The organism is Candidatus Aquicultor sp., from assembly GCA_036504445.1.
Classification (GTDB): Bacteria; Actinomycetota; Aquicultoria; order Aquicultorales; family Aquicultoraceae; genus DASXVE01.
Genome location: DASXVE010000012.1, coordinates 115,344 through 160,274, shown reverse-complemented (window position 1 = coordinate 160,274; position 44,931 = coordinate 115,344). Strand labels below are relative to the sequence as shown.

Here is a 44,931-nt window from a genome sequence, read left to right as displayed (position 1 = left end):
TGAAGCTAAGAACGAGAGTCACCAAAGGAGCCGGCTCCCGAGAGGCCGGGCTTACTATGGCGTTTAAGTTGCTCGAATCTGCCGAGAAGCGATGGTACCGTATTAGGGCACCGCATTTGGTCGCAAAAGTACGGGAGGGCGTTGTTTTTAAAGACGGGATTGAACTTGTGAAGCTAGAAGGAAGGGTTGTGGCTTAGGATGCTATCCACAACATTTGACAATAGCTCCGGACTATTTTCGAACTTTTGGAGCGGTTGTGCTCGTGTGCTATGCACAACCATAACTAAATAGACGGCATACCGTGTAAATCAACGGTATGCCGTCTATTCTGCTTAATACAACTATTAATACGTCCCGTAACCACTAAAGACGTCGGCATGTAACAACCAATAGTATTCACCCGTTACGTCCCAGCTCGAGGTGTAATTGGCAGCACCTCCTGCATAACAGGTAATTGTCATATAGTGGGCCGCATCAGTTCGCAAGCTAGTATTTTGAAAATCATAGTTATAGCACCTTGCGTTTCCTGACTGATCTAATCTAGACCAAGCATAATAAATATATGGATCAGCAATAAAATAGCTACTATTGTACCAATGAGTCCCTGGGGGCGTTGGATTAGCAGCCCAGGCATTCTCGCTATGGCTTCTGAACCCTAAGGTACCGCCATAATCGTACCAGTCGACTCTTAACTTGGTAGCGCACACTTCGTATCCAAAAGGGTCTCTTGTGCTAAGTTTCACCCAATTGTACCTAGTCGTTGTAGCAGCAGAGTAACCTGCATCTGGTTGTGCCTGCACCGCAAGCGGAGCTTTCTTTACTGTTTTATATGTTCCCTGCTTGCCATCAATATCATTGTGTAGGCTTGGCTAGCACACTCAGGCCTAAAATGATCTTTGACAACAACATGCGCGCTATTACCATCGTCCGTAAATTCAACTTTGTCTAGCACGATATAGCTATCGCTTGCTGGCTTTAATACTTTCTGTACTTGAGCAGTCTCACTAGCCGAAGCAGGAACCAAACATATTGAAAGCAACATGAGACACGATAGGATAACGGAAATTGCTTGTCTTCGCACTATGTCCTCCTTTACGACTACCTTCAACTTACCCTCTAACCTGACCTTATTATGTTGCTACCTATACGTTTATTCTATAAATACCTCCTTTAATATGTTATTGACGCCTTGGCTTGACATAATACCGTATTCTAGTACCATAATGTTATAATACTTATAGTAAATATTTAATACAAGCGCTTTTCATCTAAATTATTAATACATTTACGTTTGCCATATTCTTGGTTATCATTACGGCAAGGGTAGGCACTAATCTTGATGGGTGGTGTAAATGCTTCTCAGAAATATGGGCAGTTCGCTTATTGTACGGAGAGCCGCTTACCTGTTCTCGGTATTCATTATCATATTTGGCTTCTACTTTTGGTTAAAGATCAATTTCTTGAACCCATACGTGAAATCAAGTTCAGTAAATGCAATCGTTAATACTTTTATCTTGATAGTAGTTCCTGCTATTCTTTCCTTGGTATCGGTGTATACCAAACGACCAGCCCTTATGTATATTGCAGTGATTTTAGCCTTACCCGCTGGGTTTTACTTAGCTCTAACCCCTGGAATCTTCAAATGGTATGGCCTCATACTGGGCATGTATTTATGTGCCGCAGGGCTAATGTTTATTGGAAATAGAATCAAACAGTAGAATTTGAGGTTGCCCGGACAGATGTTTTGCTCCGCGGAGCGGGCAATTTTCGAACTTTTGGAGCAACTGTGCTTTAGCGCTAGCGTCTAAGTAGATTCCTTTGGACACCAATTAACCAAAGTCATTTCAACGTAGTTTACATGGGTAATATATTAAGGCTTTATTAACTTGCAAAAACGTTGCTTTAGTCCCCTATCCGGCTCAGCATCAATAATATGAGCCCGCCAGCTTGAACCAGTAGCTAAGAGTGGATGGCAACCTGTAAAATCAAGGCAGTGAAAGGAATTGCACTGCACCCTTTCATCGCTGAGCGGCAGCCAAAGCGGTTACCAAAGGGATGCTAAAAATTAGCAACGTAACAGCAATCAACCATAATAAACGAAAGTCTTTAATCCTACTAATATTCATACTTGCTGTCCTCCTCACTGGGGTTCCGCAGTTCGTAGACAAATGCAGCCCAAAACAGGCCGTTATGCAGGGGGAATGAAGATCAGCAAAAAAAGCGTGTGTGCCTACGGAACTATCTCGATGAAAAGCGGTGGCTCTTTGATCGAAAGAGCAGCAAATATGTCCCTTTGAGCTGGGGTCATCTCGGTTCGCTTGAGCACCTTGCCGGTGGGACCGGCGAACGCCCCGAGGTGCATCCGGTTCAATTCCGATTTTATGGCCCGCCAGGTTTTCTTCGCCTCCATCTCGGCTACCCGGATACACAGCAATGCGAGAAAGCATAGGGTGACGTGGGCACGGATGCGCTCCTCCTTTCTGTGGTAGATGGGCCGAAGCTCCAGGGTGTGCTTTAAGTCTCTAAATCCTCGCTCGACTTCTGCAAGCTGCTTGTAGCCAAGGGCAATGTCTTCCGCCGAGAGGGTGTCATCGGAGGTTGAAAGCAAGAATTTGCCATCAAGTTTTGCTTCTGCTTTGATCTTGGCCTTGGCGATTGCAAGGGTGCCGTCGGATTTTTGTTTGAGATAGCGCCCCAAGCTTTTATGGGCACGTAGCTCACAGGCCGCCTTTTTGTGGGGCTTGCCTTTGAGTTGCTTTAATGCTGCAAGCTCTTCCTCAAGGCGGGCGATGGTCTCCTCCCGCTGTAGCCGATCCCGCTCCGCTTCTGCCGGGTTGACGCAGAGCACATAGCGGCGTCTCCGTTCACCGTCGCCGACGGTGATCTCTTTGACCTTGAGGTTGTCTTTTACCACAGAAAAGCGCCCGGCCCTCGAGAGCGCGGCCTCGGTGAGCGGGGTGCCAGAGCGAAGTTTCTCCCCGGCGATGTAGCCGCCACCGGCTCGCGTAAGATAGCGCAGGTTCTCCTCCGAGGTAAATCCCCGATCTAGACACCAGATAACCCGATTCAGGCGCCACTGCCGAAGATCGTCTTTGACCTTCTGGATTACGCTCATATCGGCGGTGTTGCCCTGAAACGTCCAGGCCCTCACCGGGATGCCCTCGCGGGTGACCGCAAGGCCCACCACAACCTGGGGCCGGTCCTCACGCCTGTCTTTCGAGTGTCCGTACATTCTAAAATCGTCCTCTTCTTCCGTTTCAAAGTAGGTCGAGGTGGTGTCGAAGAAGAGCAAATCGACTTCAAGGTTTAAAAGGTCGGCAGCGGAAAAGAAGACCTCGCGCTGGATGGCGTCATCGGCCTCAAGAAGAAAATCCATCGCCCGGTAGGCATGATCATCGCTTAAGCTGCCCAGGCGGTCGATAACGGCATCATGCTCCACCCACGCGGTTGCCGCTCGTTTCGAGGTGGGGGCAAGTGCGCGGTTGGCAACAAGGGCGAAAATGACGCGCTCGACGTCGACTGCAAAGCGCCGGTCTTTCAGTAGCCCTTTAAGCGTCTCACCAATATCAAGGCGATGCCAGAGGCAGTCCAGAAGGTAGGCCGCCCCATACGGCTTTGAGGAGATAAAAGAGAGCCCGGCCGATGCTTCCGGGGCTTCGCCCGGCTCAAGAAAGCGAGCGATGCTTTTCACCAATCGGGCTAAAGCTTCACGGTCGAGCTGATCTTCTCGTCCGAAGGAGTAGACGACATTGGCTTGGGCTTGTCCTTTTTCGTTTCGCACATTGTGGGCTAGCTGTAGGTATCGAACAACTGAGCCGTCTTTGTTCTTCCGGGATATCGTTCGCAAGTACATGCCTACATGCTATGGAGATTTAAACCTACAGTCAAGGGCAATGGTGCATAACGTGTGCCTACGCTTGCTTGTCATTCCATGATGCGACACGGCTTCCTGCCTGCACATTTGGGTTTTAAAGCGGCTAAGAATGCCTATCAACTGCGGAACTCGGGTTTTACAGGAAGAGAAAGACCGCATAGACAAGGAAATGAATGAAGCTCAAGAGCTGCTAACCGCTATAACAGCACAGACCGATTTAATCGAACGCAGATTAATGCTGGCAATTAAAGCGGCTACGAGCTGCGGAATCGGTTACAAGAATGGCTTGGAACCGACAAAAGAGTTATTTAATAATGCGATTTTCAAAAAAGTCTATATAAATAAAGACGGCTCTGTTGCCAGAGCTGAATTCACTCCTATATACGAAATTCTATTCGTGCATAAAAAGTTCGAATTAGGACTTTTTGGCTCTCCGGATCGGATTCGAACTAAATGACGTGAGTCTTTTAATCAGGGCTTCTTTAATCCATTTGCGTTGGTGATGTTTGGTCTTTGATTCGCTTGTTCTAGCTAATCCCTCTGGATTACCTGCGCGCTGCGCATTTTTGCTTTGAGGCGAAGGATCGCTTTTGTGTGCAGCTGGGAGACGCGGGATTCGGTGACGCCCAAAATTTCGCCTATTTCGCGAAGTGTGAGGCCGTCGTAGTAGTAGAATGAGATAACCGTGCGCTCGCGTTCCGGGAGTTTGCGGATGGCGTCGGCAAGTATCTCTTTGATCTCAGCGAACTCGAAGGTTTGCGCAGGATCGGGGCTTGATGCGTCTTCGATACTGTCGATGAGGCTGACCTTATCGTCTTTATCGCCAACGTTCCAGAGTTCTTCTAAGGCTAGCACGGATGTGTAGCTGAGCTGGCTTAGAAGGTCATTATGCTCTTCTACGGTGACGCCCATCGCCTGTGCGACTTCTTGATCCGTCGGCGGGCGTCTGAGCTGATTCTCAAGATCGTAGAAAACGCGTTCTAGCTGGCGGGCACGGTAACGAACCGAGCGCGGAACCCAATCGAGGGCACGTATCTCGTCGATAATTGCGCCTTTAATCCTGTTGATCGCATATGTCTCGAATTTGATCTCGCGGCTCATATCGAACTTTTCGATGGCATCGATAAGCCCGAAAATACCATAGCTAACAAGGTCTGCCTGGTCAACGCTTTGGGGCAAGTTTGCGGAAATACGGCCGGCAATGTATTTTACAAGCGGCGCGTAATGAAGGATAAGATTATCGCGGGCATCCTGGCATTCGTTTGTTTTAAAGTCTAACCAAAGCTCGCTTATGTTTGTTTCGCGTCGTAGCTCCACTGCTGCCTCCATGCCCGTGTGCCCTTTTGCGAGCACGGCTGTCGCGACTAATTGCTGTAAAACGTGCTATAAAAAGCCTTACCTACAATATCGTTTTGTTTATTAAAAAGTTTAGCGAATATTACGCGCGCGGGTGCGAGCGCATGTAAATGTCCTTGAGTCGTGCCTTGCTTAAATGAGTATAAACCTGCGTTGAAGATAAATCAACGTGCCCAAGAAGCTCCTGAACGTAGCGAAGATCGGCCCCCGCTTCCAGCAAGTGCGTGGCAAATGAGTGGCGAACCGCGTGTGGGGTTATCCCGCAACTCAAACCCACCTGCCTCACATACTTCGACATAATCAAGCGAACGCCGTGCGTTGATAAACGCTCGCCCATGTAGTTAAGGAATAGGGCTTTTGTCGCGCCTGCCTCGGGTTTTCGTTTTGCCGTCATTGTGGTTCGGCCGTCTTTTAGATAGCTGCGAACGGCGTTCGCCGCGTCATTGTGAATAGGTACGATGCGCTCTTTCCTGCCCTTTCCAAGTACTTTTACCTCGAGCGAGCCGTAGTTGATGCTATCAAGATCGAGGCCCACCAACTCGCTTACCCTAATACCGGCGGCGTAGAGCATTTCGAGCATCGCCTTATCGCGAAGGCCGGCCGGTGTTGAAATATCGGGCGCGGACAGCAGCATGACGACCGAGTCCTCTTGCATAAACTTCGGGAGTTTACGCTCGGCTTTTGGCGCCGATACCAGTTCCGCAGGGTTTACATCGACGGCACCGGTACGGTTGCTATACGCGTAAAAGGCGCGGATGGCGGAGAGCTTACGCGAGATGCTGCGTCTTCCGATTTTTTTAACCTGTAAGTAGCCAAGATAGTTTCGAAGCGTTTTATATGTCACCTTTGTATAATCGATACCCGCCTCGTTTATGTATCCAAGGAATTGGCGGATATCGCTCCCGTATGCATCGACGGTGTTCTCGGAGAGGTTTCGCTCTGCGGCTAGAAATGTGACAAAACGGTCGAGGGCTTCATCCATGCTGCATCCATCCTGCAAATTGTGTTTAGTAGTAGAATTCTTCGCTTTACTTTAGTATTCCTGCTTATTCCGACTGGCTCGGCGGTTGTCCTGGCGTTTCCTATGACGGCGGATTTTCCGCTCCCGGTATGATAATCCCTGCGACGGCGTCTTTTGCGACTTTTATCACAACACCATCGGCGATCTCAAGCATAACTGTATCTTCCTCGATGCTTTTAACCTTGCCGTATATGCCGGCGATCGTGACCACGTTGTCGTTTACTTTAAGATTACTGATGATATTACCGCGCTCTTGCGCCCGCCTGCGCTGCGGCAGAACGAGCAGGAAGTAGTAAATTGCGATGAATATAAAGATATAGATGATGATCACGAGCGTACCGCTGGTTTGGCCTGTTAGCATATTGACTCCTTTACTGCATCATCTTTCTCCGGTATAACAACGTTTTGATTCTGCTCTTTACGAATATCTTTGTTGATATCTTCCCTTTTAGATTGTATTAAAATCATCTTCATGGCTCGCCTGGTAAGCGGCTCTGAATTCGGCGAATCTATCCTCGATGATTGCTTCTCGGGCTTGAGCCATTAAGTCGACGAGATATGCAAGGTTATGCCAGGTCAGCAGGCGCGCTGCTAAGATTTCCCCCGCTTTTACCAGGTGGCGGATATATGCCCTCGAATAATTATCGCACGTATAGCAGCTGTGGTTTGGGTCGAGTTTAGAAAAATCATCCGAATATTTTGCGTTTCTCATGTTAAGCTTACCAACCGAAGTCATCGCAAGGCCGTTTCGCGCAACCCTGGTCGGCAGCACGCAATCGAACATATCGACGCCGAGCGCGACCGATTCTATGAGGCTTGCCGGATCGCCCAAACCCATCACGTAACGCGGCTTCTCTTTCGGTAGTACCGGCACCGTATAGTCGAGAATTTCAAGCATCAGGTCCGCCGGCTCGCCGACGCTTAAGCCACCGATTGCGTAACCCGGAAAATCGAGTTCTACCGTAAGCTCTGCGCTCTTCTTACGCAGGTCTTCGTAGGTACTTCCCTGGACGATACCGAAAAGCGCCTGGTCGGTAACGTGAGACTCTTTGCATCGTTTCGCCCATCGGTACGTTCGCACAAGCGCCTCGTCGGCGTATGCTTTATCGACCGGATAGCTGGTGCATTCATCAAGCACCATGATGATATCCGCACCGATGGCTTCTTCGATCTCCATGACTTTCTCGGGCGTGAAGAAATGCGTTGTACCGTCAACGACCGAGCGGAACTCGACACCCTCTTCCGATATTTTTCGTATCGCGCTTAGGCTGAAGACCTGGAAGCCGCCGCTATCGGTTAAGATAGGCTTGTTCCAGTGCATGAAGTCGTGTAAACCGCCCGCCTTCTTGATAAGGTCGTGGCCGGGACGAAGGTAAAGATGATACGTATTCGAAAGAATAATCTGGGCGCCGAGTTTCTCCAGCTCTTCGGGCGCCATCGCTTTGACCGTCGCGCGTGTGCCGACCGGCATAAATACAGGAGTTTTGATATCACCGTGCGGTGTATGGATAATGCCCGCTCGCGCCTTCGTCTTCTTATCTTCATGAACCAGCGTATATGTAATCATCGCGTTTGCCTGTTTTCCTTTTCCATAAAGACCCGGGTAAACGTACCGGACAGTTTCTTCGTTTTTATTATTTCGTACCCGATTTTCTGGTAAAACGGGACGCTCGTCTCGCGTTTGTATCCCGCGAACAGCTCAAACCGTTGCGCTTCGCCTCAAGCATATAATTCCCTGTAGTAATTGTGCTCACCTGCTTAACTTTTATCTGTTACAAAATAAGCATAGCGTCGCCGAAGCTAAAGAACCGGTAGCGTTCTTTTACCGCTTCAGCATACGCCTTCATAATGAGGTCTTTTCCGGCAAAGGCCGCAACCATCATGAGAAGCGTCGATTTCGGCAAGTGGAAGTTCGTTATCATAGTATCGACCATTCTAAACTCATAACCGGGATAGATAAATAGACTTGTGCTGCCGGTACCGGCCTCAAGTGTTCCATTTCTGCCGGCGCTTTCGAGCACACGCACCGATGTCGTGCCGACCGCGACGATGCGGTCGCCCCGCTGCTTCGCCTCGTTGATCACGGCCGCTGCGTCGGGCGTAACGCTGTAGAGCTCGCTGTGCATTTTGTGGTCTTCAAGAATTTCTTCTCGGACCGGGCGAAACGTGTCGATGCCGACCCGCAGGGTAACGGCTACATTGGTAATCCCCTGTTCGTCGATCCGCTTCATGAGTTGCGGCGTAAAGTGCAAGCCGGCCGTCGGCGCAGCCACCGAACCGCGCTCTTGGGCGTAGATCGTCTGGTACCTGTCCATCGTATCGAGCGGTTTTGTAATGTATGGGGGCAACGGCACATTCCCGAGTTCATCTATAAGCTCGTCAAAATCGCCCTCATAGCTAAACGACACAAGGCGTTCCCCACCGGCTAAACGCTTTTCGATCTTGGCGATAAGCCTGCCGTCACCGAAAACAACTTCAGCGCCGGGTTGCAGCCGCCTACCGGGCTTTACCAGAGCTTCCCACAGATTCTTCTCTACTTCGGCCAGCAAGAAGATCTCGACTTTGCCGCCGGTGTGCGCTTTCTCGCCTTTCAAGCGAGCCGGTATCACCCGCGTGTTGTTTATAACAAGACAATCGCCCGCCCGAAGATAATCCTGTACGTCGCGAAATATTTTGTGTTCGATTAAACCGGTTTTCCGGTCGACAACCATAAGCCGCGAGGCATCTCGCGGCTCAACCGGGTCTTGAGCTATTAATTCCTTGGGTAAATCGTAATCGAATTCTTCAGTCCTCACATTGCCGCCTTAACAACGAATCAATATCTAATGCTTATTTATGTCTTACTCGGTTTTTGTCCATGCTCGTTCTTCGGCCTTGCCCAGCTTCTTGGCGTAACGTTCAAGCTCGCTGTAGATGCAACCGCAATACGGCTGCCGGTACATCCCCAGCTCTTTTGCCCGTTCCTGTGCGCCCCTAAATCCGGGTCGAAAATCAAAGTAGCGGAATTCGATGCCGTACGCTTGCGCGGCCTCGGCGCCGATCCGCTGCAAAAGTTCGTGGTCCTGATACGGGCTTACGGAAAGCGTAGTCGTTAAAGCGCTAAACCCCTGAGCGGCCGCAAAACGGGCGGCCTCCATCAGCCTAATACTATAACACATCCCGCAGCGGGCATCCTCACTACCGGATACAGCGCGAAGATAGACAAGCGGATCGTATTCGCCTACATGCAGCACAACCTCGTTCGCTTTGCAGTAATCCGAGAGTGCCTCCAAGCGCCGGATATACTCCATTGATGGGTGTATATTCGGATTGAAGTAATACGCCTCTATTTCATATGTCTCGGTAAGCACGCTATGCGGGTAGATAAAACACGGCCCGCAGCACGTGTGTAATAAGATTCGTTCCATGTTATATATTGTATTTTGCTTGAGGGTTTCAATCAATGAGAGGTATGCGGTTGCAAAAACCACTAAGTGCTTATACTAACTTGCCAACCACCCGAGAAGCGCCTGCACCGCGGCAACGTCCGGCACAACGTAGTCAGCTTCCAGCTCTATCTCGGGTGCGCTCTCGTGTGACATGACGCCGACTGAAACCGAGTGCAATGTTCCTTTGGCTTGCAGCTCTCTGAGCGCGGTAAACGCATCGACATCGGTAATATCGTCGCCTATGTATATGGCATTCCGAAGACCATAATGCCTGATCAGTGCCACGACCGCATCACCCTTATTAATCGGGACATCCGGTTTGAGCTCGATAACGTAGCGCCCTTCAAATGCGCGCACCGGATACTTTTGCAAAACCGGCGCTATTGCCGCTTTTACGAGCGCTTCGGTTGCCGGTTTATCTTCGGCAAGACGGTAGTGCACGGAAAAGCCGAGTTTTTTTATCTCAAGTACGATGCCGGGCACATTGAGCACACGCGAAAGTTCCGTAGAAAGTTGTGGGGCTAGAGCTATGTATTCGGCAGCATTATCTACATAATGCTGCGTACCGTTCTGGATCCATTCAAGCCCGTGGTTTCCAACGTATACGATATCATCGACTCCGACGATTTTCTTTGCGTCGTCGGAATTTCGTCCGCTTACAACGGATACTACCGCATATTTCTCTACCAGCGCTCTGATTATCTGCCGCACCTCTTCGCTGATTGTTGCTTGTTGAGGCGTGGGGGCGATGCCGCTTAGCGTCCCGTCGAGATCGCTAAATATCCCGCATGAGCCGGAAGACCGCTTGAACGATTCCAGCGCCTTATGTAAGGTATCTATCATGTGCGCTCTAGCATTAGTTCGTAGTTGGCTTCATAATTCGCCGCCATTTGTTCAGGGCTGAAATTTGCAATGACGTATTCTCTGCATACCTTTGGATCGATCTCGGCCGCTTTCTTAACTGCGGCGGGCATCTCTTCAACCGCATCAACGATATAGCCTACCTTTGCGCCGTTGAGCACCTCGGGTGACGAGCCGTTTCGTATAGCTACAACCGGCGTGCCGCATGCCATCGCCTCGGCCATAACCAGGCCAAAAGGTTCCGGCCACTGTATCGGGAAGATAAAGCACTTTGCTTTCATGAGAAGGTTACGCTTATCTTGCTCTCCGATCTCGCCGGTGAAGAATATCTGTTTCCCGTCGATGTGGGGCTTTACCTTTTCTTTGAAGTACTCCATGTCGCATGGGTCAACCTTACCGACCAGTATAAGCCGCTCGCCAAGCTCTTTTGCCACTTCTATCGCAAGGTGCGTGCCTTTTAGCGGACTGACCCTACTGACCAGGATAAGATAGTCTTCCTTATCCTCGGAATACGGATAGTTAGCGGCATCAATCGCATTGTAGACGGTGTTCACATAATTAAGTTCCGGGCAACAGCTGCGCTGGTACTCGCTGATGGCGTTGTAGTAGCAAGCATCCTTGAAATGCTTATAAAAGATGGAGGTGTCCTCGGTAAACGGCCCGTGAAGCGTGTGGAGCATAGGTGTCTTTAGGCGATGTGACATCGCGACCGAAACAAAGCCATTGTGGTCGTGCACGATATCGAACTCGTCGGCGATTTTAAACGCTTCGCTGGCCTGCGTGGCATCATACATCATCATGCCCATTTTAGCCGTCTGTCCTACATCGAAGGTATACTTTAAGGTGGCTTTTGTTTCAGAATCTCCGGTTGCAAACAGGGTGACATCATGCCCCCTATCGGCAAGCCCATCGGCAAGAAGTGAGACTACCCATTCGATCCCGCCGTATCCTTTAGGTGGGACCCGAATCCACGGCGGTGCGATCAATAGAATTTTCATTACGCGTTTTCTCCTTTTTTTCACGCAATCACTAATCTATTTGTTGCACAACCGAGCAATAAATAAACCACGCTTGCTATATATCAGTCTATTTCCCAGGCTAAGCCATGTACTTCTTCAATGGCTCCGCGTGACATGAGTTCGGATACGCAGGCGAATGGATTCTTGGAGTTATACAGCACATCGTGCACATTCTCGCTGATCGGCATGTGTATCTGGCAACGCTCGGCAAGCTTGACAATTGCTTTCGCCGTTCGCACGCCTTCCGCCACCATAGTCATCTCGGCGTTTGCCTGTTCGGGAGTCATGCCTTTACCTATCATTTCTCCAACGGCACGATTTCGGCTGTGCTTGCTCATGCAGGTCACAACCAGATCGCCAATGCCGGCGAGGCCCGCGAACGTTCTAACGTCGGCGCCCATCTTCCCGCCAAGCCTTGCTATTTCAGCAAGCCCCCTGGTTAAGAGTGATGCCTTCGTGTTATCACCGTAACCAAGACCATCGGAGATACCCGCGGCTATAGCTATCACGTTCTTGACCGCCGCGCTTATCTCTACGCCGACAAGATCGGGGTTCGTATATACCCTAAAAAATGGGGTCATGAAGACATCTTGCATCTCTGCCGCAACGCCGCGACTCCTGCTTGAGACTACCGTCGCCGAAGGGATGTTCTTACTAACCTCTTCTGCGTGATTGGGGCCGGACAGCACACCTATATGCACGGCTACCTTGGGCGGCATCTCTTCGCTTAATACTTCCGACATACGCTTTAACGTCTCACACTCTACACCCTTTGCAAGGCTTACCACGATAGCATCGTCTCGAACGTAGGGTTTTACCGCAACAGCACTTTCACGCATGGCGTGTGATGGTGTTGCCATGACAACAAAGCCGGCACGCGCGAGCGCTCTTTCAATATCTCCGGTAGCCCTGACGTCGTTATGAATAACAATATCTCTTAAATATTTTGGGTGGCGATGCGTCTCGTTTATCGCCGTGACCACCGACTCATCACGGGCCCAAAGATTTACGGCGTATCCTTTATTTGCCAGGAGATTTGCGATCGCTGTCCCCCAGCTTCCCGCCCCGATGACTGCAATCTCTTTCAGATTAATCTTCCTCCAAAGTGACCTTTTTATCTATTCTCAGCTCAGTTCCATTAAGCAAGCGGCCAATATTCGAACGGTGACGGTATATCACCACGATAGCCGCGATTATCGAGAAGATTATGAATTCCTTTCTCGGATATATAAACGAAACAAGGACCGGCAGCATTATCGCTGCAATAATCGATGCAAGCGATACATATCTGGTAATCGCAATGAGCGCAATCCAAACGATAACGAGAATCGGTATCGTAATCGGCCATAACCCGGTCACCATACCGCCGGCCGTGCTCATCCCTTTGCCGCCGGAAAACTTCAAGAATATCGAATAGCTGTGCCCTAGAATCGCGGCTAGGCCTGCGGCCACTCCGACCCACAGCACAAACGCTGAATTTGACGGAAACGCTAAATCCACAATGATGACGGGAATAAAGCCTTTCAGAAAATCACACGCCAGAACGGCAGCACCGGCGACCGGGCCAAACGCTCTAAACATGTTTGTCGCACCGATGTTGCCGCTTCCGAATTTGCGGATATCCGCCTTGAAAAAGAGTTTGCTAATAACCAGGCCAAACGGCACTGATCCAAAAATATACGCGAATAAGATTATTGCTGCGGCAATACCTATCAAAGGCCGATCCCCTATTTATATTTGCTTCTAAAGCGGACGCTTATCGGGCATCCGGTGAATCCGTAGAGTTTTCGTATTTGATTCTCAATATATCGCTCATATGAGGGCGTTACAAGCTGCGTGTGGTTGACGAAGAACACGAACGACGGGGGTCGTGTCCCGACTTGAGCCGCATACGAGATTTTAAGTGTGCGCCCACCCTTGGCGGGCTGGAATCCTTCTTCTTTTATCATTCCGACCATCCCGTTAATCGATGAGGTCGAGACCCGTTTATTGTACTCCGCCATAACCTCGTTAAACGTAGCGTACAGCTTCCCAATGCCACGGCCGGTTGTGGCGGACACCTTTAAGCGCGGCGAGTAATCGAGAAACCTGAGCTTGTTCTCAATGCCCGCTTCGAGTTTATCGCTTTTCTCTTTATCTTCGACGACGTCCCATTTGTTGAGCACGATGATGCTCGCGCACCCGCGTTCTTCTGCAAGGCTCGCGATTTTTTGATCCTGCGTGGTCGGGCCTTCTTCAGCGCTGACAACAATCACCGCGATATCTGCCCTATCCAGGGCTTTTAGCGCACGAATAAAGCTGTAGTACTCCAGGTCTTCTTTCAGGTGGGGTTGCCTGCGAAGGCCGGCCGTATCGATAAAGCGGTAGGTGATACCGTCTTTTTCAAATACGGTATCTATGGCGTCGCGGGTAGTGCCGGCAACCTCGCTTACGATAACGCGTTCTTCACCCAGCAGCCTGTTTACAATCGACGACTTACCGACGTTCGGCTTGCCGACAACCGCTATCTTTATCTCGTCAGGCTCTTCAACCCGTTCAACCTCCGGTAAAAGCGCCGTTATCGCGTCCAGGAGATCGCCTACACCGAGACCGTGCACACCCGATACGGGGAACGGTTCGCCCAACCCGAGATTGTAGAACGGGTAAATCGCGGCCTCGTGGATTATATCATCAATTTTATTTACGGCGAGAATAACGGGCTTGTCCGAGCTTCGCAAAATCTTTGCCACCATCTGGTCTTCGTGCATTTCACCCACAACACCGTCGACAACAAAAACGATGACATCGGCTTCCTCTATGCCGAGCATCGCCTGCTGCGTAATCTGCCGCCCCATGGTAAGGTCGGCGCCAAAATCGAGACCGCCCGTATCGATAATCGTAAACATCTTGCCGTTCCACTCGGTGTCGACGTAATTTCGATCCCGAGTCACGCCCGATGTCTCATGCACGATCGCTTCTCGGGAGGCGACAATGCGATTTACCAGCGTAGATTTGCCAACATTCGGTCGTCCTACAACCGCAACTAAAGGATATGTCATATTATTTCTTCACTATCTCCATAACTTTGTCTACAAAACCGCTACCGGAACACTCTGTAATGTGAACCGCCGCCCCGATCTCTTTTTCAACCTTCTCAGGCGTATAACCGTCGAGCAACAGGCCGTCGGCGTTAAGCACGATATCGGGCACAAGCACGATATCGGGTCGAGTATGATTCTCAAGCCAAGCTTCGACACCCGTAACGATATCCGAGCCTGTGAGAAGACCGGTCACATTAACTTTTCCTCCGAAATAAGAGTTTCTAACCGGGATTACATCGATCACGACGCCGGTTTTATGCGCCAGCGTTTGTGCAATCTCGCTTAATATCGGTGCGAATAATTCCCCTGTTACCGAAGCGATGCGGGATTCCGGCGTTGTATTATCGCTGCTATGCTCGTCCTCCGGTATGCTGTCGAGCATATCCGCAGCCTCATCGACAAAAAGCCGTGACAGGCCGATGCCGTTTTCGATCTGCGGATAATCCCCGTAGTGCTGAGACGGCGGCAGTTCAAATCCGCCGGTAATATAAAACTCGTCCGCAATATAGAGCCAGGCCGAGCCTTTCTCGCTTTCAAACTTGTCTTGCCATACTCCGGCTTGTTCAACAAGTTCTATTATCTCTTGTTTTTCGAACGAACGCAAAGGATAGAGGCCTTGCCTATAGCCGGTAAGCCCAACCGGTACCAGCCCGACCGACGTGATACCGTCATATCCGTTTGCTAGATACTCAATCGACCCGTCGAGTTCGCGCTTGTCGTTTAAGCCGGGGCACATCACCATCTGTATGTGAAGTTCGATATCCGCGTCCGACAGGCGCTTGAGGCGCTCGAGGGTCGTGTCCGTCTTCTTCCTGCCCAACATCCGGGCGCGCAGCTCCGGGTTGGTTGCATGAATCGACACATAAAGAGGGCTGAGGCGATCATCAATAATCCGATCGATATCGTCATCGCGCATATTGGTAAGCGTCACGAAGTTGCCGTATAAAAATGAAAGCCGGAAATCGTCGTCTTTAACGTAGACGGCATCCCGCATCCCCGGCGGCAGCTGGTCGATAAAGCAAAATACGCACTTATTAGCGCACGTTTTTATACCATCAAAAAGGGACGTCGCAAAACGCAAACCCAGGCTCTCAAAACCCGGGTTTTCTATACGCACGAATCGGCGTTCACTCTCGTGTACGAGCTCGAGCACAAGATGATTGTCGGCTACGCAAAACTGGTAATCGAGTATATCGCGCAGCGTCCGGCCGTTTATCGATACGATGTGATCTCCGGGCTTCAATCCGTGCGTTTCGGCCAGGCTTCCTTGTATGACTTCTAATATTTCTGCAGAACTCACTATGTCCCCCCCCTAGGATGGAAACATGATAGCATTATCGAGACACCGGGTCGAGGACATTGGTTTTTAGCGCTTGAGAGGTGTGGAGTTGCTTAGACTTTCGCTTTAGCGGTTTCTATCGAGCTCTTCGAGCTTGTCGATGACTTCCTGCAGTATCCAGTCGGGGGTTGAGGCACCGGCTGTTATGCCGACCTGGTCGATGCCGGTTAGCCACGCCTCGTCGATCTCATCCGCGGTCTCTATGTGGTAGGTCTTCTTGTTGCTTTCCAGGCATATTTGCGCGAGCCGTGTCGTGTTGGCGCTGATTTTACCGCCGACGACCAGCATCAAATCCACCGATTCCGATAACTCTTTTGCCGCGCTTTGCCGCTGGCTTGTCGCGTTGCAGATCGTATTAAACACCTTAAGCTCTTTCGTTTTATTGAGAAGCTCATCTACAACGTTTTTTAGATTCTCTATCGACTGCGTTGTTTGCACGACCACGCCGACGCGCTGTATTATATCGAACCTTTCGAGCTCCCGCGCGTTCTCAATTACCACTGCGCGGCTGCCGGCATAGGCCAGCAAGCCAACAACTTCCGGGTGATTCCGCTCGCCAAGAATTACAACTTTATAATCGTTTCGGATGAGGTCGGCGGCCCTTTCCTGGGCTTTTGCGACAAACGGGCAGGTTGCGTCAATGAGCGTAAGGCCGCTCTCCTGCACTTTTGCTATGATCTTCGGGTCGACGCCGTGTGTGCGAACAATAATGGTGCCCGAATCGGCCTCTTCAACCGAGTTAACAACGTTCACACCTTGCTGTTTAAGCGATTCAACAACCTGGGGGTTATGAATGATCGGCCCCAGGGTGTGTATCGGCTTAGGCGAGCTATCCGCGGCCTCTCGCGCTATTTTTAATGCTCGTTGTACACCGTAGCAGTACCCGGCATGCTTGGCTATCGTAATTTCCATCTTATATTTTCACCTTAGCGTTCACCTGAAATCAGGTTCTTTATTTCATTCATCATCTGTGCGGCAAGCTCCGCTTCTCTAGCTTTTCGCTCGGCGGCCGACGCCTTTTCGACCATAATCGGTTCGCCGATATGCGCTTTTATCTTGGGAAACTTAAGCAACTTGCTCCCTTTGGGCTTGACCTTATCGGTTCCGATAATACCGACCGGCACAATCGGGGTGCCGGTCTTTAGCGCCATCGATGTAACACCCGAAAACGGCTCGCCCAGTTTCCCATCCCTATGCCGCGTCCCTTCCGGGAAGATGAGCAGCACCTCTCCATCGGCCAGCACTTTCAGCGCATATGATATCGCGCCTTTATCGGCCAGACCGCGCTTTACCGGAAACGTATGCAATGCCTTGAGCGCCCGGCCGAGCAGGGGAATCTTAATAAGCTCGGCCTTGGCCATAAAGTTGACGGGGCGCGGTTTCCCCACAAAAGCGATCATAATCGGGTCAAAGTAGCTCATGTGGTTTGCGGCGAGAATCACGGGACCTTTTTTTGGGATGTTTTCTTTGCCGGTGATCTCATATCGGTACGCCGGCTTCATATAGAGCGCGAGCAACGCGCAAACCAGTTTATAGAACATCGGCCTTCCTGCTCTTCTCTACAATATTGATGATCTCCTGGACCACCTGGCCGATGGTTTTATCCGTTGTATCCACCACATATGCATCCAGGGCTTTAAGAAGCGGGCTGGTGGCACGGGTTGAATCGGTGTTATCCCGTTTTACCAGGTCTCGCTCAACAACCGGCAAGTCGATATTGTGGCCCTTTTCTTTGAGTTCGCGGTAACGTCGTTTCGCCCGTTCTATCGGCGATGCCTGTAAAAATATTTTTACTTCGGCATTTGGAAATACGACCGTGCCGATATCCCGGCCTTCAACGACCATATTGTCATAGACATCCGCATAACTCCGCTGTTTCTTTACAAGCGCTGTTCGAACTCCGGGGATTTTAGAAACCGCAGATACGTTTGCGCTTACCTTGGGAGCACGAATCGCTTCGGTTACGTCCTCGCCATCGATCGTGATCGCGTAGTGACTCGGCCTAAGCTCTTTGATATCGATCTCCACCCCTCGGGCCAATGCGGCAAGCGCAGTCTTATTCGTTACATCAATCTTTTCTTTGAGCGCTTTCATGGTCACCGCACGATACATTGCACCGGTGTCGATGTAGTTAAACCCTAGTCTCTTTGCCACTTCTTTAGCCACGGTGCTTTTACCTGACGCAGCCGGGCCGTCTATTGCAATAATCATGCTTAATATAGTATCAAAATGTAATTTTCATAGCTATCTGGATTTATTTTACTCAATAGCGGTATCGAGTAATCTATGGAGAGTTTCTTCAAACCGAGGATATGAGATTGCGATGCAATCGCTGTTTTCTATGATGGTCTCGCCGTCCGCGACCATGCCCGCGATGGCCAGCGCCATTGCAATACGATGATCTCCGTGGCTCTTCACTTTAGCACCCCGGAGCGGTGTCGGGCCCGAAATTATTATCCCGTCTTCAAGTTCGCTGACATGAGCCCCCATTTTTCGCAGTTCTCTTCCAAGCGCGGCGATTCTATCGCTCTCTTTTACGCGAAGCTCTTGCGCATCTCTTATCACTGTTTTACCGTTTGCTTGCGTCGCGGCAACGGCTAATACCGGGATTTCGTCAATCAGCCGTGGTACGAGCTGCCCCCGTATCTTTGTACCGATCAAATTAGAGGAGGATGCTTCTATCGTCGCTCGCGGTTCATTGCTGATCATTTTTTGGTCGACAAATGTGATCTGCGCTCCCATCCGGTACAGCGCGTCGATAATTCCTGTTCTTGTCTCATTAACGCCTACGTTTTCTATCATAACTTTGGAGTCTTTCAGGATAAGAGCCGCCACTATGAAAAACGCGGCGCTTGATATATCTCCCGGCACATCAACGTGAGTCGCGATAAGCCTTTGTCCGCCACGGATCCGATAGTGAGTACCGTCGACCGTGATATCCGCACCGAATAGTTTGAGCATGCGCTCGGTATGGTCGCGCGATTTGTATGTCTCAGAAATAACGGTCTCACCATCGGCCATAAGCCCTGCGAGAAGAAGCGACGTTTTTACTTGAGCGCTCGCAACCGGCATCTCGTAGTCGATGCCTCGAAGCGCCGAACCGTAGATTGAAAGCGGCGCGAATTTGCCGCCGGCGCGCCCGCATATCTGCGCCCCCATGAGCTTCAGCGGGTCGACAATGCGCCCCATCGGCCGTCGCCGTATGGACTCGTCCCCGTTAAGAATAGCGTAAAGATTTTGCCCGACTAAAATTCCCGGCAATATGCGGGTTGTTGTCCCTGAATTACCGGTATCCAGCACGTCATCGGGCTCACGCAGCCCCTTTAGGCCAACGCCATGGATGATGAGCTCCGTATCGCCCGGTTGCTCGATTTTTACACCGAGCGCTTTAAAGCAGCGCATCGTGCTGATGCAATCATCGGCAGGCAGAAAACCGGTCACTCTGGTTATCCCGTCGGCTATAGCGCCCAGCATAACCGCCCGGTGTGATATCGATTTATCCCCCGGGACAGTGATGCGGCCTGCTATCTTATTCGCTTTTGATACTTTAAGCTGCATAAGTTTTGTTCTCCATGTGCCTGCACATCTTTTGTACCATGGTTTTGCGCGTACCGCAGGGCGCACGGTATATCCTTACTATAATATGTACCGTATTTACTACACAAGCTCTGGTGTATGCCGCTAGTGACGACTATCAGCATGCGCCCTCGCATATGTTCACTATATTACCCTTGTGTGCGTACGTCTACTTCATACCCTTTCTCGATAAGAGCATGCGCGGCTCGCTCAGCATTTTGTTTCTCCGGTACGGTGAGGCGAAGCGTACCGGATCGCTCACTGATATGAAGGATTTCGATATCCTCGATGTTCACCCCAATTTGCCCGACCGTAAGCGTAATGTCGCTGATAACACCCGGCTTATCCGAAACCGGAACGTAAAGTTCATAGAGGCGTTCAATCTGCTTGCCGAGCGCTGACGGCATGTTTATTCGCGCATCTTGCGCTTGCGCAAGAATATCGTTGATCCTTGTCCTATCTTCGTCCTCGAGCGCATGCATGAGCCCTTCCAACATGGCGGTCATTTTTTCCAGCGAGTACAGCAGCGCGTCTTTATTATCAAGGCAGATATCAACCCACATATTCGGGCTGCCCGCAGCGATTCTCGTCGTGTCTTTGAAACCGCCTGCAGCAAGCAGAAGCAGGTTCTCTGTTCTATCGCTCTCACCTTGCGCCAGGTTCATAAGAGAAGCCGCCACCATATGCGGCAGGTGGCTTATCACCGCGACCGCCCGGTCGTGTTTCTCGGGGTCGATCGCAAGCACATTGGCGCCGATAGATGTCAGCAGCGTATGTAATTGCTGGTAAGCACCCATATCGGTCGATCTTGTCGGCGCAAGCAGGTAGTGCGCGTTTCTAAAAAGGTGCGGATTTGCAGCTCCGACGCCAATCCTCTCAGACCCGGCCATCGGGTGACCGCCGATAAAATGCACACCGGGCGGCATTAACGGCTCGATGTCGGCCACGATACTGGCCTTTGTGCTGCCGACGTCGGTTATAATCGCGCCTGCTTTTGCCTTTTGTGCTGCTTCGAGCGCATATGCGGCTATTCTGCCTACCGGTACGCAGATAAATATTACGTCCGCGTCCGCTACCGCCTCGCCGATGCTTGAAGCGCCTTTATCGATGATTCCTCCTGTCAACGCTTCGTTTATTGCAGCAGGCCTGTGGTTGTATCCGGTGACTTTATAGCCGTTATCCAGTTCCTTAAATGCAGCGGCGAGCGAGCCGCCTATAAGGCCTAAACCAAGAATCGCAATCTTCGTCGTCATTACGCCGGCACCATCATTTCTTTGCCAAATGCCTCCGCAACTTTGCGGACTCTGCGCATAATTCCATCAAACTGCTCGAATGTGAGCGATTGCTGCCCGTCACAAAGCGCGGCTTCAGGGTTGGGATGTACTTCGATCATCGCACCATCGGCGCCCGCCGCAAGCCCGGCGAGCGTTAGTGGCTCGACCAGGTTTTTCTTACCTGCCGCGTGACTCGGATCAACGATAACCGGCAGGTGGCTAAGCTGTTTAATAAGCGGAATTGCGCTAATATCGAGCGTATTTCTCGTGTATGTCTCAAATGTTCGAATGCCGCGCTCGCATATGATGATTTCGGTATTACCGCCCTTCACAATATGCTCGGCGGCCATAAGCGTCTCCTCGACGGTGTTTCCGAGACCACGCTTGAGCAGAACCGGTTTTTTCAGCATTCCTACTTCCTTAAGCAACAGGAAGTTCTGGGCATTACGGGCGCCCACCTGAATAATATCTGCGTATTCAGCGACCGCCTCCAGATCGCGCGGGTCCATTACCTCTGTGACTATTGGAAGCCCCGTCGCCTTCCTTGCCTCGGCTAATAGCTTTAGCCCTTCAACTCCCATGCCCTGGAAGCTGTATGGCGAGGTCCTTGGTTTGAATGCCCCTCCCCGAAGCACCGTTGCTCCTGCGCTCTGAACTGCGTTTGCAGTAGCAATCATTTGCTCCAGTGATTCAACCGAACAGGGCCCCGCCATAACATTGAAAAACCCTTCACCAATAACAGCACCGCCGACCTCGATAAGGGTCGGTTCGTGCCGGAAATCGCTGCTCACAAACTTGTATGGCTTCATGATTTGGATTACATTTTCGACGCCTTCAAAGCCCTCAAGGGGCAAAGCAGCGACCGGCTCTTTATCGCCGATGACGCCGATTACCGTTCTGAACTCACCTTTTGATATGTGTACGTCTGCGCCCGTACCTTGTATACGCTCAATGACATGCTCGACTTGTTGTTCTGACGCGCCCTCGCGCATAACTATCATCATAGTGGCAACACTCCTTAAAACCCACGGGGTATCTGGTTGGTTACACAACAAAATATACTTTTTTAGTTTTCGCTTCGATTTTAAACTTGGTGTTTGCGGCGCGTTTGCGCCTTGATACCTGAAACGCTTCCGGCAGCAAAAAGCCGGTTTACAATTTCCGAAATCTCAGGTAACGGATGAGTGAAAACAGACCTGTTTTCGTTTATGCGCAGTAGTAGTAATAGAGGTAGCACCTGCTCGCAGGCGTATATGGGGTTACGCAATGCTTAATGTTGGCATTCATATCGGTGCTCCTTTCTTACTTCCGTATCAGATCTTCCAACGCTCCGATGAAACGAGCGTTTTCATCGGGCGTGCCTACACTTAGTCTCAGGTAATTAGGATACCCAAAAATATCACCTGACCTAACTATTATACCTCTTTTCATTAGCTCAAGTGAAGCCTCACGATCATTTGTTCCTATATCGACCAGGACGAAGTTCGCATGCGACGGAATATAGTCGAGTTTAAGGCGATCAAATTCCTTGTAGAAATAATGTAATCCCTGGTAGTTAAGCCTGCTTCGCTCCGCAACCTCCGCGTCGCAGTCGAGGCTTGCCATCGCCGCCGCCTGGGCTATCGAGTTTACGTTAAACGGCTCGCGCACTTTATTAATCGTAGTTGCGATAACTTCCGGGGCGATACCATACCCCACACGCAAACCGGCAAGACCGTGCACTTTTGAGAACGTCCGCAGCACGACAACCGGTTTGTCGCCGTTTATATAATCAAGCCCGTTGGGATATTCCGGGTCGTTTACGAGCTCAAAATACGCCTCGTCGAAGATGGTAACGACGGTTTCCGGCACCCTTTCTAAGAATCTTTCGACCTCATCGCGCCTGACTATAGTACCGGTCGGGTTGTTCGGGTTACAGATAAAGACGATTTTCGTATTCTCATCGATAGCATCGGCCATCGCATTAAGATCATGCGTATGCCCCTCAAGGGGCACTATGACTGATTTTGCGTTCATGAGCTTTACCGCTGTTTGATATATGATAAAAGAAGGGTCGGCAAAAACCGCATTGTCTTCGGGATTGAGCAAGACGTCGGCTAACAGTACGAGCAACTCGTTGGAACCGTTTCCGACAATTACCTGCGACGCCGGCACATTAAGCTTTTCCGCGATTTTTTCACGCAAGAAGGTGCATCCGGCGTCCGGATACCTGTTTACAGCGGGAGCTTCGTCGCGCATTACTTCGATGACCTTCTCGAACGGTGTGTAAGGGCTCTCGTTGGAAGCGAGCTTAATCGCCTCACTGATACCGAGCTCTTTTTCGACCACACTGATCGGACGGCCCGACTCGTACGGCTTTATGGTTTCGAGGCCTCTTCGAATAATTGTTTCGAGCGATGCTGCGCTTCTCATACGACCCTCCAAAGATATAGGCAACCGCCGTGAACTACAAGCCGGATGCTGAAATACTAAAGATTAAACGAATTTTATCACGTATTATGGGGTCCTACAATGTGTATACGTGCTTAATTGCATATTAAGCGCAATATTTGTGAATACATACTGCCGTTATGCTTTTGCACCACTTGATCTGGCTTTCGCTCACAACGTTATTTGCCGCTTATCTGCTACGCGCAGATTTTAAGTAAGTTCAATGGCGGTAATACTACCCGGTTTTGGCCAAAAGGTCTTAAAAACTTCCCGTTCGTCGTTTTGCAGTACGGTCACGATAAGCCGTATCGGGCCGCCGTGGGCAACGATGATAATTTCATTATGCGGAGCTGTAGCCTCACCATGCTCGACTATATCGGTATGCACGGCAACAATACGATTAAGCGTCCCGAGCACTCTTCTTTTAAACGCCTGCCAGGTTTCGCCGCCCGGGATATCGACCGTAAACGGGTCTTTGACCCATTGAGCAACGTACTCTTTATCAAGCGCCTCGATTTCGGCGTATGTCAGACCTTCCCAGGCTCCAAAATCAATTTCTCTGAACTCAGGCACCGGCACAACATCAACGCCATGTTGAGCTGCTATTAATTCAGCTGTTACTCGTGCGCGCCGCAAGTCTGACGAAAACACCGCCCGGACGTTCACCCCGGCTAACTGTTGTGCCGCCTCACGTGCTTGTCCCAAACCGATTTCCGAAAGATCGCCATCGGTTCTACCAAGGAATCGAGCCTGCACGTTGTATTCAGTTTCGCCGTGCCTGACAAGATAAAGTTTCATCATCCAATCTCCAGCTTACTACTTGGCGACTAGTGCGATTATAGCCATCACCAGTAACGCTGCGACTTCATTGATTTCAACAATCGCCCCGACCGTGTCCCCTGTAATTCCGCCGATCTTGCGGCCAACCATCACATTGAACGCAAGAGTTAAAGCGAGCGCGCTAAGCATCACGGGAACCGTCCACAATAACAGCAGCGACCCAACAACAACGAGCGTAATAATAGATGTCGCTATCACCACGCGCGTATCGCTAAGCCTGGTAAATGACTCGCCGAGCCCGCCGGAGCCTCTCGCATACCGCTGCGTACCGAGCGAGACACACGCCGACCAGCGCCCAATAACCGGGAATACAACGAGCGCGAGCACGGCGAGCCATGTGGATTGCCCAAGTATCTGTGCAAGAATTACGGCCTTTAGTAACAGAACGGCAACGATTGCCACGACCCCGAAACTGCCGATACGAGAATCCTTCATTATGTCGAGTATGCACTCCTTGCCCGTTCCGCCGAAAAGACCGTCGAACGTATCGGCGAGACCGTCGAGGTGCAGGCCGCGTGTGAGAACCGCCAGCGCGACTACGATGACGGCGCTTAGGGCGAGCGGCTCAAGAATGTTTTTCGCCAGCCATCCGATCGCCAAGAGAATTATGCCGATAATCGCTCCGACTACCGGGAAGAATACAACCGAGCCGCGAATCGTGCGGTCGTCGACTTCATCCTTCAGCCCGGCGGGAAGTATCGATAAAAATGATAACGCCAGCCGGAAAGCCCTTAACATAGCCCACCCCTGCTTGTTTGCTGTAATTGCACCATTTCGGCGTAGCTCTTTGCTTTAAACATTATATAATCAGTCTCGCTATTCTTTATCGCTGACTCCGGCTTCGCCGAATGTCGCCATTTCTTTTATAATTTTGGAAGCGGCTTCTACCATCATCATCGCCAGCGCCGCACCCGTACCTTCGCCGAGCCTCATGTCCATGAAGAGCATCGGCTTTAGCCCCAGGGTATCGAGAATTACTCTGTGGCCCGGCTCGACCGATACGTGTGAAGCAATCATGTAGCTTACCGCCTGGGGGCTCAGCTTACCCGCGACAAGTGCGGCCGCGCTCGATATAAACCCGTCCACAACAACAGGCACACGTCGCGCGGCCGCACCGAGTATCAACCCGGCGAGCGCGGCAATTTCCAGCCCGCCGACCTTAGCGAGCGTATCTATCGGATCGTCCGGGTTGGGCGCATGGAACTTAATCGCATCTTCGATCACGGCTTTTTTATGGGCCAGCGTTTTATCCTCGATACCCGTGCCGCGCCCCGCCACTTCTTCAACCCGCTTTCCGGTTAAGGCCGAAAGGAGCGCGGTACTCGCGGTTGTGTTTCCAATGCCCATATCACCCGTCGCCAGTAATTGCGCACCTGCGTCGATCTCAGAGTCGGCAATTTCAATGCCGACCTCAAGCGCTTGGATAGCTTCACGGCGCGTCATAGCCGATTGCCGTGCAAAATTTGCAGTGCCGGCGCGCACTTTTCTTCCAAATATTCCGGGATGCCGTATATCCGCCGCAACGCCGACATCGACAACGATTACCTTCGCGTCTGCGCAGTGTGCCAGCACGTTGATCGCAGCACCGCCGTTTACAAAATTAAGCAGCATCTGTGCCGTAACCTCTTGCGGGAATGCGGATACGCCTTCTTCGGTAACACCGTGGTCCCCCGCCATGACCACAATAGTTTTATTGCCAACATCGGCCAAAACACTACCGGTGATACCGGCGAGCTGTACCGATATATCTTCGAGCACGCCGAGGCTTCCCGGCGGCTTCGTGAGCCGCCTTTGCCGTACGCGTGCGGCTTGCATAGCGTCCCGGTCGAGCAGCCCAATGTTATCGAGTGTATCTTGCAGTAATCCCATATTTCAATCAACCTCTCTTGTACCGACTACACTATCCCACAGTTATCTTGCGCAAAACCGCTACCGCTCGTTTTAGTTCGTACTAAAATCTCTGCGCTTATAATGTTCATTATTAATCGCCGCGGTAACTGCGCGTTTTGCGCGTAAAAACAAAAACCCCTCGTTAAACGAGGGGTTTTAACATACTTGTTGTACAATGCATATTCTCACATAGCGATGCACAATTATTAACACTCCTTCCTCGTTGAGCGTCGTAATCGCCGAGGCAGGTCTCCTGGCTTACGGTTCATAACCGTCCCGCTCCTTCCCGAGCAACGCTCAGTGGCATCAGCGGGCGGCTCCCCGTTTACAGTGGCGGGCCCGCGCCGGATTCGCACCGGCTTCCCTATTCTCCGCTATTAAAGCGGCACCTCGGCACATATTCACTTTCCAAGATAACTGTATAAAGCAATCACGATGTTGTCAATCACGTGCCGCAAATGCTGTGAGTTCGCATAGATAATAACCACAGATTGCTACTTCATCGCATACCTTGTTCTAACTCCACAATGCACCTAGTTTACGTGCAGGCATGATCGGGAAAATCCATGTCGGACGACCTATCGAGAGAAGGAGTTTTTATGGCTCAGGAGATACCGTATCGCGAGCTCGGCTCAACCGGTGAGCAGGTATCGCTTATCGGTGTTGGTGGTTTCCATATCGGTATTCCGGAGAATCCGGCTGACGGCGTCGCGATAGTTCGCGCGGCAATCGACCGGGGCGTTAATTTCCTGGATAACAGCTGGGATTACCATAACGGGGAGAGCGAACGCCGCATGGGTAAAGCGCTCAAGGGCGGCTACCGCGATCGTGCCTTCCTCATGACCAAAGTAGACGGGAGAACGAACGAAGCCGCGCGCGAGCAGCTCGACGAAAGCCTCAGGCGGTTGCAGGTAGATCATATCGATCTCCTGCAAATTCACGAAGTAATCCGGCGGGACGACCCGGACCGTGTGTTTGCGCCCGGGGGAGCGATTGATGCCTTTGTTGACGCGCGGGATGCGGGCAAGATTCGCTTCATCGGCTTTACGGGCCATAAAGACCCGGATATCCACCTTAAGATGCTAAACCAGGGTTTTGCATGGGACACGGTGCAGATGCCGCTTAACGTACTCGATGCCCACCACTACCATAGCTTTGCCCGAAAAGTTCTGCCGGTACTGGTTGAGCGAAATATCGGCGTGCTCGGCATGAAACCTCTTAGCGCCGGCCGGCTGTTTAACACGCACACGGTGAGCGCGATAGACGCCCTCCATTACGCCATGAATCTCCCAACCGATGTCGTGATAACCGGTGTGCAGTCGATGCGTGACCTCGACCAGGCAATCGAGGCTGCAACAACGTTCCACCCGCTGAGCGATATCGAGGTTCAAGAAATCCTGAACCGCACCGCTCCGGTATCCGAAAACGGCAAATACGAAACGTACAAGACAACGACGGCACACGACAGTACGTCGATGCATCCCGAGTGGCTCGAGTCGGCATAGCAAATGCGCCGCCTTCGGGCGGCGCATTTGCTGTATGTTTAATACCAGAACTATGTGTGACTACTTACTAGGCAGCCATACGTTCTCTGCTCATTGCGCTCATTGCACGAGACCTGCTCATCCTCGCAGACCCAAGCCACCCGCCGAGTACGGCGGCAGCGAGGCTCAGAAGCGAACCGAGTAAGAAGTACCCGGCGTCCCGAGCCAACGTGGTTGCGACGGTACCGCCGATTGTCGCTGGGATACCAGTACGAAGCGCAGCTATAGAGTTAGCCGCTAAACCAAGTAAGCCCGCTCCGCCGATTAATCCGAAAAGAATGCCTGCTATGAGTGCAAATGCCCACACGACAACACCGTGCCATATACCATCACTTGTAAACTGGACATCCACCATTCGTGATGCTACATAACCACCGATAAAGCTCGCAATAACTGCACTGATCCCGGTCCAGACCGCAACACCCAAGCTAACACTTCTTAGAGCGGCAAGACTCGTTACGGTAGCCGTTCCAAATCCAACGGCCACACCGAATGCGCTCAACAGAATCTGTGCCGCTATAGCAACGAACACACCGGCTAACACGGCACTCCAGCTTACACGGCTATACCATGCAGGCGAAGCATTCGTACGCATCATCGGGGTCACGTTACCTCCCGTCATTGGCTGGTTCATCGGCTGATTCATTGGCTGGTTTTCGGGGACAGCGCGCGCTTCACGTCTCTGCTCAGCCATGATATTCGCCTCCTTACATTCAGAGTTACTTTCTTCTACATTTTACCCACGAAATTTCATAATTAACTATTTCGATTTATATAATAACCAGGGAAAATGAGTAGCTAAATCAAATTTGTTGCCCTTACTTGGTCATTTCTGTATTATAGAGGCCGCGTGCTTTGCAGCCTGTGCGCTGCAGTTTTATCAATTCCGCCGAGCGCTTCTCAGCGTTTTCCCTGCTACCGCTTGCAATTGAAATCGAGTAAGCGAACAACTATCCTTTTAGATGGCAACTTTGAATTTACTTGATTCGAGGTTTTTGATTCCTAGTGGATGTAGATTATTCGAAGCATTACTTTAAAGCTCTATACGTTCTAACATTTTTCTGCCTTTTCTTGAGCGCATTTTATGCTATTAACTATTTAGTATTGGCTCAAGGTCTAACAGACCAAACGGTCATCCGCCAAAAAAGCGGCCCTACATCCTCAAAAACACCAACCCAGATCGCCCTGGCAAAGCCAGCTGCACCGGCCGCCGTTGCCACTTCGCGAATTAATCAAACACGGTCATTTGCCCTATATGACGAGTTGGGCCGCCAGACGAAATCGCTTCCGGCAAACTTAAAAGCGGCCGGCAAATACTCGGATGTTTGGGTCGATAACGCAGAAACCATCCCGGCCCCGCTCTTGACCAAGCTCGTTAATCAAATCGACAACAAGATTTATCCGGTTGATGCGCGAAACTTCGCGACCGCCGCATGCCGCAAAAAGGTGCCGCGCATAGCTGTGCTTATTACGGATACAAATAATTTGGACGGATATTTTGATTCACGAGACGTCGAAGGTCAGAACCATCTGAATCTTATTTATTTAAATAGCCGCCTGGTAAAGAACAATATGCCCGAGGCCTTCAACACGATTACACATGAGTTCGAACACTTGTTGTTCTACCGCAGCGGCGGTGCCGATATCGAGTGGCTTGATGAGGGTATGGCCGTCTATTCTGAGTATATGAACGGCAATTTCCCGTCACTCTACGTCAACGAGTACTACAACCAACCCAACGTGCGGCTGGCCGGGCCGTTTTTGAATGAAAACAACTATTACGGCGCGGCGTTCACATTCGTTTCATTTGCCGTCGACCAGGTACAAAAATCGCATAAATCGGTTCCGCAGTTCTTCCAGGAACTTATCAACAGGTCGAATTCCGGCACCACCGGCATAAATGTTGTCCTCCACCGGTTTATCGAAAACAAACAGCTCGATTCATACGGCGAGATATACAGGACAACCCAGCTCAGGCGCTATGCTGCGTCAATAATACCGTAAACCGGTAGGCGTGTGCCAAGTACGCCCGGCGGAACATCGGTCAAGAAGGGCTGGTGGAATCAGCACGCAAGGGCTGTGTAATTATTTTACGCTAAACACATCACGCTGCTTGCCGCAAATCTAGTCGATTTCTGCCCCGGCGCGCTGCTCGTACTGGTGCAGTTCGTTCGTTTGACTCCCCCGCACGAGTGAGGTCACGACGCCAAGGCCCGCTATTGCGGCTCCAACGATAAACGACGTGTGAATCGCCGACGTTAGATGTATGTCCGCCGGGCCGTTTGGTGCAATCGTGTCCACTATTGCACCTGCCAGCGCTATACCCAGCACCATGCCCACATTACGCATAGTGCCCTGCATGCCCGACGCTATGCCGAGGCGGTTTTTTGGGACGGAACCCATAATCGCGCTCGAGTTCGGCGTTTGGAATAAACCCGACCCGAAACCTAGAACCCCCAGTAACACGGCGATAGGCATAACACCCATGGCAACACTAGTCTGTGACAAACCGATCAATGCCAGCATCGTAACGCCGAGCCCGAGCGATGACAGCAACCTCGAGCCGATCCGGTCCGATAGCGCACCCGAAATCGGCGCCACAATCGCGATTGTCAACGGAATTGCCGTCATGATCGTACCGGCTTTTTGAGGTGTCTCTTTTAGCACATATATCAGATAGAACGGTATAAGAAATGTTACTACGAACATCGCCGCATAGTTGATAAACGCACTCACGTTTGCCGCGCTAAATAATCTCAATTTAAAGAGTGATAGATCGAGCATCGGATCTTCTTCCCTTTTCTCGACCATGATGAACAGCACACTAAAGAGTATGGCGGTAACATATAGCGCGATCGTAGTTGTTGACGACCAGCCCCATCTATCCCCCATACTTAAAGCTAGAAGCAGCGAAAGCAGCGCCGCAAATGCCGTACCGGCGCCCATGTAATCGAACCGTTTGCTCGTGCTGGGCTTACTTTCTCGCAGAATCAACGAGGCCACCGTAACTGCGACAATGCCGATAGGCACATTTACGTAGAATATCCATCGCCATCCGAAATTCGACAGGATAATGCCGCCCAGAAAAGGGCCCACGGTTAAGCCTATCGATACGGCTACCCCGATCATACCGAGCGCCTTTCCCCGATCTTTGGGTGGAAACGCGTCGGTTAGTATTGCCGGCGCGGTAGACATCAAGCATGTGGCTCCGAGCGCTTGGATCACCCGGAAGGCGATAAGCTGCTGAATGTCGCCTGCAAGCCCGCACAACGCAGAAGCCGTCGTGAATGTTACGAATCCGGCAATATAAATACGCTTGTGCCCGATCATATCGCCGAGCCTGCCTGCCGTAAGAAGCAGCGACGACGTCGCCAGCAGATACGCGGTGGCGACCCAGCCGATGGTCGTGATATCGACCGAGAAGAATTTCGAGAGCGTCGGCATCGCGATATTAACGATGCTTGAATCGAGCGGCGCCATGAACGTGCCAATAAACACCGTTGCTAAAACGAACCAATGATAATTGCTGTCTGTAATAGAGTTTCTTCTAGGCAAATTCATACATACGGTCTTTCCGCTGCTATACGGTCTTGTTGCTACGCGCTCACGCTTACTCGGTAAGCTGGTACGCCGCAATAGCTACCGCAATAATGATAAATAAAGGGTTCATCGGCCTGCTTACGAGGCCTGCCCCAACAAGACCGGCCAATGTCGTCACACCGGCTATCGCCATGAAGGCCGGGCCTCGATTTCCCTGGGCGCCTTTTTTCACTGCGAGGCCTACTAAGTATCCTAAAAACAGCCCGACCAGGAAAAATCCTCCGACTGAAAAGCCGAGAATGAGGCCGCCAATGAATGAAGCCCCTAAGCCCGCCGCAGCTGCCCCCACATATTGGAGCGGTTTCCCGTGCCGCAACATTCCCTTGTTTGGCGTCGCACATTCCTTACATTTTATGCCGACCGGCGTGTATACCATGCATTCGGGGCATATCCCTTCGCCGCAATTCGCGCACGATACGTTGGTTTCACGATTCAGATGATTTTTACACTGCATTTTGATCACTCAAATAATAAAAAATCGGCGGTTGGATTCGCCGTATTTACTAGTTTAGCAGTGCGGTTACCGTGGGTCAAAAGCAAGCAGCTAATAGTTTGTGCGAAGTAGCTTGCTAGTTTATAGCCCTGCAATATATATAATATTTAACTCACCCGATACCTTATAGCGATAAGAACCATCATGATCGACGTGCTGATTCGTTGAAGTTGTTTATGCATGTGGAGGCCACGACTACCTAGACGCTTTCGTCCTGCACTATAACGGTTCCGCTTTGAGGCAGCAAATGAAGTAAAAAGAGTAAGGATAATTCCTTAAGCCTCAATCTTAAATCCCATTTTCTCTCAGGACTGCCTCGACAACCTCGTTGACACTACTGCCGGCGGCCGTCGGCGGCCGCTGAACTATGACGACGTGTATACCCAGTTTGCTCGCTGCATCAAGCTTCTCATTGAGGCCGCCTGCGCGTCCGCTCTCCTTGGTAACCAGAACATCGATGCCAAGCCGCTTCCAGAGTTCGTAATTATCTTCAACGTTATACGGCCCTGTTCCCGTGACGACCTCGTCATCTGCAAACCCCGCTTGCTTACAAATCTCAATTGACTCTTCTTGCGGCAGGATCCGGATATAGAGCTTCCTTCCGGTTCGCTGTGCTTCGCTTCTAAATACTTTCGCGTCCTTCGACCCGGTCGCACAAAATATTATCTTGCCGATCTCGCATGCTTTTCTAATCGCGTCTAAGCTAGAGCTAACGGCATGTATTGTTTCACCGGCGTTCCAGGTTGCGGTTTCGCGCTCGATAGCTATGTAGCGAGCGCCGGTCATCCGGCACGCCGTACGTGCATTTTCACTGATAACGGTTGCATGCGGGTGCGTGGCATCGATAACGACCTTGATAGTATTTTCGTTTATCAGCTCGATAAGCTCTTCGAGCGTTAGCCTACCTGAAATGTGATTAACGAGCTCATGCCGGGGGATAAAACTACCGGCATATGCATAAGCGGTACTTATAGTTACATACTGCCCTTTATCTATAAGCTTTGCTAATACTTGCGTGCCTTCGGTCGTTCCTCCAAGGATGAGGATCATAATTTATATCCTCGCGGCGTTATCATCTTCCCGTTCCTAACATATGTTTGACTGTTGCCGATGATAACCGTCGTGTTCATATCGATGGGTAATTCAACGAAGCTGACCAGATCGCTGATGATGTAACGCTGCTCCGCGCCCTCGCGAGCATACAAACCGACCGGGGTTCTCACGTCTCGAAATTGTATAAAGATATCACGAGCGGTCTTTATCTGCCATTTTCTCTTTGAACTCTTCGGGTTGTAGAGGGCGACCACAAAGTCGGCCGATGCCGAAGCGCGAAGACGCTTCTCGATTACTTCCCAGGGAGTAAGCAAATCGCTCAGGCTTATGACCGCAAAATCATGCATGAGCGGCGCACCAAGTGCCGATGCCGCTGCGTTAACCGCACTCACACCGGGAATGACTTCAATGTCGATGTCTTCGTGCTCGCCCACGAGTTCGAGGACAAGACCGGCCATTCCGTATACGCCGGGGTCGCCGCTGCTTACCAGGGTCACAAGTTTACCGCCAACGGCAAGCTCGATCGCTTTTTGGCAGCGCTCTATCTCTTTCCGCATCCCGAATTGATAGACTTCCTTCCCATCCACCAATTCTGAAACGGCTCGTATATAGCTTTTATAACCGACTATGGCGTCGCTTGCTTCTAATGCCTCTTTGGCATCACACGTCATGTAGCCCTCGCTGCCGGGGCCGAGGCCGACGACTAAGATTCCGCCTCTGCCATCGCAACGGTTACCCTTCCAAAGACCGTTTTCGGAAGTATCAACGCTCCACCCTTCGAGGCCAGTATCGCTGCGGGTTCGCATACTCCTCCTGTTCCTACCGTATCTCTCACAAAATCGGAAGAGCCCGGTGCGTGCGCATCAAGCTCGCTTGCCGGGAAGAAAACAACATCAACATTGTAAACTTTGGCGGCTTCGGACAGCGCTGCTTCATCTCGCTTAATATCAATGCTCGCAAAGCCTCTTACATTGTACGCGTGCAAGCCTACCATATCCAGCGCTTTTTCTATGGCCTCTTGCACTTCAGCAACAGCAACGCCTCGCCTGCAGCCGATCCCGACATAGATTTGCCTCGGCTGCAAAACTAACATGTTTTGCTCTAAATCGCTTGCGGCTTTTGTTATGATAGCTTCAATCTTTTGGGCCGCTGCTTCATCTGTCGAGGTTATCATATCCCCTGCGGTGCTCGGTACAATTACGATATGCGAATAGGCGCCGGCGTGTGGTTCAATTTCGCTAAGCGGACGTATATCGTACGCTTTGCGTAACCTCTCATCCCAATCCGCAAGCGGTAAGTTCGTAAAGACGCACGCGCTTTCTCCGCGCAGAATTGCTGCTGTTATGCTTCGAAACGCGGCCATATCGCCGGTTCGAAAACCCATATCTTTCGTGAACAGGTCGAGTGCGGGTAAGCCGGCTCGGTCGGTAGCGGTCGTTATGACGGGAACCGCGCCTGTGGCGCCGGCTATCCTCATGGTAAGGGCATTGGCGCCCCCCACATGACCCGATAGAAGGCTTATCGCAAATGATGCCGTGTCATCGACAACGATAACGGCGGGATCGGTTGTTTTTGCCTGGATATGCGGGGCTATCGCACGCACGGCGATACCCGTCGCCGACACAAAGACCAGGGCATCGTATCGCGCAAATGCATCGCGGACCGCATCCAGCAACCAGGGCGGCTTTTGCTCGGTATCTGCGACTTTGGTCTGCACCGGTTTTGGTGCTTTGTATATTGTGACACTATCGTTAAGACCGGCGTCTATGTTGTTCGCAATGCGTTCGCCGTTTTCCGTAACGGCGAATACGGCGATTTTCATAATGAACCTCTAAGTCTTGGCTTGGCGCCTCTTTATATTACTCGATGGCGCCTCTATACCCGTGGTCGAAAGACGGATCGTAGAGCTTCGATAGCTCGTACTCAAACTCGAGGACGCCGCCGACGATAATCATGGCCGTCTTTCTAATGCCTGCGTTCGATACTTTCTCTGCTATGGTATCGAGCGTGCCGCGAACCACGCGTTGGTCGGGTAACGAAGCGTGCTCCACCACCGCAATGGGCGTGTCGCCGCTATACCCGGATTTTAGCTCTTTTACCAGGTCGTAGATCATCTGGACGCTTAAAAATATACACATCGTGGCATCATGCACGGCGAGCGACGCTATGTCCTGACCGGCAGGAACCGGTGTCCGTCCCGCCATCCTCGTGATGATCACGGTCTGCGATACGGCGGGCAGCGTCAGTTCTACGCCGAGTACCGCCGCAGCCGCGCTAAACGAACTTACACCCGGAATAACTTCGTACTCGATCCCCTGGCTTTCCAACCAGTCTATCTGCTCTTTTATCGCCCCGTAAAGGCTGGGTTCACCCGAATGCAAGCGCACAACCGTTTTGCCGTCCTGCACCGCAGCCTTGTATAGCGCTAAGATTTCCGGGAGATTCAGTGGGGCGCTGTCGTGCAACTCGCAACCGGGTTTGCAATTATCAAGCAATAGCGGATTAATAAGCGAGCCCGCATAGATTACGACGTCCGCCTCGGTAATAAGTCGTTTACCCTTAACGGTAATAAGATCGGGGTCGCCCGGCCCTGCTCCAATAAAATATACCTTCATCCAGCGCCTCCTACTTTATGCTGCGATACCTATTCCTAGTGTTTTTCCTTTAGCTTTTACTTTAATTTTTACTTTACGCCATGTGTTTTTATGATAACCGTGGACAAATATCCTGCCGATTTCAACTCTTCATTCGATAGGTTCGATAAACCTTTGATAATCGCCTCCCGGCTTGCCTGTGATACTCTTTGCACAAGAACCGCGTCTTTTTCCAGGCCGAGCTCGGCAAGCGCCTCTATGAGCCGGGGCAATTTGCCGCCCACTTTCATAAGGATGATTGTATCGGCTTGCCCCGCATACGAGTGCAGCACGTCAAAGTTGTCCGGTACAGGCATGATCACTACGCTTTCATCGCCTATCGCCAGCGGAACACCGGCGGCCGATGCCGACGCAAAAACCGAGCTGATTCCGGGTACTGTCTCGATTGCGATCTCTGGATATTTTGCCCGCAGACATTCGTATAGGTAAATGTATGTGCTGTAAAAGAACGGATCGCCTAGCGTTATAAACGCCGCGTCTTTTCCTTCACTCAGAATCTGAGCGATTTCGTCTGTTGCTCTGTTCCAATGCGCGTCCAGGTCGTTCGGGTCTTTAGTCATAGGGAAATCGAGCTCTCGCACGTCAGCCGTACCATCGAGTATGGGTTTGACGATGGCAAGTGCCAGACTGTCGCGCTTCGGAGCCGGGCGCGGTGCAAAGATCACATCGACCGAATTCAGAATGCGAACCGCTTTTAGTGTTAAGAGTTCGGCGTCACCCGGACCGATCCCAAGCCCGTATAGCTTACCCCATATCATACCATTACCCCTCGACCTCTATATACAATACGCACGATTCAAGCCCATTCATTGAGGCAAGCTCTTGAACTGTGGTGTCTATAACCTGCTGATTTGGGTACGATAGATGCATTCCTGCTACCGCTCTACCCGCTATGCCGAGGCTGAGTAGGTAACGAGCGACGATCTCGCCGGTAAGCGATGTATCCGTTAGTATGCAAATCTTCTTGTGACCCTGCGCCGCTACGTCGAGCACGTCGATCGGGCGCCCGTGAACCGAAATAAATTTCACGTCGTACCAGCTCTCGCCGATAAGACCGAAGAGCAACTGCATAGAGCTGATACCGGGAACCGCGCTTACCTCGATGTCGGGCATACGAGTCCGGATTGTCTGCAGTAAGCTATAAAAACCGGGGTCGCCGCTTACTAATACAGCGACATGCTTTTCGCAGTTTTTGCGTATCAGCGACAGCGTTGTATCGATATTGCCGGTTACCTCGTACACTTCTTTACCGGAGATCCCGATTACGCCCGGCAACACCGCGATATCCAATACCCGCCGTGCGCCGATCACAATGTCGGACTCTTGTATGCTCTGTTTGGCTGCGGGCGTTACGTACTCGCGGCTGCCCGGCCCCATTCCAATTACCGTTACCATTTCGCTTCCCTTACGATCTTCTTTGCCGCCGTATCGGTGGCGACTATATCGCCTGACAGCACCGTTATTGCGGTGCCGATATCGATCTTGTTATCTACGCAAGCACGCGCCTGGTTTGTCGCTTCCTCAGCGAATTTGTCGAGGATGCGTGCGTAGCCCATCTTTGATAGGCCTTGTGCCGCTTCTTCGGCCGTATTTACCTTAAGCATATACATCATCGGCGCAACGTCGCGCGTATGCTGCCGCATGAGTCTCTTCATTATCTCGACCGGATCATCGGTTTCGCCGCTGTGCGTATCGAAATAGCCGCCGGCAACCTTTATGATTTTGCCGATGTGGCCGACCAGGACCACACGCTGAATTCCTCTTTTAACGCAGCAGGTAAGCATGTCACCCACAAAGTTGCTCATCTGAATTACCGCGTCTTCCGGAAATTTTAGTTTCTTTCGCGCTACTCTCTCGCCCATATTTCCCGGCACCAAAGCGACTGTTGTGTAACCCGCAGCCCGAGCGATATCTATCTGCGGTACGAGAGAGGCTTTAAGGCTTGCGACCGACATCGGCCGCACAATACCTGTCGTACCCAATATAGAAATCCCCCCGACTATACCCAAGCGCGCATTGAACGTCTTTTTGGCTCGCTCGGCGCCCTCGGGGGCGTAAATCGTTACTGTTACACCACGATCGCTGGGGATAATCGCGCCAACGTTATTTTGAATCATGCTACGGGGAACCGGATTTATTGCATACTCTCCGACCGCGATGGCGAGGCCCGGTTTCGTTACTATTCCAATCCCTTCGCCTGCGGTTATGGTAACTCCGGCTTGCTCCGACCACTCGACCTTCGCGAAAATTATCATCCCGTCGGTCGTATCCGGGTCGTCACCGGCATCTTTTGTGACGCCGCACGATGCTTCACCGGCTGCAATGTGAGGCTCGACAAGGCCGAATGTCGCTTTCACCCGCCCCGGCAGCGTTACTTCTATGCTCCCAACAGGCGCGCCGCTGGTAAGCATTTGCGCCGCCGCAGTCGCGGCGGCAGTAGCGCACGTACCGGTCGTATATCCTTGTCTGAGCCGCCTGTTAGCAAAGCCGGTCTTCGATACCGTTCTCATAATGTCCGTCCAAGCCTTGTCACATTGGAGTTATTCTTTGAGTTGCCAATTTCAGCACGGCGTTTGCCGCCGCGACTGCGAGCGCGCTGCCGCCGCGCGTCCCCCGAACGGTTATATACGGTAAACCGGACGCACGAAGCGCTTCTTTAGATTCGGCGGCACCGACGAAACCAACCGGTGTGCCGATTACAAGCGCCGGTTTCTCGAACCCTTCTTGGACCATGCTTAAAAGCTCGAATAGCGCCGTCGGCGCGTTACCGATCACAACAATACCGTTCGCAATGTGGTTGGCGCGCGACCTTATGCCTACGGCGCTTCGCGTCTTTTTTAACGTCTCCGCCTCTGTAATGACTTCCGGGTCGTTTACCTTGCAGAGCACCTCGTTATTATACACCTTTGCGAGTGCCGTGCTTATACCGGTTGCCGCCATTTGCACGTCTGTAATAATAGCGCAGGGCTCACGAATCGCACGGACACCGGCGTCGATGGCGCCGTCGCTTATATCAATCGCGCTTAATAGCTGTACATCGCCGCTTGCGTGGATCATTCTAGTCACAACTGCACGCTCCACCTCGCTCAGCGCACGTAAATCTACCAGACCTTCTATAATCCTAAAGCTCTCTTCCTCGATCTGCCGGGGCTCTTGAAGTTTTTTGCTGCCATCCCCGGTTATATTGCATGCTCCCGGTGCGCTATTCGCACCTCCTTCATCGTTTGCGTCTTCTTGGTTTTTCATACTGTCCGAGGCTTTGATATGAGCGCGGTCGGCTAGAATCTCGACAATTCTGTCGTCTGCACCGATGTGTTCGGCTAGGGTAATTGAAACACTCGGGTGCTTTCGCTTTTCATCGGATATAATTTCCGGGATATCTTGGCGCATATGGTTGCCCTCTATAAGGAAAAAGGGCAGAATTACGATATCGTTTATTCCGCCGCTTATAAGCGATTCGATCGCATCGGGAAGCGTCGGCGTATTAAACTGGAGTGCGGCGTATCTAACCTGGTCGAGCCGTAGCCTTCTCTTTAAGGAATTTGTAATATCTTTGAGAGTCTCGACGGTCTCGGGCACCTTGCTCCCGTGTCCTAAAACAATAAAACCAGTGCTCATTCAATCTCCTTCTCGGATCGGTTCTCGATTAGCTCAACCGGCATGCCGATACAAATCGCCCGGCAATTTGCGGATTGCCCGCAAAATGCAGGTGTATATACGACGCTAGTGTGTTCTTATAGATAAAACCTTCTTCGGCGCCGTTGTCTAGCCGGTACGCCGCGCTTAACTGCTCCCCTACGCGCGCTATTTTTGAATAGTGGAACTCGTGGCCTCGCACTACCTCACCCGGTACCGTTACGACAGAGTCGGTTAACATCGTGGCCTCGCGATAACCAAGCGTCGGGCGCTGCTGCATCTTGTAGTCTACTAGAAGCGCCCCGCACATACTGTGCGTGCGGCCGTCAAAGTTCTCAATCGCACTGGACAGGTATATCAACCCGCCGCACTCAGCATAGACCGGCATACCGTCTTCTACGGCGCATCGGATTTCTGAAGCCATCGTCTGGTTTGCCGCAAGTTCCTGTGCATATACCTCCGGATACCCGCCGCCCAGGTAAAGCCCATCGATATCTTCGGGCAGATGCGGGTCGCTAAGCGGGCTGAAGAACACCAGATCGGCGCCGGATTCACGGAGCCGGTCGAAATTATCGTGGTAGTAAAAACTAAACGCTTTATCAAGCGCAATGCCGATTTTTACATGATCCCCCGCAGTGCGATTTTTATAGTTTGCACTTTGAGCGGGCGCCAGGTCGCCCGCGCCCCTCGCGATTGAAAGAATCGCGTCTATATCGATACCCCGCTCGCCCATATCCGCGAGCGTATCGACGTAATGTTGAGGCGGCATTATCTCTTGCCGGGTAACAAGACCTAAATGGCGCTCCGGGATACGAATGGATGTGTTGCGGCGGATAGCGCCTACAACGGGTAAATCGGTCGCCTGTTCGATGGCGTGCCGCACCATCGCCTCGTGACGGTCGCTTCCCACGTTGTTCATAATAAAGCCCTGTAGGTTCACCCCCGGGTCGAGGTGCTTATATCCGAATGCAATCGCGCCTGCACTCTCTCCCATACGGGCGCAATCGATAACGAGAACAACCGGGCTGCCGATGACTTTCGATACTTCCGCAGTGCTGCCTGCGGCGTTATCCGCTTTACCATCGAACATACCCATAACGCCCTCGATCACCGAAATGTCGGCCGATTTGGCCGAATTTATTAAGCAGGAGGCGACGGCCTCTTTGCCCACCATCCAGGTATCGAGATTTCGCCCGTACCGTCCGGTAACCGTGTGATAGTATCCCGGATCGATAAAATCGGGTCCTACCTTAAACCCTTGAACAACAAGGCCGCGACGCGTCATCGCCGCCATGATTGCAAGTGATAGTGTTGTCTTGCCCGCGCCGCTCGAAACCCCGGCTATCACGACCCGTGGATATATAGTTGAGCTTGTATCAGTCATATGTTAACGCACCGTCCCTAAATAATATTCGCGAAGCGCCGCAATAAGCTTATCGTTTTCCTCCGGCAGCTTAACCGCTATCCTGAAATACCGCTCGTCAAGACCTGTGAACGTACTGCAATCCCGCACGGCCAAACCCTTGCGTAAGAGCTGCCGCTGCAGAACCTGCGATGTCACCCCGCCGTTCTCGATCCGGACAAATATGAAATTCGCTTCCGGCATAAACGGCGTCAAATCCTCGATTTGGGAAAGCTCATTAAACACCCGCTGCGCCTCGTGTGATAGTTTCGCCGTGCTCTCCGCCACAAAGGCTTCATCACCAATCGCGGCACGACCGGCGGCTAACGCGACCGTGTTTACGCTCCACGGAAACTTCGCTTCTTTGATTCTACCCGCATTTTCCAGTGAGGAGACCAAATACCCGAGACGCAATCCGGGGATGCTGAATGTTTTCGTAAGCGACCGTATGATAACGATGTTGCAGCGCTCCTGCGCCTCTACGATCAGCGAGTTCTTATCCGCATCCTTCGTGAACTCGATGAATGCTTCGTCGATAACCCACATCGTATGCGGGGTTGCATCGATAAAGGCTAGTAATTCGTTTTTACTGAGACGGTAGCCGCAGGGGTTATTGGGGTTGCCCAGTAGTACCATATTTGCCTCAGTGTGATAAAAGCCGTTTCTGAGCACAACGTTCCTAAGAGTTCTGTATACCGATTCTCTTGAGAATGCGCTGCAATACTCTATCTCAATCCCCGTTTTTAGAAGCGCGATTTCGTACTCCGTAAAACTCGGGACAATAAGGAACGCTCGTGCCGGCTTAAATACTTGCGGGACGAGCGAGATGAGCTCGATCGCACCGTTGCCCACAACGACCGAATCGGGAGGGATATCGAGCTTACCGGCTATGGATTCAGCCAGCGATTCCCCATCCTGTTCGGGATATTCGTTGATATTTGCAAGGGCTTGCCGTGCCGCCTTAATGACGCTTGCGGGAGGGCCGTATGGGTTAATGTTGGAACTAAAATCGATAATGTCCCGCACTTCGATGCCGAGTTCTTGTGCCAGCTGTTTAGCGTTGCCGCCGTGTTTCGTAAGGTGTTGATTATGCAAGCGTTCCGATAGGCTCACGTCTTATTCACCACCACCGGATCGGCGGTTGCTTCTCTCGCGCCCCCGTTAATAACCGAGACTACATACGCATCCCAGGTGCGCGGTACCAGGTACGCTATCTTATCGAGCAAGCGCCCGGCATAACCACGCTCGGCCAATATGCCCATGACTGTGCCGCTGTGGGCGACGTTAACGCCAAGTGCACCGCGCCGCTTGGTCGCATCTATAACGTCCTGCAGATCTCGCTTAGGTAAGATTGCCTGATTGGCAACCGCACTTATAGTCGCCGCCTCACCGATTAGTTTAATATCCAGGGACTGCAGGCCGACAACCGCCATTTCATACGCCTCTCGAACGATGTAGGTATCAAGCATTGGTGTCTCTTTCGCGCGGTTGAAGGTTACGGTATCGACAATTGCCGTCGGCTCGAGGACTATAACATCGATGGGCGGTGCGTCGCTGATTCGCTCGCAAACCTCCCCATTAATGTGATCGAACGCAAAAATACCGCTGAAAAGCGTGCCGTCTGTGGGCTCAACCGCAAGTGCGATCTGCGCCAACTCGCGCTCCGTCACCGTACGTTCGCAAGCCATATATAGCGCTGAAAGCGCGGCACCGATGTCTGCGGTGCTGCTGGCCATGCCTTTACCGTGCGGCAGATCGCTTGAGATTTCGATTTCAGCACTGTTTACCGTACCGATCAACTCAAGAGCCTTCGTTACCGCGTCCGCGGTTTTATTAAGACCTGCCGGCGCCTGCAAGCCTCCCCGCGGCTTCACGCGTACGTGGGCTATTGAAAATCTATTAATCGGGCAGGTTATATGAATATCATGGCTGTCTATTATGCCCTGGACAAGCTCGCCGCAGCTCCCAGGCATTGCGATGGTAGCCTTCATCAAAACTCGATCCCCCGGCGTGCGTGTATGCCCTGTTCAAACGGGTGTTTTGTCATCTTGCACTCGGATACATAATCGGCTTTATCTATCAGCGCTTGCGGAGCATTCCGACCGGTAAACACCAGCTCGATTTTCCCTTTACAGGCATCGATAAGGCGTTCAACGGCGGCCGGCTGCGCCAGCCCCATAGAAAGCGCCAAGTTGATCTCGTCTAAAACAATCAGGTTGCATGCGCCCTGTTGGGCCAACCGCTCGGCCTCTTGAATTCCCTGTGCGATCTCCCGTTCAATATCTTCTTCCGGTTCGTGGTTTTGAGCCAGCAGGTTACCGCCGAAACGTTTTACCGTCACGTTGCTACAGCGTTTGATCGCGGTTATCTCCGGCGATTCCTCGGTCTTTGCCTTCATGAACTGGATGATGCAAACGCTAAATCCGGCTCCGGCCGCACGAAGCGCGAGCCCGATTGCCGCCGTTGTCTTACCTTTTCCATCGCCCGTATAAATATGTAATAAGCCAAGCCCTGCTTTGTTATCCATGGTTACCTCGGAATAAAATCTACAACATAGATGAACGCCCGCCCTAGCAGGATAGTTAAGGCCGACGAAATAAACACCAGATGGTTTACCTCATCTATAATTTTCTCGCTCAGCGCACCCTTGCCATCCCCGATAAAGCCGGTTTTCCGCGGGACACCTGCATAATAATTAGTACCGCCGAGCTTCAGGCGAAACACTCCCGCGATTGCCGCCTCAGGAAATCCGCTGTTTGGGCTGGCATGGCGTCGTGCGTCACGCCTGGCGATCCTAAACGCGCCGGTTGCATCGCGACCGTATAGTAATGCGGATAAACCTATAATTGCGACCGAAATACGGGCGGGTATGTAATTTACCAGGTCATCGAGCTTTGCGGCCGCCCATCCGAAATCCCCGTAGCGCTCGTTTTTATAGCCGATCATCGAATCCATCGTGTTAATCGCTTTATACGCCATCGCGAGCGGCGCCCCACCGATCAGCGCAAAAAGTATCGGGGCAATCACCCCGTCGACGGCGTTTTCGGCAACCGACTCGATTGTCGCCCGAATAATGTCGCGCTTTTTCATCGCGGCGGTATCTCTGCCGACTATCCGCCCGACTCTGGTTTTGGCTTCGTTTATATCCCCGTTCGATAACGCTTCCGCCACGTCTTTGGCGCTGCCTACGAGTGCCTTCGTTGCGATTGTGGTGGATAGCAGCACGATAGAAACGATAAAGCCAGCGGTTCGATGGGCAAGCATAGCGGCCCAAATAATTCCCCAAGTAACAACCGTCGACACGGCAACGACAATTATAACGAGCAATGCTCCGCGAAGCTTCTGCTGAATGGACTTTGCGCCCTCGGAATATAGCATGCGCTCAAGCCGCAATATGAGCCTCCCGATAAGTACAACCGGGTGCGGGATGCCGCGAGGTTCTCCAATGATGGCATCTATCATGTAGGCTATCGCAACCTGGACCCACATACCCCTGCTCCTATTATTCCCTCAATACTCTCTATATCCAGGCTGTTTATTACCGTATCGGCCAGATAATCGAGTTGCTCTTGCCTGTGCACACTGTAATCGATTCCGCTGCTGTCTGCGCCAAGCCCTTTTTGTGATTTGATATAGTCTATAAGCGATTTTCGCAGGGCGCCGTTATCAAACAGGCCGTGAATGTAAGTGCCGAATACCAAGCCGTCCTTTGAAACACAACCATCGGAAATATCGCACGCGTCTGAACCGCGCTTTATAATTCTAAATGCTTCTTTCGCGCCCCGAAAGAGCACCGTCTCGCCCATGTGTATCTCGTAACCGTTGATGTTGGCACCCCGTACCGGGCTAAAGATGCTTCCTTCGCCCTCGACCCGAGCTTTCACTTGAACCGTCACTTTTGACGGGTTTAACCGCGTTTCGCATTCGAGCAAACCGATACCTGCAACCCTGCGCTGATCGGATTCTATACCGTACTCGTCGCTAATTGTATGGCCGAGCATCTGGTATCCCCCGCATATGCCGGCCACCGGTACGCCACGCGCATAACAGTGCCGCACCTCTTCCGACATGCCGCTTTTGTTTAGCGTTGTCATATCTTCCATTGTGTTCTTGGTGCCGGGGATGATAACCAGATCGGCGTTATCAATGGGTTCACCGGGCGCAACATAGCTAATTGCTACCCCGGGCTCGTGTGCGAGTGCATCTATGTCGGTAAAGTTTGCAATATGGGGCAGTCGCACGATCGCTATATTAATAATGGGGTTGCTTACCCTATTCGTCTTCTCAAGCGCCAGCGAGTCCTCACTGTCGAGCTTTAAATCCATAAGATACGGGACAATCCCGAGCACCGGCTTGCCGGTTTTTGCCGTAAGGAACTCTATCCCCGAATCGAGCAGAGTTACATCGCCTCTGAATTTGTTTATTATGAGCCCTTTTACTATGGCGCGCTCATCCGGCTCAAGCAGCTCAATCGTACCCACGAGCGAAGCAAAAACACCGCCGCGGTCTATGTCGCCGACCAGCAATACCGGCGCCTTCGCGAGCTTTGCGACGCGCATAT

43 protein-coding genes, 1 pseudogene and 1 riboswitch (1 of these 45 cut by a window edge) are annotated in these 44,931 nt (G+C 51.6%); of the genes and pseudogenes, 4 read left to right on the top strand and 40 right to left on the bottom strand.

The window, feature by feature from the left end; translation table 11 throughout:
• Window positions 1-149, top strand: a pseudogene (locus VGK02_02625) (IS256 family transposase).
• Window positions 150-2,230: 2,081 nt separating this feature from the next.
• Here VGK02_02625 and VGK02_02620 read toward each other — a convergent pair.
• Entirely contained in the window at window positions 2,231-3,853 is a 1,623-nt protein-coding gene (locus VGK02_02620) for an IS1634 family transposase (protein ID HEY3373942.1), read from the bottom strand.
• Between the two features lie 130 nt (window positions 3,854-3,983).
• Here VGK02_02620 and VGK02_02615 point away from each other — a divergent pair, with 130 nt between their 5' ends.
• On the top strand, window positions 3,984-4,331 hold the full coding sequence (locus VGK02_02615; GenBank protein HEY3373941.1) for a hypothetical protein: 348 nt from the start codon (window positions 3,984-3,986) through the stop codon (window positions 4,329-4,331).
• A gap of 74 nt (window positions 4,332-4,405) precedes the next feature.
• Here VGK02_02615 and whiG read toward each other — a convergent pair whose 3' ends face one another.
• From whiG to cobT, 22 genes are all read right to left on the bottom strand, one after another.
• Window positions 4,406-5,191: an RNA polymerase sigma factor WhiG gene (whiG, locus tag VGK02_02610; protein HEY3373940.1), complete on the bottom strand. Its 786-nt coding sequence runs from the start codon at window positions 5,189-5,191 to the stop codon at window positions 4,406-4,408.
• 121 nt (window positions 5,192-5,312) lie between these two features.
• On the bottom strand, window positions 5,313-6,212 hold the full coding sequence (xerC, locus tag VGK02_02605; protein HEY3373939.1) for a tyrosine recombinase XerC: 900 nt from the start codon (window positions 6,210-6,212) through the stop codon (window positions 5,313-5,315).
• Between the two features lie 100 nt (window positions 6,213-6,312).
• Window positions 6,313-6,612 (bottom strand): preprotein translocase subunit YajC, encoded by a 300-nt coding sequence (gene yajC / locus VGK02_02600; protein HEY3373938.1) that lies wholly within the window; start codon window positions 6,610-6,612, stop codon window positions 6,313-6,315.
• An 87-nt stretch (window positions 6,613-6,699) separates the two neighbouring features.
• Window positions 6,700-7,818: a tRNA guanosine(34) transglycosylase Tgt gene (gene tgt, locus VGK02_02595; protein ID HEY3373937.1), complete on the bottom strand. Its 1,119-nt coding sequence runs from the start codon at window positions 7,816-7,818 to the stop codon at window positions 6,700-6,702.
• Between the two features lie 205 nt (window positions 7,819-8,023).
• Window positions 8,024-9,046: a tRNA preQ1(34) S-adenosylmethionine ribosyltransferase-isomerase QueA gene (queA, locus tag VGK02_02590; GenBank protein HEY3373936.1), complete on the bottom strand. Its 1,023-nt coding sequence runs from the start codon at window positions 9,044-9,046 to the stop codon at window positions 8,024-8,026.
• A gap of 45 nt (window positions 9,047-9,091) precedes the next feature.
• Window positions 9,092-9,658 (bottom strand): epoxyqueuosine reductase QueH, encoded by a 567-nt coding sequence (locus VGK02_02585; GenBank protein ID HEY3373935.1) that lies wholly within the window; start codon window positions 9,656-9,658, stop codon window positions 9,092-9,094.
• A gap of 75 nt (window positions 9,659-9,733) precedes the next feature.
• The gene (otsB, locus tag VGK02_02580; GenBank protein ID HEY3373934.1) at window positions 9,734-10,522 is read right to left on the bottom strand and encodes a trehalose-phosphatase; all 789 of its coding nucleotides are present in this window, start codon (window positions 10,520-10,522) and stop codon (window positions 9,734-9,736) included.
• The gene (locus tag VGK02_02575) at window positions 10,519-11,538 is read right to left on the bottom strand and encodes a glycosyltransferase family 4 protein (GenBank protein HEY3373933.1); all 1,020 of its coding nucleotides are present in this window, start codon (window positions 11,536-11,538) and stop codon (window positions 10,519-10,521) included. The genes otsB and VGK02_02575 overlap by 4 nt, the downstream gene beginning before the upstream one ends.
• A gap of 83 nt (window positions 11,539-11,621) precedes the next feature.
• Entirely contained in the window at window positions 11,622-12,638 is a 1,017-nt protein-coding gene (locus tag VGK02_02570) for an NAD(P)H-dependent glycerol-3-phosphate dehydrogenase (protein HEY3373932.1), read from the bottom strand.
• A 10-nt stretch (window positions 12,639-12,648) separates the two neighbouring features.
• The gene (gene plsY / locus VGK02_02565) at window positions 12,649-13,275 is read right to left on the bottom strand and encodes a glycerol-3-phosphate 1-O-acyltransferase PlsY (protein ID HEY3373931.1); all 627 of its coding nucleotides are present in this window, start codon (window positions 13,273-13,275) and stop codon (window positions 12,649-12,651) included.
• A gap of 11 nt (window positions 13,276-13,286) precedes the next feature.
• Window positions 13,287-14,597 carry a ribosome biogenesis GTPase Der gene (gene der / locus VGK02_02560; protein ID HEY3373930.1) on the bottom strand — a complete coding sequence of 437 codons (1,311 nt, stop codon included), beginning with the start codon at window positions 14,595-14,597 and terminating at the stop codon, window positions 13,287-13,289.
• A gap of 1 nt (window position 14,598) precedes the next feature.
• The gene (locus VGK02_02555) at window positions 14,599-15,939 is read right to left on the bottom strand and encodes a DUF512 domain-containing protein (protein ID HEY3373929.1); all 1,341 of its coding nucleotides are present in this window, start codon (window positions 15,937-15,939) and stop codon (window positions 14,599-14,601) included.
• A gap of 105 nt (window positions 15,940-16,044) precedes the next feature.
• Entirely contained in the window at window positions 16,045-16,890 is an 846-nt protein-coding gene (locus VGK02_02550) for a 4-hydroxy-3-methylbut-2-enyl diphosphate reductase (GenBank protein ID HEY3373928.1), read from the bottom strand.
• A gap of 14 nt (window positions 16,891-16,904) precedes the next feature.
• Window positions 16,905-17,519 carry a lysophospholipid acyltransferase family protein gene (locus VGK02_02545; protein HEY3373927.1) on the bottom strand — a complete coding sequence of 205 codons (615 nt, stop codon included), beginning with the start codon at window positions 17,517-17,519 and terminating at the stop codon, window positions 16,905-16,907.
• A complete protein-coding gene (gene cmk / locus VGK02_02540; GenBank protein ID HEY3373926.1) occupies window positions 17,509-18,189 on the bottom strand; it encodes a (d)CMP kinase in 681 nt (226 codons plus the stop codon). Before cmk ends, VGK02_02545 begins: the two co-directional genes overlap by 11 nt.
• A 48-nt stretch (window positions 18,190-18,237) precedes the next feature.
• Window positions 18,238-19,536, bottom strand: a complete 1,299-nt coding sequence (aroA, locus tag VGK02_02535) for a 3-phosphoshikimate 1-carboxyvinyltransferase (GenBank protein ID HEY3373925.1) — start codon at window positions 19,534-19,536, stop codon at window positions 18,238-18,240.
• 167 nt (window positions 19,537-19,703) lie between these two features.
• Entirely contained in the window at window positions 19,704-20,807 is a 1,104-nt protein-coding gene (locus tag VGK02_02530; protein ID HEY3373924.1) for a prephenate dehydrogenase, read from the bottom strand.
• On the bottom strand, window positions 20,807-21,832 hold the full coding sequence (aroF, locus tag VGK02_02525; GenBank protein HEY3373923.1) for a 3-deoxy-7-phosphoheptulonate synthase: 1,026 nt from the start codon (window positions 21,830-21,832) through the stop codon (window positions 20,807-20,809). Before aroF ends, VGK02_02530 begins: the two co-directional genes overlap by 1 nt.
• 298 nt (window positions 21,833-22,130) lie before the next feature.
• Window positions 22,131-23,240, bottom strand: coding sequence for a histidinol-phosphate transaminase (gene hisC, locus VGK02_02520; GenBank protein HEY3373922.1), 1,110 nt, complete (start codon window positions 23,238-23,240; stop codon window positions 22,131-22,133).
• 228 nt (window positions 23,241-23,468) lie between these two features.
• The gene (locus tag VGK02_02515; protein ID HEY3373921.1) at window positions 23,469-24,059 is read right to left on the bottom strand and encodes a histidine phosphatase family protein; all 591 of its coding nucleotides are present in this window, start codon (window positions 24,057-24,059) and stop codon (window positions 23,469-23,471) included.
• Window positions 24,060-24,074: 15 nt separating this feature from the next.
• The gene (gene cobS, locus VGK02_02510; GenBank protein ID HEY3373920.1) at window positions 24,075-24,836 is read right to left on the bottom strand and encodes an adenosylcobinamide-GDP ribazoletransferase; all 762 of its coding nucleotides are present in this window, start codon (window positions 24,834-24,836) and stop codon (window positions 24,075-24,077) included.
• 78 nt (window positions 24,837-24,914) lie between these two features.
• A complete protein-coding gene (cobT, locus tag VGK02_02505) occupies window positions 24,915-25,967 on the bottom strand; it encodes a nicotinate-nucleotide--dimethylbenzimidazole phosphoribosyltransferase (GenBank protein ID HEY3373919.1) in 1,053 nt (350 codons plus the stop codon).
• A 246-nt stretch (window positions 25,968-26,213) separates the two neighbouring features.
• Window positions 26,214-26,396, bottom strand: a riboswitch (cobalamin riboswitch).
• A gap of 191 nt (window positions 26,397-26,587) precedes the next feature.
• On the opposite strand from cobT, the gene VGK02_02500 reads away from it, so the two are divergent.
• On the top strand, window positions 26,588-27,493 hold the full coding sequence (locus VGK02_02500; protein HEY3373918.1) for an aldo/keto reductase: 906 nt from the start codon (window positions 26,588-26,590) through the stop codon (window positions 27,491-27,493).
• A 67-nt stretch (window positions 27,494-27,560) separates the two neighbouring features.
• Here VGK02_02500 and VGK02_02495 read toward each other — a convergent pair whose 3' ends face one another.
• Window positions 27,561-28,226, bottom strand: coding sequence for a hypothetical protein (locus tag VGK02_02495; protein ID HEY3373917.1), 666 nt, complete (start codon window positions 28,224-28,226; stop codon window positions 27,561-27,563).
• Window positions 28,227-28,537: 311 nt separating this feature from the next.
• Between VGK02_02495 and VGK02_02490 the strand changes: the two genes are divergently transcribed.
• Window positions 28,538-29,536, top strand: a complete 999-nt coding sequence (locus VGK02_02490) for a hypothetical protein (GenBank protein ID HEY3373916.1) — start codon at window positions 28,538-28,540, stop codon at window positions 29,534-29,536.
• Window positions 29,537-29,656: 120 nt separating this feature from the next.
• Here VGK02_02490 and VGK02_02485 read toward each other — a convergent pair whose 3' ends face one another.
• The 16 genes from VGK02_02485 to VGK02_02410 all read right to left on the bottom strand — a co-directional run.
• Window positions 29,657-31,093, bottom strand: a complete 1,437-nt coding sequence (locus tag VGK02_02485; protein HEY3373915.1) for an MFS transporter — start codon at window positions 31,091-31,093, stop codon at window positions 29,657-29,659.
• Between the two features lie 49 nt (window positions 31,094-31,142).
• Complete coding sequence (locus tag VGK02_02480) at window positions 31,143-31,586, bottom strand: hypothetical protein (GenBank protein HEY3373914.1); 444 nt, start codon at window positions 31,584-31,586, stop codon at window positions 31,143-31,145.
• Window positions 31,587-31,913: 327 nt separating this feature from the next.
• A complete protein-coding gene (gene cobK / locus VGK02_02475) occupies window positions 31,914-32,675 on the bottom strand; it encodes a precorrin-6A reductase (GenBank protein HEY3373913.1) in 762 nt (253 codons plus the stop codon).
• Window positions 32,672-33,484: a precorrin-3B C(17)-methyltransferase gene (cobJ, locus tag VGK02_02470; protein HEY3373912.1), complete on the bottom strand. Its 813-nt coding sequence runs from the start codon at window positions 33,482-33,484 to the stop codon at window positions 32,672-32,674. Before cobJ ends, cobK begins: the two co-directional genes overlap by 4 nt.
• Complete coding sequence (locus VGK02_02465; GenBank protein HEY3373911.1) at window positions 33,382-34,500, bottom strand: cobalt-precorrin 5A hydrolase; 1,119 nt, start codon at window positions 34,498-34,500, stop codon at window positions 33,382-33,384. Before VGK02_02465 ends, cobJ begins: the two co-directional genes overlap by 103 nt.
• Before the next feature lie 37 nt (window positions 34,501-34,537).
• Window positions 34,538-35,293, bottom strand: coding sequence for a precorrin-4 C(11)-methyltransferase (gene cobM, locus VGK02_02460; protein ID HEY3373910.1), 756 nt, complete (start codon window positions 35,291-35,293; stop codon window positions 34,538-34,540).
• Window positions 35,294-35,361: 68 nt separating this feature from the next.
• Entirely contained in the window at window positions 35,362-36,090 is a 729-nt protein-coding gene (gene cobI, locus VGK02_02455; GenBank protein HEY3373909.1) for a precorrin-2 C(20)-methyltransferase, read from the bottom strand.
• Window positions 36,091-36,094: 4 nt separating this feature from the next.
• A complete protein-coding gene (cbiE, locus tag VGK02_02450; GenBank protein HEY3373908.1) occupies window positions 36,095-36,727 on the bottom strand; it encodes a precorrin-6y C5,15-methyltransferase (decarboxylating) subunit CbiE in 633 nt (210 codons plus the stop codon).
• Complete coding sequence (gene cbiD / locus VGK02_02445) at window positions 36,721-37,842, bottom strand: cobalt-precorrin-5B (C(1))-methyltransferase CbiD (protein ID HEY3373907.1); 1,122 nt, start codon at window positions 37,840-37,842, stop codon at window positions 36,721-36,723. Before cbiD ends, cbiE begins: the two co-directional genes overlap by 7 nt.
• A 19-nt stretch (window positions 37,843-37,861) precedes the next feature.
• Entirely contained in the window at window positions 37,862-38,950 is a 1,089-nt protein-coding gene (locus tag VGK02_02440) for a precorrin-8X methylmutase (protein ID HEY3373906.1), read from the bottom strand.
• A 28-nt stretch (window positions 38,951-38,978) separates the two neighbouring features.
• Window positions 38,979-40,352 carry a cobyrinate a,c-diamide synthase gene (locus VGK02_02435; protein ID HEY3373905.1) on the bottom strand — a complete coding sequence of 458 codons (1,374 nt, stop codon included), beginning with the start codon at window positions 40,350-40,352 and terminating at the stop codon, window positions 38,979-38,981.
• Window positions 40,353-40,355: 3 nt separating this feature from the next.
• Window positions 40,356-41,483, bottom strand: coding sequence for a threonine-phosphate decarboxylase CobD (cobD, locus tag VGK02_02430; GenBank protein ID HEY3373904.1), 1,128 nt, complete (start codon window positions 41,481-41,483; stop codon window positions 40,356-40,358).
• Window positions 41,480-42,361, bottom strand: a complete 882-nt coding sequence (locus VGK02_02425; GenBank protein HEY3373903.1) for a hypothetical protein — start codon at window positions 42,359-42,361, stop codon at window positions 41,480-41,482. The genes cobD and VGK02_02425 overlap by 4 nt, the downstream gene beginning before the upstream one ends.
• Window positions 42,361-42,897, bottom strand: coding sequence for a cob(I)yrinic acid a,c-diamide adenosyltransferase (locus VGK02_02420; GenBank protein ID HEY3373902.1), 537 nt, complete (start codon window positions 42,895-42,897; stop codon window positions 42,361-42,363). The genes VGK02_02425 and VGK02_02420 overlap by 1 nt, the downstream gene beginning before the upstream one ends.
• Before the next feature lie 2 nt (window positions 42,898-42,899).
• The gene (gene cbiB / locus VGK02_02415) at window positions 42,900-43,859 is read right to left on the bottom strand and encodes an adenosylcobinamide-phosphate synthase CbiB (protein ID HEY3373901.1); all 960 of its coding nucleotides are present in this window, start codon (window positions 43,857-43,859) and stop codon (window positions 42,900-42,902) included.
• Window positions 43,838-44,931 carry the 3' portion of a cobyric acid synthase gene (locus VGK02_02410; GenBank protein ID HEY3373900.1) on the bottom strand. The gene runs 448 nt beyond the window's last position, so the window shows 1,094 of its 1,542 coding nt (coding positions 449-1,542); the start codon falls outside the window, past its right edge; it ends in the stop codon at window positions 43,838-43,840. Before VGK02_02410 ends, cbiB begins: the two co-directional genes overlap by 22 nt.

What these genes read in the sequence shown, in the direction of transcription:
- VGK02_02530 (HEY3373924.1), bottom strand. Translation starts at nt 20,807, where the DNA reads ATGACGACGAAGATTGCGATTCTTGGTTTAGGCCTTATAGGCGGCTCG.
- VGK02_02500 (HEY3373918.1), top strand. Translation starts at nt 26,588, where the DNA reads ATGGCTCAGGAGATACCGTATCGCGAGCTCGGCTCAACCGGTGAGCAG.
- VGK02_02495 (HEY3373917.1), bottom strand. Translation starts at nt 28,226, where the DNA reads ATGGCTGAGCAGAGACGTGAAGCGCGCGCTGTCCCCGAAAACCAGCCA.
- cmk (HEY3373926.1), bottom strand. Translation starts at nt 18,189, where the DNA reads ATGATTATTGCAATAGACGGCCCGGCTGCGTCAGGTAAAAGCACCGTG.
- cobI (HEY3373909.1), bottom strand. Translation starts at nt 36,090, where the DNA reads ATGATATGGGGTAAGCTATACGGGCTTGGGATCGGTCCGGGTGACGCC.
- VGK02_02465 (HEY3373911.1), bottom strand. Translation starts at nt 34,500, where the DNA reads ATGAAAATCGCCGTATTCGCCGTTACGGAAAACGGCGAACGCATTGCG.
- cbiE (HEY3373908.1), bottom strand. Translation starts at nt 36,727, where the DNA reads ATGGTAACGGTAATTGGAATGGGGCCGGGCAGCCGCGAGTACGTAACG.
- VGK02_02575 (HEY3373933.1), bottom strand. Translation starts at nt 11,538, where the DNA reads ATGAAAATTCTATTGATCGCACCGCCGTGGATTCGGGTCCCACCTAAA.
- aroA (HEY3373925.1), bottom strand. Translation starts at nt 19,536, where the DNA reads ATGCAGCTTAAAGTATCAAAAGCGAATAAGATAGCAGGCCGCATCACT.
- VGK02_02515 (HEY3373921.1), bottom strand. Translation starts at nt 24,059, where the DNA reads ATGATGAAACTTTATCTTGTCAGGCACGGCGAAACTGAATACAACGTG.
- VGK02_02485 (HEY3373915.1), bottom strand. Translation starts at nt 31,093, where the DNA reads ATGAATTTGCCTAGAAGAAACTCTATTACAGACAGCAATTATCATTGG.
- cbiB (HEY3373901.1), bottom strand. Translation starts at nt 43,859, where the DNA reads ATGTGGGTCCAGGTTGCGATAGCCTACATGATAGATGCCATCATTGGA.
- VGK02_02440 (HEY3373906.1), bottom strand. Translation starts at nt 38,950, where the DNA reads ATGAGCACTGGTTTTATTGTTTTAGGACACGGGAGCAAGGTGCCCGAG.
- VGK02_02420 (HEY3373902.1), bottom strand. Translation starts at nt 42,897, where the DNA reads ATGGATAACAAAGCAGGGCTTGGCTTATTACATATTTATACGGGCGAT.
- tgt (HEY3373937.1), bottom strand. Translation starts at nt 7,818, where the DNA reads ATGATTACATATACGCTGGTTCATGAAGATAAGAAGACGAAGGCGCGA.
- VGK02_02425 (HEY3373903.1), bottom strand. Translation starts at nt 42,361, where the DNA reads ATGAAGGCTACCATCGCAATGCCTGGGAGCTGCGGCGAGCTTGTCCAG.
- cobM (HEY3373910.1), bottom strand. Translation starts at nt 35,293, where the DNA reads ATGAAGGTATATTTTATTGGAGCAGGGCCGGGCGACCCCGATCTTATT.
- cobJ (HEY3373912.1), bottom strand. Translation starts at nt 33,484, where the DNA reads ATGCGAACCCGCAGCGATACTGGCCTCGAAGGGTGGAGCGTTGATACT.
- VGK02_02585 (HEY3373935.1), bottom strand. Translation starts at nt 9,658, where the DNA reads ATGGAACGAATCTTATTACACACGTGCTGCGGGCCGTGTTTTATCTAC.
- xerC (HEY3373939.1), bottom strand. Translation starts at nt 6,212, where the DNA reads ATGGATGAAGCCCTCGACCGTTTTGTCACATTTCTAGCCGCAGAGCGA.
- VGK02_02550 (HEY3373928.1), bottom strand. Translation starts at nt 16,890, where the DNA reads ATGGAAATTACGATAGCCAAGCATGCCGGGTACTGCTACGGTGTACAA.
- hisC (HEY3373922.1), bottom strand. Translation starts at nt 23,240, where the DNA reads ATGAGAAGCGCAGCATCGCTCGAAACAATTATTCGAAGAGGCCTCGAA.
- yajC (HEY3373938.1), bottom strand. Translation starts at nt 6,612, where the DNA reads ATGCTAACAGGCCAAACCAGCGGTACGCTCGTGATCATCATCTATATC.
- otsB (HEY3373934.1), bottom strand. Translation starts at nt 10,522, where the DNA reads ATGATAGATACCTTACATAAGGCGCTGGAATCGTTCAAGCGGTCTTCC.
- cobK (HEY3373913.1), bottom strand. Translation starts at nt 32,675, where the DNA reads ATGATCCTCATCCTTGGAGGAACGACCGAAGGCACGCAAGTATTAGCA.
- VGK02_02435 (HEY3373905.1), bottom strand. Translation starts at nt 40,352, where the DNA reads ATGACTGATACAAGCTCAACTATATATCCACGGGTCGTGATAGCCGGG.
- VGK02_02615 (HEY3373941.1), top strand. Translation starts at nt 3,984, where the DNA reads ATGCCTATCAACTGCGGAACTCGGGTTTTACAGGAAGAGAAAGACCGC.
- cobS (HEY3373920.1), bottom strand. Translation starts at nt 24,836, where the DNA reads ATGTTAAGGGCTTTCCGGCTGGCGTTATCATTTTTATCGATACTTCCC.
- aroF (HEY3373923.1), bottom strand. Translation starts at nt 21,832, where the DNA reads ATGATGATAGTTATGCGCGAGGGCGCGTCAGAACAACAAGTCGAGCAT.
- VGK02_02480 (HEY3373914.1), bottom strand. Translation starts at nt 31,586, where the DNA reads ATGCAGTGTAAAAATCATCTGAATCGTGAAACCAACGTATCGTGCGCG.
- VGK02_02620 (HEY3373942.1), bottom strand. Translation starts at nt 3,853, where the DNA reads ATGTACTTGCGAACGATATCCCGGAAGAACAAAGACGGCTCAGTTGTT.
- cbiD (HEY3373907.1), bottom strand. Translation starts at nt 37,842, where the DNA reads ATGAGAACGGTATCGAAGACCGGCTTTGCTAACAGGCGGCTCAGACAA.
- VGK02_02545 (HEY3373927.1), bottom strand. Translation starts at nt 17,519, where the DNA reads ATGTTCTATAAACTGGTTTGCGCGTTGCTCGCGCTCTATATGAAGCCG.
- der (HEY3373930.1), bottom strand. Translation starts at nt 14,597, where the DNA reads ATGACATATCCTTTAGTTGCGGTTGTAGGACGACCGAATGTTGGCAAA.
- cobT (HEY3373919.1), bottom strand. Translation starts at nt 25,967, where the DNA reads ATGGGATTACTGCAAGATACACTCGATAACATTGGGCTGCTCGACCGG.